Genomic DNA, 57,671 nt, shown 5'->3' on the forward strand with positions numbered 1-57,671 from the left:
GGAAATTCCGCAGCGATGTGCTCGACGCCGGCTGCGGGGTCGCCGAACTGTCGTTGGCGCTGGCAGCCCAGGGCTACACGGTTGTCGGTGTCGACCTCACGCCGACGGCCGTCGCGGCGGCCACCAAGGCGGCCCAGGAGCGCGGCTTGACCACGGCCAGCTTCGTGCAGGCCGACATCACGTCGTTCAGTGGTTATGACGGCCGGTTTTCCACCGTCGTCGATTCCACGCTGTTTCACTCGCTGCCGGTCGAGGGCCGCGACGGCTACCTGAGCTCCATCCACCGCGCGGCGGCGCCGGGCGCCACCCTGTTCGTGCTGGTGTTCGCCAAGGGCGCCTTCCCAGCCGAGATGGAACCGAAGCCCAACGAGGTCGACGAGGACGAACTGCGCGCCGCGGTGAGCAAGTACTGGGAAGTCGACGAGATCCGGCCGGCCTTCATCCTGTCCAACGTCGTCGAAATCCCCAACGCGCCCTTCGAATTTCCGCCGCACGATCGCGATGACAAAGGCCGGATGAAGATGCCGGCCTACCTGCTGACGGCGCACAAAGCGGGCTAAGACGTCGCCGCCGTCGCGGCGATCAGCGCCTCGGCGAAGGTCTGCAGGTCCTCGGCCGTGGTGTCGACATGCGGCGAGATGCGCAGCACCGGACCGGCCAGCCGCAGGGGAGCCCGCTGCACGCCGACGAAGGTGGTCAGGATCCGCCGCTCGGCGAGCAGCCACGCCCGCACCGCTTGGGCATCGGCGCCGTCGACCGGGGCAAGGGTGGTGATGGCGCTGGGCTCGTCGACCTCCTCGACCACCGCCCACCCGGCCACGTCGGCCAGCACCCGGCGGCTGGTGGCGCCCAACTCGGCCAGCCGCGCGCGCACGGCCCGTGGCCCGTACGCCAAGTGCTCCCCCAACGCCAGCGAAAAGCCCACGCGCGCTGCGACATTGGCTTCGCCGAATTCGAGTTGCTGGGCGACAGTGCACGAGCCCGCGAGCGAGTCCGGCGGCGCCAGACGCGGACGCAGGCCCTCCATCAACTCACGTCGCACCGCGAGCGCGCCGACACCGCGCGGCCCCGCGATCCACTTGCGCGACGACGCATACGTCACGTCGGCGCCGACCGCGCAGTCCACCTGGCCCAGCGCCTGGGCGGCGTCGACGACGAGCGGCAGGCCCAACTCGCGGCAGAGTTGCGCGATCATCGACAGCGGTTGCACCACACCGCTGTGGCTGCCGACCGCCGTGAGGTGGACCAGATCGGGCGGGTCGGCCTCGAGCGCCAGCGCCGCGTCGTCGAGCGCGACCCGCCCATCGTCGAGCGTCGGCAGCAACTGACGGTCGAAGCCGTGGGCGGCGAAGAGCGCCAAATTGGGGCCGTATTCACCGGGCAGGCACGCCAGCGTGCGGCGGTCGGCGGGCCAGCCGCCGAGCAGCAGATCCAGCGCGTTCAGGGAACCGGTGGTGAACACCACCTCGGCGTCGGGCACGCCGGCCAGTGCGGCGAACGCCACCCGCCCGGCGTCCAGCGCGGGTGCGGCCGCCTCGGCCGCGACATAACCGCCGATTTCGGACTCGTTGCGCGCGTGCAGGGCGGCGGCCTCGATCACCGTAAGGCTCTGCCGCGAACACGCCGCACTGTCCAGGTGCAGCCCGGCCACGGGCGGGCGGGCCGCCCGCCAGCGGTCCGCAAGCGAACCGCCGGCCGTCACTTGACGGCCAACGACAACCCGAAATCACCCGCGGCGTCCGTCCAGAACCGGGTGCGGCGCAGTCCCACGCGGGCCAATTCGGCGCTCACCCCGTCGGGGCGGAACTTGCACGACACCTCGGTGAGCATCTCCTCGTCGGCCGCGAAATCGACGGTCAGGTCGAGCGCGTCGACGCGGACCCGCTGGGCACGGCTGGCGCGCAACCACATTTCGATGCGTTCCTCGTCGGCGTTCCAGCGGGCCACGTGCTCGAAGGCCTCGACGTCGAAATCGGCGTCGAGTTGCCGGTTGATCACCGCCAGCACATTGCGATTGAACGCCGCGGTCACCCCGGTCGAGTCGTCGTAGGCGCGCACCAGCCGGCCGGTGTCCTTGATCAGGTCCGTGCCCAGCAGCAGGCTGTCGCCCGGGCGCATCTGGGCGGACAGGCTCGACAGGAACGCCGTGCGCGGTCCGGGCGTCAGGTTGCCGATCGTCGACCCCAGGAACACGAACAGGCGCCGCCCGCCGGTTGGGATCTCGGTCAGGTGTTCCTCGAAATCGCCGCATACGGCGTTGATTTCGACGCCGGCATATTCCTGCTGAATCGCCGCCGCGGCCGTCGACAGTATGCCTGCGTCGACGTCGAAGGGGACGAATCTGCGCAACGATCCGCGTTCACGCAGCGCGTCGAGCAGCAGCCGGGTCTTCTCCGACGTCCCGCTGCCCAACTCCACCAGGGTGTCGGCCTCGCTGGCCGCCGCAACCTCGGCCGACCGCGCGCGCAGGATCTCGGCCTCCGCGCGGGTCGGGTAGTACTCGGGCAACCGGGTGATCTGATCGAAAAGGTGGCTGCCCAGCGAATCGTAGAACCACTTGGGCGGCAATGACTTCGGCGTCCGCTGCAGGCCGTCGAACACATCTCGGCGCAGCGCCTGATCCGCAGAGTCGGCGGCCAGGTGGTTGGACAAAGTCAGCGTCATCGATAACCTTCCGAGTGATCCAGCGGGGTCAGCGCGACGCCCGTCGCGGTGACCTCGACGAGGTGGCGGTCCGGCACGTCCTCCCAGCCGGGGTCGTTGTCGTAGGGCTCGCTGGCCAGAACAATGCCGTCCGCGCGGCGCAAGATGGACAACGTGTCGCCCCAGGTGGTGGCGAGCAGGCGAGAGCCGTTGGCCGCCAATATGTTCAGCCGGGCGTCCGGGTCGGCTGCCGCGATCTCGGTGATGGTCGCGCCGAGCGCGTCGAGGCCCCGCTCAAAGATGGCGGCCGCGAGTAGTGCACTGTCGCAGACGGATTCGGCCTGCGAACTCATGGGTAACGCGGCGCGGTCCACCACGCCGTTGTGCGACAACATCCATTGACCGTCGGTGAACGGCGCCGTAGCGCTGACATCGATCGGCATGCCGACCGTCGCCGAGCGGACCGCGGCAACCACGCAGCGGCTGCGCAGCGCCGGTGCGACGGAGTCGAACGACGTGTCGCCCCACAGTGGCGCGTGGCTACGCCAGCGGCGGGGCACTTGCCGTCCAGAAGAGTCGTCGAAAAAGCCGACGCCCCAACCGTCGGCGTTGAGCAGGCCGTGCTTCTGCCGACGCGGGGCATACGACTGCACCCGCAGGCCGTACTGCGGGTCCAGCAGCAGCGAGGAGACGGTGACGTCGGTCCCAAGCCAGCCGAGGTGACGGCACATCAGGTGAAATCCTCGACGTCCCAAGCCAACCGGACGCCAGAAAAGATCTGGCGCCGGATCGGGTGGTCCCAGTTGCGGAAGCTCGGCCGCAGGATTGCGGGCTCTACGGCCCACGAGCCGCCGCGCAGGACCCGGTAGTCCTGAAGAAAGAACGGCTGCGAGTAGCGCTCGTAGATCATCGGAAGGAATCCCGGCCAGGGCCGCAGCGGCGAACTGGTCCACTCCCACACGTCGCCGAGCATCTGTTCCGCCCCGTACGCCGAGGCGCCGGCGGGGTAGGCCCCGACTGGTGCCGGACGCAACGACGTTCCGCCCAGGTTGGCGAGGGCGTCGGAGGGCGGCTGCGCTCCCCACGGGTAGCGGCGGCGACTGTCGGTGCCCGGATCCCAGGCGCAGGCCTTCTCCCATTCCATCTCGGTGGGCAGCCGCGCGCCGGCCCAGGCTGCGTATGCCTCGGCCTCGAAGTAGCAAACGTGCTGCACCGGTTCGTCGGCAGGGATGTCTTCGACGTGGCCGAACCGGGTGCGCGTTCGTGCGTCGGGGCTCCAGAACTGTGGCGCTGTCAGATCCGCGCGCTGGCGATGCTCCCAGCCGCGCTCGGACCACCAGCGAGGTTGGAGGTAGCCGCCGTCTTCCATGAAGTGCCGCCATTCGCCGTTGGTGACCGGCACCCGGCCGATCCGGAACGCGGGCAGCTCGACGACGTGGGCGGGACGCTCGTTGTCCAACGAATACGGTTCGCTCGCGGCGTCCACGCCCAGCACGAACGGACCGGCGGGCACCAGCACGTAGGTGCCGGCCAGCCCGGGGCGGCCGGCCGGCAGCGCCGCCGAGTCGCGCAGCAGCGGAGCGCCGGTGCGCAGGTTCAGCGCCTGCAGCATGGTTTCGTCGTGCTGGTTTTCGTGACTGATCACCAACGCGAACGCGAAGTCGTCACTCTCCTCCGGCAGCGCATCGAGGGCATCAAGGGCAGCGGACCGCACCGTGGCGCAATACGCCCGCGCGCGGTCCGGCGACAGCAGCGGCAGCTCGACCCGGCTCGCGCGGGAGTGGACGAAGGCGTCGTAGAGGCCCTCGATTGCCGCCGGCAACATGCCGGGCCGGCCGGGGTCACCGCCGCGCAGCAGCCAGAACTCCTCTTGCTGACCGATGTGCGCCAAGTCCCACACCAGTGGGCTCATCAGGGGGTCGTACTGCCGATACAGCTCGGCGTCGTCGAACTCGACGAGCCGCAACGTCCGCGTCCGCGCCCGCGCCAGATCATCGGCAAGACTTGCCCGGCATGACGACCGCAAGCGCGGCGCTGGGGGCACCTCCCGCTTGCCGGGGACTCCGCGCAGCGGGTCGGAATCATCGGGAAAGCTCACAGCCCCCCTTGCGAGGATCGCGCCGCCTTGGCAACCGTAGCCGCGATGCCCTGCTGTATCACCTGGTCGGAGAAGTCGTCGCCGGGACATCGGCCCCGCTCGACGGCGTCGACCAGCCGCTGCATCGAATCACCGAGTTCGGGCGGCGCCAGCTGAGCGGCGACGGCCACGCACTTGTTGGCCGCGGCGTACAGCCGCCGGTCACGCAGTCCCGCCTGGGCGGCCGTGTCCCAGGCGGTCGCCACCGGCTCGACCGCTTCGGCCGCGGTGTCCGCCGCGACCGGGTCGTCGAGCAGGGCCACCAGAGTGAACACAACGGCCGGCCAGAAGTCGTCCGGCACGCTGTCGAGATAGCGGATTTCCAGCCACTGCCTCGGGCGCACTGGGGGGAACAGCGTGGTCAGGTGGTATTCCAGGTCGGCGAGGGTGGGGCGGCGACCGCCGAGCAGCACCCGGCCGTCGACCCAGTCGGCGAATGGCACCCAATGCGTGACCGCGGTGGCGTCCGGGGCGTGCACCAGCATCACCGGCGCCTTGAGCGCATAGCGCGCCCAGTCGGTGCCCGGGTCGTCGCCGCTGGCGCCCAGGATGGGTCCGCACCGCGCCGAGTCCATCTGGCCCCACACCCACTGCCGGGTGGAGGCCCACCCGGTGAACTCGCCGCGCAGCATCGGGGAGTTCGCCGCCATCGCGATCATGGTGGGCCCGAGTGCGTGCGCCAGCCGCACCCGTTCCGCCCAGCCGGCCCGCGGGCCCGCGTCCAGGTTGACCTGAATGGACGCGGTGGACGTCATCATCGCCGCGCCTGCCTCACCCGAGCGGCTGGTCGCGAAGAACTGCTCCATGGCGCGGTAACGCGCACCCGGGTTGATGCGCTTGGGCGGCCGCAGCGGATCCGCCCCGAGGAACACCAGGCCCAGCCCGCCATCGACGAACGCCGACCGCAGCACGGCCTGGTCGCGCCGCATCGCGTCGATGGCGGCCGCCACCCCTTCGGCGGGCGGGCCGGACAACTCCACCGCACCGCCGGGTTCCACCGTGACCCGGCTGCCTCCCGGCAGCTCGGGCAAGTGCCCCAGAACGTCGGCGATCTCCTGCCAACCGGGCCTGCGATGCGGGTCGGCCGGGTCGTGGCAGTGGGCTTCCAGTTCCAGACCCACACGCCCCAGCGGGGCGTCCACCATGCAACCGTCTGCGATGTAGCGCGCGGCGGTCTTGGAATCGGCCATCTCGGGACTGGCCAGCTCGGAGCCGGCGGTAGTGATAGCGGCAAACGTCATATCACTATCCCTCCGGGCCTGAGCAAGCTCGAACATGCGCCTACGGACCGCTTCCCGACACAGTCGACGGAACGGTAACCGCCACTACTTCATCTAACAGATGGCTCCGACATATTCCCGTTCGCGCCCAATTCCAAGCATGCCCGACCCGGTCCCCGAACCCGGCTCACTGACCCAGCGCGTTCTGCATCGCCCCAGCCAGCACGTTGACCGCCGGCCCGGCGTTGCCAGATTGGCAGACCTTGGCCTGCAACAACACATTTTCACGCAGCCTGGTTTGATTGAAGCACCGCCGATCGGTACCGGCCTCTTGCTTGGTCCAGTTCGCGTCGGCGGCGTCGGGCGGCCCGCCATCGAACGACCACACCTGTGTGACGCCGTTGTCCAGGTGCATCGGGGTGGTCTGGCCCGAGCAGCCCACCGTCCGATCCACCACCCGATGGAAGGCGCGGCCGGCGGCGTCGTTGGTGGCAAACACACCGACGGCCTGCTTCACGAAGTGGGTTTGGTCGGTGGCCGAAGTCTGGGTGACCGCACCGTTGAACGACGCCAAGTCGGGGTCCTCATACACCTCGGGCAAGCCGATGTCGGCCCAGTTGTTGCACACCGGAACGTCCACCCAATCGCCCTGCACCGGTCGGGTAAACACCGACTCCCAGCCCATGGGCCCACCGACGATGTTGCCGACCGACCCCTTGCCCAGGACCGCGTAATTCACCACCCCCGGGTCCGACGGGTGGGCGGCCGCAACCGGAAGCGCGACCGCTCCGCCGACGGCCAGGCCGATGGTGATGACGGCCGCGCGAACCCGCATGGTCATGAGGCGATCATGCCAGGCACGTGGGCGCGAGGTCAGCCCCCGTTTGCCCGGACGCCCTCTTCGACTTTTTTGCCGAGGTCGGGGTCGACGTTGCGCCAGTACTCGAACACCCGCGACAGCACCGGCTCCTTCACTCCCTTGGAGACGTGCCCAATGATGTTGTGCGCCAGCCGGTCCCGGGCCTCGTCGTCGAGGACGTCGCGGACCATGGTGCCGGCCTGTCCCCAGTCGTCGTCCTCGGCGTGCAGCGTGTAGGCGGCACGGACCATGTCGCCGTCGGCGTGCCAGCGCACCTCGGCGGCGCGGGCCGGGTCGGCGTGCGGGCCGCCGTAGGAGTTGGGCGCATACACGGGGTCGGCGACGTTCGTCATCCGCATCGCGCCGTCCTTTGAATAGCTGTTCACCTCGACTTTCGGCGTGTTGACGGGGATCTGCCGATAGTTGGTCCCCAGCCTGGCGCGGTGCGCGTCGGAGTAGGAGAACCCGCGGGCCTGCAGCATCTTGTCGGGGCTCAGTCCGGTGCCGGGCACGGTGTTGTTCGGCTCGAAGGCCGCCTGCTCGATCTCGGTGTGGTAGTCGATGACGTTGCGGTTCAGCGTCATCTTGCCGACGTCGATCAGCGGGTAGTCGCCGTGCGGCCACACTTTGGTCAGGTCGAACGGGTTGAACCGATAGTTGCGGGCCTCCTCGTAGGGCATGATCTGCATCTTGAGCGTCCAGCTCGGGTGATCCCCGCCCTCGATTGCCTCGTAGAGGTCGCGCTGGTGGTAGTCGCCGTCCTCGCCGGCCAGCCGGTCGGCGTCCTCCTGGGTCAGGAAGTCGATGCCCTGGTCGGTGATGAAGTGGTACTTCACCCAGAAGATTTCGCCGGCGGCGTTGATCCAGCTGTAGGTGTGGCTGCTGTATCCGTTCATGTGCCGCCACGTCTTGGGGATGCCGCGATCACCCATCAGCCAGGTCACCTGATGCGCGGACTCCGGCGAGAGCGTCCAGAAGTCCCATTGCATGTTGTGGTCGCGCAAGTTCGTTGCCTGCATGCGCTTTTGGGACCGAATGAAGTGCTGGAACTTCAGCGGGTCGCGCATGAAGAACACCGGCGTGTTGTTGCCGACCAGGTCGAAATTGCCTTCGCTGGTGTAGAACTTCAGCGCGAAGCCACGCGGGTCGCGCCAGGTGTCCGGGCTGCCGCGCTCGCCCGCGACCGTGGAGAACCTGGCGAGCATGTCCGTTTTCGTGCCGGGTTGGAAGACCGCGGCCCTCGTGTACTTGCTGACGTCGTTGGTGACCTCGAAGGTGCCGAAGCCGCCGCCGCCCTTCGCGTGCGGCTGACGTTCCGGGATGCGCTCCCGGTTGAACTGGGCCATCTGCTCGATCAGGTAATGGTCCTGCAGCAGGATCGGCCCGTCGGGACCGACGGTCAACGACTGGTCGTCGCTGGGCGCAGCGATGCCGGCATCAGTGGTGGTGAAACGCTCCGTCATGTCGCTATCTCCTCGTTTGCTGGGCTTACTCCAGGCTGTGGCGACGAAAATTCTTGCGCGCCAATAACTATTCTCCGTTTCTGGACCAAGGCAAGAAAAACCTCGGCCGGGCCACCCGTCACGGACGCGGCGCCGGCGGGCTGGGTGTCGCGCTCGCCGGCGGCGGCCCGCCAGGACCGCTCAGACCCGGTCCGCCGGGGCCGCCCGGACCGCCGGGGGGCATGGGCACGATCAACCCCGGCCCGCCATCACCCCACGGGCCGCCGGCGGGTGCGGGCCCACCGGACCCCCACGGTCCGGGGCCGTATCCCGGTCCCCACGGCCCGTTGCCCGGCCCAGGGCCACCCGGGCCTCCGCCCGGTTTGAACATCTGGCCGTGGTGATGGTGGCAGTGGTGGTAATGCCCGAAGACGAAGGCACCGGCAAAGAACACGGTGGAGATGATGAAGACGATCCCGGCGACGATGATCACCCACGCCGCAGCCGTGTAGAGCCGCGGCGGTTTCACCCGCTCCGGGGCAGGCGGCGGCGGTGGGGGTGCAGCTGCGGGCGGGGTCGTCGACGGTTCGGGTGTCTCGCTCATTCCTGAATCATGCCCAGCGTCACGACGGGCATAACAGGTTCGTCCCACAAACTTGCTGTGAATCGAGATCGGGTGGTTAGTTGCCGGTGACGAAACGACACGCAGCCCGGTGCTCTGGCGAGCACCGGGCTGCTGCTTGTTTCAGGAGCGGGTCGGACTACGGCGTCCGGGACGGGGCGACCGACGACGGGATCTGGCTGGGCCCGGGGGCGCCGGGGGTCGCCGACGCGGGTCCGCCCTGCTGGACGCCGGCTTGGCCACCCTGCTGGGCACCCGGGCCACCCGGACCGCCCATGCGGTGCGGATGCATCCACGCCGCGTGGTGCTTGTGGTGGTGGTGATGACCGCCGTGGTGTCCCAGAGCCATTCCGGTGAAGAAAATGACGGAGACGATGAACACAATTCCGGCGACAATGGCAACCCATGCCGCGGCGATAAAGACCCTGGGGGTCTTGTAAAGCGCGGCTGCAGTTGCGGGTGCGGGGGCAGTTGCGGTGGAGGTCCGCGCGGTGGGGGTTTCAGATGTTTCACTCATGAGACAAATGATGAAGGTGTTAACACCAGTCGCGGCTATGCATCACTTAAGTAGCAGCTGTGAGATGAACAGCCATCTTGCCTGGTAGAACCCCTATCCGGCGGACCCGCTGGAACCGTGCGCGCACCGCACGCTCTGGGGCCTCCCAATCGCCCACCTGCCCCACCACCGAAGATTTACGCTGCCTGAAACGCCTCGACAGTGATGTGGCCGCCCGCAGACCGACAAACCGCCGACCCTGCATCAGGAGAAAGCATGACGCTATTCGTCAGTCACTCCAGCCAGGACAAGGCGGCGATCCAGAATCTCCTGAAGGCGTTGCGGGACGCACGTCAGCACGTGTGGGTCGACGAAACGTTGGGCGGCGGTGACGCATGGTGGCGCACCATCCTCGAGCAAATCCGGGGCTGCGACGTGTTCGTCTATGCGCTGTCGAACAACTCGATGGCGTCGAAGCCCTGCCAAGCCGAGTTGCGCTACGCGGAAGCTCTGCGCCGTCCGATCCTTCCCGTCCAGGTGGGCCCGGTCGATTCCATGCGGCTCACTCCGCTGGCCGAGACTCAAGTCATCGACTACCGAAATCCGAACGTGGACAGCGGTATTCAGTTGATCGAAGCGGTGCACGAATTGAAGGAAAAGCTTGAGCCGCTGCCGTCACCGCTGCCCGAGGAACCGCCGGTGCCCTTCGCCTATCTGATGCGGCTGGGCAATACCCTTGCCGACCCGGAGCTCAGCGCCCGCCAGCAGGCCGAGTTGGTGTCGGAGCTGAAGGTCGGACTGCACGAGGACGGGGCCGATCCGGCTGCGCGCCGTGACATCGCCCGATTGCTGGCCAAGCTGCGCGACCGTCCCGACGTCACCTATCAGGCGCGAAACAACATCGATGCCCTGCTCAAGTCGGTCGACGAAGAACCTTCAACCGAAGCCGCCGCGCCTGTTGCGACGCCCGGCGCGCCGGCGGAACCCGAATCGGGAGCGGTCCCGGCGGCGGGCTCCGACGCCGCGCCCCCGCACGCTCCCAAGGTCGGCAAGCGACACCGGCCGCGCGCCAGGTTGCTCATCGCCGGCGGCGCGGGTTTGGCCGTCCTGATCGCGATTGTCGTCGCCGCGGTGGTGCTCCTTCGGCCCAAGCCGGGTCCCGCCACCCTGTCCCTGGAGTCCATCCTGCTGAGCGACGCGGAGATCAACTCCATCGCGGGCACCTCCAACATGGCGAAAACCCCCGACAACCAAGGCAAGACGTTCAAGGACGTCAGCAAGGCCGTTGACGTGTCGCCGCGGTGGTGCATGGGCGTGCTCTATCCCGGCGCGGACCTGACGTATGAAGACAGCGGAGAAAAGGAACTCGACTGGGCGGCGCTGGAGGACTCGGGTGGCTGGGTCCGGGCAGGCGAGGGCAATCATCACTTCGTCGACCAAGCCGTGGCGGCCTTTCCGACCAGAGATCAGGCCCTGGACTTCGTGCGGCGCTCGGCGAACGAATGGGCGGCCTGCGATGGGAAGACGGTGACCGCGACCTACCTCGACAACGGCCGCGCATACACGTGGATCCTGGACAACCTCACCGGGCATGCCCCGCAGATCACTCAGATGTACAGACAACAGGGCGAACGTCCCAGCTACGCGTGCCAGCGGGTGTTGCAGGCGGCGTCCAGTTATGTGATCGACGTCAAGGTGTGCGGAGACCACATCACCGATCAGGGCAGCGTGATCGCCGCGAAAATGGCCGTCAAGGTGCCGAAGTCCGCGGGGCCGAAGTTCTAAGTGGCGGCCGTTTCTCACTTCTGCCGGGTGCGGATCACCTGCAGGCCGGCCGAGGCAAGGAGGGCGGGGATCTCCCGCACGAACACGCGGTCGTAGTCGGCGACCTCGTCGGGCAGGTCCGAGAAGGGCACCAGATACGGGGTCCTCTTGTTTTCGATGTCCTTCTCACCCAAAGACCAGCCGTCGGCGAGGCGCTCGGCCATCCAGCGGTCGTGTTCGGCGACCGCGAGCGTCTCGACCTCGTCGGTGCCGAACACGAATTCCGATGCGTCCCAGTCCCGCAAGGGCGCAAGGTCACAACCGATGTTGCGCAGCTTGACCCCAATGTGGCGCGCCTGCGCGCGGCTGGAATCTTTGCGTGATTCATCGAGCTCGGACCATGGCGGCGCAGGCTTGCCGGACGCGAGTTGTTCGGCGCACCAGCGACGGTGGATCGCATGGGCGATGGCCTCATACGAACCGCCGCGAGTGAGTTCGACCGTGCAGGTTCGTTCGAGGGTCGGGAAGACATCGATGTCGGGTCCGCCGGAGCTGCCGGCCTCGTCGAGGAGGCGGGCAACCCCGCGCGACCGGGCCAGCGCGACGACCAAGGGGACGGCCGCGTCCAGTTCATGCCTCAGCTGCAATGCCAACTCGACGGATTGCTCGTCGTTGTCGGCGGTCACGTAGGCGCGGGCCAGCGGGGGCGCTCCCGCATCGGCGTGATAGGAGCGCAGCCGGTGGATGTTGCTGACAGCCGCGGGCAGCGTGATGAAGCTGCACACCTGCTCGAGGGCGGGATAGTGGCCGAGGAGCAACTTCACCCGGCGGTCGGCCTGGTTGTCGACGACGGTGACCACCAGCGCGGCGGTGTTGTCGCCGCGGTGGTCATACCAATCCCGGGCCGCGTGGTACACCACCCAGGCGCCCAGCTCATCGAGGCCGGCGATGAGGATGTGCGGGCGGTCGCGCCCGGTGTCGACGGGAAACTCGTCGAGCAGCAATCGCGCGCCGATCTCGTCGGTGTTGAAGAAGTCCAGCGCCGAGGCCGCATCGGCGCGCTCGGCCTCCCGGATCCTCAGCAGCGCGCACAGCTCCGGGTCCCCGATCTGGGCCAGACAGGTCAGCACATTGCCGGAACGACCACCCGCAAGCGCGCTGGCAACGGCGACGATCTCGGTGTTGACCGCATCGTTCGGACACAGCGCGAGCAGCCGCGATGCGCGCCGGACGCCGGCCGCCTGCAGGGTTCGTTCCTGCTGAGCATCGCCGACGATCACCGGCACACCCCAGCCGTGGCACAGCTGCATGTTCGGATTTGCCGCGTCCGAGTCGATGACAACCACCCGATCCCCCGCCTCGCGGAGATGGTGCAGAAATGCGCTGCCCACATCTCCCAGCCCGCAGACGACCACGTGACCGCTCATCAGCGGTATGCGCATCTGTTGCACCCGGTCGCGGAACAGCGACGCCAAGCCGCTGAGCCCCGCGAAGCCGGCGACGAGCGGGGCCAGGAAGCGGGCGATATCCAGCGTGACAGGCAGGTGATCGTCGACCGGGGTCGACGCCGTGAACAGCTTGAAGCTCCAGAAGACGATGTCGCTCGGTTCAGGATGATGCTTCCACAACTGCCAGAACCCGATATTGCCCAGAACGAGCGCCGCGACGCCCACCCCGGCGAGCACGTGCCAGCGGTAGTCGGCCAATAACAGTGCGAGCGATCGCAGAGAATTCGGCACAGAGCGCCGAGCACCACGACTGCCATTCACGCCAATATCGTTTCACCGCTGGTCAGCGGTGTCTGGCATATTGGCGCGGCGGGGGGCGACTTCTCGCTAGCCCGGCTTGAACGGGTTGACGGCGAACTGGATCACCCGATACGGCGCGGCCACGCGCGCGCGTGTGTCCCACTGGCTGACGAAGATTCGCAGCTCGTCGAGCGTCGAGCCGGGCGAGATGTAGCCGCCGTACGGTTGCGCGAGCCGGTTGTCGTAGGGCGGCGGCAGGCTTTCCGCCGGCTCGGGCCACTCGTCGTGCTGCACCACCGTGGTCACCGGCGCATCGCCCAGCGACGTCGGATCGTCGGCCACGCGGACCTCCATGTTGCCGGTTACCGCGTTGAAGTACGACAGCACGGCCTTCCCATCGATTTGCCGCACGCACATCTCGCCCGCCGCATCTGGCCATAGCGGGGTGGGGACCTTCCCCCAGCCGCCGTTGGGTCCGGCCGCCCAGCCCTGCCAACGGGACCGGTCGGTAAACGTTTGCGGGGTGGCCCGATACAGCACGACGGGATCCCTGCGGGTGAAGCTGTCGGCCACGATGTACACCCAGCCGGTGGGCGAGTCCGGCGTCGGGATCGGGTCGTAGTAGCCGCTGATCTGTGTCTGCGAGCCGCCCTGGTATGACGCCGTTCGCCGCGACCCGGCGATGGTCTGCCACCCAGCCCGTGCGGGCTCGGCAGTGACGAGCCGGGAGCTCTGTGGCTCCAGGTTTTTCGTCGTCGTCACCATCATGTAGTTGCGCCGATTGATCTGCACCACGCCCGCGGGCAGCTGCGAGGTGCCCGGCGGGGCGGGATCGGCCAGCAGCGGTTTGCTGACCCCGGTCACGCCGGTGTAGCGCACGCCGGCCGGGTCGTCGACGGAGGCGGTGTCCACGTGCAGCGCCACCGGCGCGTACCAGCCGCCGAACCCGACGCCTTGGCCGGCGAAGCTGTCGCCGCAGACCTGCAGCAGCTCGGTGGGGAACTCGACGAACTCACAGAGGTCGGTCGCGCCGATGCCGTAGTCGCCGGTCGGGGTGCCGGTGCCGGCCGTAGGGCCGAGCCGCAGCACCTGGCCGGGCGCCAGCGGCTGCACGATTGGTTCGGGGACCGGCGCCGGCGGGTCGGCGTGCGCGGCCCAAAACCATTGCAGCACAAACAGGATCAGTGCAAGCGAGCACCCCGAGACCAGTCGGGCGTGGGCGGTGCTCACCCGCCTATTACAACTGGGCGGCCAGCAGCTCGGCAATCTGGATGGTGTTCAGCGCGGCCCCCTTGCGCAGGTTGTCTCCCGAAACGAACAGGGCGAGGCCGCGCCCGTCGGGGACACCCGGGTCTTGCCGGATGCGGCCGACCAGCGATTCGTCGACGCCCGCCGCCGCCAACGGGGTCGGCACGTCGACGACCTTGACGCCGGGCGCACCGTCGAGCAGCGCCCGGGCACGCTCCGGCGACAGTGGCCGGGCGAATTCGGCGTTCATCGACAACGAGTGCCCGGTGAATACCGGCACCCGCACGCAGGTCCCGCTGACCGCCAGGTCGGGGATGCCGAGGATCTTGCGGCTCTCGTGCCGCAGCTTCTGGTCCTCGTCGGTCTCCCCGGAGCCGTCGTCGACCAGGGACCCGGCCAACGGCACCACGTTGAAGGCGATCGGCGCGACGTAGGTCTTGGGCGCCGGAAACTCCACCGCGGAACCGTCGTGCACCAACTGCTCGGCGTCGTCGATGACAGCGCGCGCCTGAGTCGCCAGCTCCTCCACGCCGGCCAGCCCGCTGCCCGACACCGCCTGGTAGCTCGAGACCACCAGGCGGGTCAGCCCGGCCTCGTCGTGCAGGACCTTGAGCACCGGCATCGCGGCCATCGTGGTGCAGTTCGGGTTGGCGATGATGCCTTTGGGTCTGCGGTGCGCGTCCCGCTCGAAGTTCACCTCGGACACCACCAGCGGCACGTCGGGGTCCTTGCGCCACGCCGACGAGTTGTCGATCACCGTCACCCCGGCCGCGGCGAACCGCGGCGCCTGCACCAGCGACATCGTCTTGCCGGCGGAGAACAGCGCGATGTCCAGCCCGCGCGGGTCGGCGGTAGCGGCGTCCTCGACCTCGATCTCCTGGCCGCGAAACTCCAGCTTGCGCCCCTGCGAGCGGGACGACGCGAAGAACCGCACCGACGTGGCGGGGAAGTCCCGCTCGTCGAGCAACCTGCGCATCACCTGGCCCACCTGCCCGGTGGCGCCCACTACACCTATGGAAACCATTTACCTGCCCGTCCCCGCGTACACCGTCGCCGACTCGTCGCCGCCGAGCCCGAACGCCTCGTGCAACGCCACGACGGCCTTATCTAGTTCGGTGTCGCGGCACAGCACGGAGATGCGGATCTCGGAGGTGGAGATCAGCTCGATGTTGACGCCCACCTCCGCCAGGGCCTCGCAGAAGGTCGCGGTGACGCCGGGATGGCTGCGCATGCCCGCGCCGATCAGCGACACCTTGCCGATGTGGTCGTCGTAGAGCAGCTGGGTGAACCCGATCTCGTCCTTGAGCGAATCCAGCTTCGCCACCGCCGTCGGCCCGCTGTCCCGCGAGCAGGTGAAGGTGATGTCGGTCTTGCCGTCCTCGACCTTGGAGACGTTCTGCAACACCATGTCGATGTTCACGTCGGCGTCCGCGACGGCCCGGAACACCCGGGACGCATAGCCGGGGATGTCGGGGATGCCGACGATGGTCACCTTGGCCTCGCTGCGATCGTGCGCGACTCCGGTCAGGATGGGGTCTTCCATGGCTATGTCCTTGATCGATCCGACGACGACGGTGCCCGGCTTGTCCGAGTACGACGAGCGGACGTGCACCGGAATGTTGTAGCGGCGGGCGTATTCCACACAGCGCAGCATCAGCACCTTCGCGCCGCAGGCCGCCATTTCGAGCATTTCCTCGAAGGTCACCTTGTCCAGCCGGCGCGCGTTGTGCACGATGCGCGGGTCGGCGGTGAAGATGCCGTCCACGTCGGTGTAGATCTCGCAGACGTCGGCGTGCAGCGCGGCGGCCAGCGCCACCGCGGTGGTGTCCGAGCCGCCGCGGCCGAGCGTGGTGACGTCGCGGGTGTCCTGGCTGACACCCTGGAAGCCGGCGACCAGCACGATGCGCCCCTCATCGAGCGCGGCCTGCAGCCGCCCCGGGGTGACCTCAATGATCTTCGCGTTGCCATGGGTGCCGGTGGTGATGACGCCGGCCTGCGAACCGGTGAACGAGCGCGCCTGCGCTCCCAGCGACTCGATCGCCATGGCCACCAGAGCGTTGGAGATGCGCTCGCCGGCGGTCAGCAACATGTCGAGTTCGCGCGGCGGCGGGGCAGGGCACACCTGCTGGGCCAGGTCCATCAGGTCGTCGGTGGTGTCGCCCATGGCCGAAACCACCACAACGACGTCGTTCCCCTGCTTTTTGGTCGCGACGATGCGCTCGGCGACACGACGGATCCGATCGGCGTCGGCCACCGAGGATCCGCCGTACTTTTGCACGACGAGCGCCACTACTTTTCCCGCCCTTCCGGCACGATTTAAGCCCACAACAGAATACGTGGCTGCGCATAACGGTTTACGCAGCGTTGCTAAGCACCGCAGCCTGCGGTTTTGAGCGAGTTTTAGCGCAATTTTCTCCGCGACGCCAATCGCGGTAGAGTTCTCCTCGTGCAGCGGGTGCTCCTCCTCGGACGCCGCGACGGGGTCTGATCCAGACCGGCTTCCCGTCGCGGGTGTTCGCGATGCGCCGGTCTGAGGTTCCTTCTGACACCCCCGGAGCAACTACCGTGACTTCCAATCCCGACGCCTATACGTCAACACGTTCGATCGTCAAACCCGCGGGCCCGCCGGGGCCCGGCCAGCCCGCATGGAACCCCCAGCGCGGTTCGGCGATGCCGGTCAACCGGTACCGGTCCTTCGCCGAGGAAGTCGAGCCGATCCGGCTCCCCGGCCGCACCTGGCCCGACCGCGTCATCGACCGCGCCCCGCTGTGGTGCGCGGTGGACCTGCGCGACGGCAATCAGGCGCTGATCGACCCGATGAGCCCCACCCGCAAGCGCCGCATGTTCGATCTGCTGGTTCGCATGGGCTACAAGGAGATCGAGGTCGGCTTCCCGTCGGCCAGTCAAACCGACTTCGACTTCGTCCGCGAGATCATCACCGAAGGCGCCATCCCCGACGACGTCACCATCCAGGTGCTGACCCAGTGCCGTCCCGAACTCATCGAACGCACCTTCATCGCATGCGAGGGCGCGCCGCGGGCCATCGTGCACTTTTACAATTCCACGTCAATCCTGCAGCGCCGCGTGGTTTTTCGCGCCGACCGGGCCGCGGTACAGGCCATCGCCACCGACGGTGCCCGCAAGTGCGTCGAGGAGGCAGCCAAATACCCTGGCACACAATGGCGTTTCGAATACTCGCCGGAGTCCTACACCGGGACCGAGCTGGAGTACGCGAGGCAGGTGTGTGACGCCGTCGGCGAGATCATCGCGCCGACGCCGGACAACCCGATCATCTTCAACCTGCCCGCCACGGTGGAGATGGCCACTCCCAACGTCTACGCCGATTCGATCGAGTGGATGAGCCGCAACCTGGCCAACCGGGAGTCGGTCATCCTGAGCCTGCACCCGCACAACGACCGCGGAACAGCGGTCGCCGCAGCCGAATTGGGCTTCGCCGCCGGCGCCGACCGGATCGAGGGCTGCCTGTTCGGCAACGGCGAGCGCACCGGCAACGTATGCCTGGTGACGCTGGGGCTCAACCTGTTCTCCCGCGGCGTGGACCCCCAGATCGACTTCTCCAACATCGACGAGATCCGTCGCACGGTGGAGTACTGCAATCAGCTGCCGGTGCCCGAGCGTCACCCCTACGGCGGGGACCTGGTCTACACCGCGTTCTCCGGCAGCCACCAGGACGCGATCAACAAGGGCCTGGACCAGATGAAGATCGATGCCGACGCCGCGGACGCCGACGTCGAGGACATCCCCTGGCAGGTGCCGTATCTGCCGATCGACCCCAAGGACGTCGGTCGCACCTATGAGGCGGTGATCCGGGTCAACTCGCAGTCCGGCAAGGGCGGCGTGGCCTACATCATGAAGTCCGACCACGGCCTCGCGTTGCCGCGACGGCTGCAGATCGAGTTCTCCCAGGCAATCCAGAAGATCACCGAAGGTGAGGGCGGCGAGGTCTCCCCGAAGGAGATGTGGGACGCGTTCTACGAGGAGTACCTGGCCCCGGTCTGGCCGCTGGAGCGGATCAAGCAGCGGGTCGAGGCGTCCGAGGAAGACAGCGGCACCACCACGATCGCCGCGACCGTGAAGGTCAACGGGACCGAGACCGAGATCAGCGGCGCCGGCAACGGCCCCCTGGCGGCGTTCGTGCACGCGCTGGGCGACGTGGGATTCGACGTCGCGGTCCTCGACTACTCCGAGCACGCGATGAGCGCCGGCGACGACGCGCAGGCCGCCGCGTACGTGGAGGCGTCGGTCAACGGCCGCACGGTGTGGGGCGTCGGCATCGCGCCGTCGATCACCACCGCGTCGCTGCGCGCTGTCGTGTCGGCGGTCAACCGCGCGTCGCGCTAGGGCCGATCGCAAGCGCGGTGCTGACGCCGGGCGCAGCGGGTCGGCCCACAGCCCCGGGCCGATCGCAAGCGCGGTGCTGACGCCGGGCGCAGCGGGTCGGCCCACAGCCCCGGGCCGATCGCAAGCGCGGCGCTAACGCCGGGCGCCGCGGGTCGGCCAAAGCCCCAGGCGGACGCCGCGGGTCGGCCCCAAAGCCCTAGGCGGGCCCCGCCGCCACAGCGCTGTGGCGGAAGGGCCCGTCAATGGCCTCGCGTGTCGCCGCCGGCCTAGGGTCGCGAAGCCGGTTAGCGCTTTCGCCGTTCAGAAATAGTGTCGGCGGCCGGCGACGGGGCGTCCGACGTTGCCCAGGACCGCCAGGATCGCGCCGATGACCAACAGGATGATCCCGATCGTCCACAGGATCGAGATCTTGAGCAGGAATCCTGCGACCAGCAGGACGATGCCGAGAATGATCATGATGAGCCTTCCCCTCCGGATGCGTGACTACCTCGTGCGGCCGGTTGCCCGGCACCGACTTCAGTCGACCACCCCTAAGGGGGGTACCAATACACCCCTAGGTAGGTAATCTTCCCGGCATGACGCGATCGTCACGTGCCAGCGCGCCGATCACCGTCGCGCTCGTCGACGACTATGACGTCGTCGTGAAGGGCGTCGCCAACATGTTGGACCCCTACCGGGACCGCGTCGTCATTGCGGAACTGGACTCCACCATGCCCGTCGACGACGCCGTCGACATCGTGCTGTACGACTCATTCGCCCAACCCGAATCCGATCAAGAGGAGATCGGAGTTCTGACGGCGAACCCCCGAGCACGCCGGGTTGTCGTCTACACCTGGAACTTTCACCCCGACCTCGTCGAGAGTGCACGGCGGCATGGCGCTCAGGGATATCTGTCCAAGACCCTGCCGGCCCGGGAACTGGTAGCCGCATTGGAGGCGGTGCATTCGGGCGAGGTGGTTATCAGCCCGGTGACCGGGCGACCGCGCAGCGCTCCCGGGCTGGACTGGCCGGGCCGTAACGAAGGGCTCAGCGACCGGGAAGCGGAGATCCTGGCGCTGATCACCCAGGGTAAGAGCAATGCCGACGTGGCACGGTTGACCTACCTAAGTCCCAACACGGTGAAGTCGTACATCCGCACGATCTATCGCAAAATCGGCGTGGGCAGTCGGACCCAGGCCGTGCTGTGGGGTGTGGATCACGGGTTCACACCTGACCATCACCGCATCGAACACTGGCGCGGTGGCCCCTGACCGAGCTCAGAACAGCGCGAGCTGCTGGTCGAGCGCGGTGGTGTCGGTGAACTCCTCCATGCTGGTGCCGCCCACGACGGCGCGGATGGAGTCCATGAACTGCGTGTCGGAAATCACCGGGATCCCCAGCTGCCGAGCCAGGTAGCCCTTGCCCTGGTCCGGGGCGGGATCGTTGCACACCACCAGCGACGTCTCCCCGTCGACGGTGTCGCTGTAGGCCAGCCCGGCATGCAGGATCCGCTCCACGAGTTCCTCGTGGGTGCGCCCGACCTCGGCCGCCAGGGCAACCCGCATGCCCTGCACCAGCGGCCTGCCACCCACGTAGTGGCCGGGATTCAGGTACGGGCAGGGCATCCGCGAGGCCAGCACCTTCAACGGGCGCAGCTCGTCATGGGTGACGCGGCCGTTCGGCCAGCGGCGGCGGGTGACCGGATGCACCGGCAGCCAGATGTCACGTTGGCGCGCGCGCTCGAGGGCCGACGCCAGCACACCGGTCAGCACCATTGCGTCGTCGAAGGCGTCGTGCGGCCGTTCCTGGGTCACGCCCCAGTGCGCCGCGAGGGTCTCCAACCGCAGGTTGTCGGTGCCGAGATCCAGCCGCCGGGCCAGCTCGACCGTGCACATGACGGCGTCGATGGGTAGTTCGGCCTCGGCGAGCTCGGCTTCCGCGGTCAGGAACGCATAGTCGAACGCGACATTGTGGGCAACCAGCGTGCGGCCGTCCAGCACCTTGACCACGTCATCGACGATGTCGGCGAACTGCGGTTGGTCTTCCAGCATGGCGGTGGTCAGGCCGTGCACGTGGGTGGGACCGGGATCGACCCCGGGGTTCAGCAGGCTGACCACCGATTGCTCGACGCGCCCGTCGTCGTCGAGGCCCAGCACCGCCAGGCTGATGACCCGTGCCTGACCCGGGCGAAAACCCGAGGTCTCAACGTCGATGACAGCCCAGCCCCCGTCCGGCTCGCTGGCCGGTCGCCCCCAGGACACCCGGTTCATGAGTTGAGGATGGCACGTCCGGCCGACAACGCCTGGTCGCTGCGCTGCCGTGTCGGCACGGAATTCGATGCGGGCGACCCGCCGCACCCGACACCAGCGCCGCGCTTGCGATCGCCCGGGATTCGATGCGGGCGGCGGCCCGCCTCTAAACTCACCCGCGTGGTCACCACCCGTGCACGTCTCGCCCTCGCGGCGGGAGCGAGCGCGCGCTGGGCATCCCGGGTGACCGGGCGCGGCGCCGGGGCGATGATCGGCGGCCTGATCGCGATGACCCTGGACCGCTCGGTGCTCCGTCAGCTCGCGGCCGGGCGGCGCACCGTCATCGTCACCGGCACCAACGGCAAGTCGACCACCACCCGGATGACCGCCGCCGCGCTGGCCACGCTGGGACCGGTGGCCACCAACGCCGAGGGCGCCAACATGGACGCCGGCCTGGTGGCCGCGTTGGCCGCGCGCCGCGAGGCGACCCTGGCGGCCCTGGAAGTCGACGAGATGCACGTGCCGCACGTCTCCGATGCCGTCGAGCCGGCCGTCGTCGTGCTGCTCAACCTGTCGCGCGACCAGTTGGACCGCGTCGGCGAGATCAACGTCATCGAACGCACGCTGCGGGCCGGGCTGGCCAGGCACCCGACGGCGGTCGTCGTGGCCAACTGCGACGACGTGCTGATGACGTCGGCGGCCTACGACAGCCCGAACGTGGTGTGGGTGGCCGCGGGGGGCTCGTGGGCGAACGACTCGGTCAGCTGCCCACGCAGCGGCGAGGTCATCGTCCGCGAGAAGGGCCACTGGTATTCCACCGGCGCAGACTTCAAGCGGCCCAGCCCGCAGTGGTGGTTCGACGACGAGACGCTGTACGGGCCCGACGGGCTGGCGCTGCCGATGCGGTTGGCGCTGCCGGGCGCGGTCAATCGGGGCAACGCCGCCCAGGCCGTGGCCGCCACCGTCGCGCTGGGCGCGGATCCTTCGAAGGCGCTGGCGGCCGTGTCGGGCGTCGACGAGGTCGCCGGCCGCTATCGGACCGTCCGCGTCGGCGACCACGAGGCGCGGATCCTGCTGGCCAAGAACCCGGCCGGCTGGCAGGAGGCTCTGTCCATGGTGGACAAGCAGGCGGCCGGGGTGGTCATCTCGGTCAACGGGCAGGTCCCCGACGGCGAGGACCTGTCCTGGCTATGGGACGTGCGCTTCGAGCATTTCGAGCACACCGCCGTGGTGGCCGCCGGGGAACGGGGCACCGACCTCGCGGTGCGCCTCGGCTACGCGGGCGTCGACCACACCCTGGTGCACGACACCGTGGCCGCCATCGCGTCCTGCCCGCCGGGGCGGGTCGAGGTCGTCGCCAACTACACCGCGTTCCTCCAGCTGCAACGGGCGTTGGCGCGCCATGGCTGACTCGACCGTGCGGATCGGGCTGGTGTTGCCCGACGTGATGGGCACCTACGGCGACGGCGGCAACGCGCTGGTGCTGCGCCAGCGGCTGCGACTGCGGGGCATCGCCGCGGAGGTCATCGAGATCACGCTCGCCGACCCGGTGCCGGACTCGCTGGACCTCTACACCCTGGGCGGCGCCGAGGACTACGCGCAGCGGTTGGCCACCAGGCACCTGGTCAAGCACCCCGGGCTGCAGCGCGCCGCGGAGCGGGGCGCGCCCGTGCTGGCGATCTGCGCCGCGGTCCAGGTGCTGGGGCGGTGGTATGAGACGTCGGCAGGGGAACGGGTCGACGGCGTGGGCCTGCTCGACGCGACCACCTCGCCGCAGGACGCCCGCACCATCGGCGAACTGATCACCAAGCCGCTGCTGCCCGGGCTGACCCAGCGGCTCACCGGATTCGAGAACCACCGGGGCGGCACCGTCCTGGGCCCCGCCGCGTCGCCGCTGGGCGCTGTGGTCAAGGGCGCGGGCAACCGGGCGGGCGACGGCTTCGACGGCGCGGTGCAGGGCAGCGTCGTCGCCACCTACATGCACGGGCCGTGCCTGGCGCGCAACCCGGAGCTGGCCGACCTGCTGCTGAGCAAGGTGGTGGGTGAGCTGGCGCCGTTGGACCTGCCCGAGGTGGAGTTGTTGCGCCGGGAGCGGTTAGGGGCGCGCTGACGTGCGGAATGACATCGCGAGAAGCAGCCGGCCGGGGTTGGCGGGCGGCGGCGCCCTGCTGGTCGCGGCCGCATTGATTGCGCCGGCGCCGGCGCACGCCACCCCGGAGGTGCCGAGCGGTCGTTACACCGTGCTCTATACCGACAGCGACAAATCGACCATGTGGCTTTTCGCCCCCTGCGGGTCGGACTGCACGCTGGCGACCTCGCAGGACGGCGGGACGTTCGTCATCAGCTGGGAGTTCGACCTCGTGAACGGACGCTGGACCCACAGCGGGGCGACGCAGGCGCCGTGCGCGAACGGAACATCGGTCCCGGCAACCGTCGACTACAGCTTCGACGCCGTGTCGCTTGCCGGTGAGGGCACGACGACCACGTCCGACGGGTGCGGCGGTCCAGGCTCGACGGTCACTCGGCCGTTCCGATTGACCAAAACCTGAGCGACGTCAGACCATCGCCCGGCGGCCGACCAGCGCGCGGCCCAGCGTCAGTTCGTCGGCGAACTCCAGGTCTCCGCCCATCGGCAGCCCCGACGCGATCCGCGTCACCGTCAGCCCCGGGATGTCGCGCAACATCCGCACCAGGTAGGTGGCCGTCGCCTCCCCCTCGGTGTTCGGGTCGGTGGCGATGATCACCTCGGTGATGTCGACGTCGTCGACCCGCTCACCGATCCGGCTCAGCAGCTCGCGGATCCGCAGCTGATCGGGCCCCACCCCCGACAATGGATCCAGCGCGCCGCCCAGCACGTGATACCGGCCGCGGAATTCGCGGGTGCGCTCGACCGCCTGGACGTCCTTCGGCTCCTCGACCACGCATACCAACGAGCCGTCCCGCCGGGGATCCGAGCAGATGCGGCAGCGCTCGTTGTCGGAGACGTTGCCGCACACCGCGCAGAACCGCACGCCGTCGCGGACCTTTCCCAGCGCCGCGGTCAGCCGGTCGATGTCCGGCGGTTCGACGGACAGCAGGTGGAAGGCGATGCGCTGAGCGCTCTTGGGCCCGATGCCCGGCAGCTTGCCGAGCTCGTCGATCAGATCCTGGACGGGTCCTTCAAACATGTCGGAAGGTCTAGAGCCCCGGCGCCGGGGCCGGAGGCTGGCCCGGGGGTGGGCCGCCGAAACCGCCGGCCAGCGCGCCCAGCCGCTCCTGCGCCATGCGGGTGACCTGCTTCGACGCGTCGCCCATGGCCCCGACGATCAAGTCCTGCAGCGTCTCGACGTCCCCGGGGTCGACGACCTTGGGATCGATCTGCACCGCGACCACCTCGCCACTGCCTTTGACGGTCACCCTGACCAAGCCTCCGCCGGCCTGCCCGTGCACCTCGGCATTCGCCAGCTGTTGCTGGGCTTCCATCAACTTCTGCTGCATCTCCTGCGCCTGGGCCAGCAGCGCCGACATGTCGCCTCCGGGTTGCATGACAGTCCCCTCGCATCTTGGTCTCGAGTTGGTTTCGCCTGCGTGTGTCCGGCGATTCGAAACACTCAGCGTAGACCGCGCGACGCTACCTTTGCGCCGTGGACCTACGAGTGAGCAGGCGTGTCGGCATCAGGTTGGTCATCGGCGCGCTGGTTACCGCTTCGGTCGCGATCACCCCGACCGCCGCCCCGCCGGCATGGGGGGTCCCCTCCAACATCGCCGGCATGGTGGTGTTCATCGATCCCGGCCACAACGGCTCCAACGACGCGTCCATCGGCCGCCAGGTGCCGACGGGCCGCGGGGGCACCAAGGACTGCCAGGCGAGCGGGACGTCGACCAACAGCGGCTACCAGGAACACACCTTCACCTGGGACACCGCGCTGCGGGTTCGCGCGGAGTTGAACGCCCTCGGCGTCCGGACCGCCATGGCGCGCGGCAACGACACCGGGCTGGGGCCGTGCGTCGACGAGCGCGCCAACATGGCCAATGCGTTGCACCCCAATGCGGTCCTGAGCATCCACGCCGACGGCGGCCCGGCATCGGGCCGCGGATTCCACGTCAACTATTCGGCCCCGCCGCTCAACCAGGTGCAGGCCGGACCGTCCGTGCAGTACGCCCGGATCATGCGCGACCAGATGCAGGCCTCGGGTATCCCGCCGGCCAACTACATCGGCCAGAACGGGCTGTATGGACGCTCGGACCTCGCCGGGCTGAACCTGGCGCAGTACCCGTCGATCCTGGTCGAATGCGGCAACATGAAAAACCCCGCGGACTCGGCGCAGATGGAGTCGGCCGAGGGCAGGCAGAAGTACGCCGACGCGATGGTCCGCGGCGTCGCGGGTTTCCTCGCCTCGCAGGGCCAGGCGCGCTAGGCGCACACCACCCGCACTAGGCCTCTCCGCCGGCCGTGCGACCACTCGCGACTGAACGCACAGCTAACACCTAGGTCGCTTCGAAGAATTTGCCTCAACCCGGCGCGCTCCGGGGTGACCTTCTGTATGGTTTGTTGCACACACGTCGACTTGCGGTGTGGGAGAGCGCATGATCAACCCGTCGACAACGACAACGACAACTAGTTCGCCTCGGCCGGCGACAACCGGCGCGGGACAACTTCTTCCGGGCCTCCGCCCAAGACGCAGCCGAATGCCGGGCGACCGGGATCGCAGCCATTCGCGCTGCATCTTCGCGGCGCGCCACGACGAAGCGACGGCGGCCGGGCCAGTCCGGTCGTCCATTCCCACGCCTTCGAGCCGGGCGAAGTCGGATGGGGATTGAGGACCCCGACCTTCCCCTGCCGAGGCGACAATCAAATGTCTGGCCTCCGCGAAACTCTGGCCACTCGGGTACCAAATGCCGACCGCGCTCATTGGCGAATATCGGGACTCTGGGTAATCCAGATTTGCTTAGTCCGGTAATCAGCAAAGTGCAGCAAGGGCCGGAACCACCCAGCGCCGATTTCTTCGAGGTGGACGGCCGAATTTTCCCGCGGACGACCGATTATTCGATCGTCGAACCGAACGTTGATTATGTCTTTGCGCTGGTGGACCTGGCGATTTCGGACCATCAGCCCGGACATCGATCAATTGGAATGCGCACCGCTATGCCGTCCGGCATCGGGCGTTTCCCGCCGCAACCAATTGTCGAAGATGCGTTGACTCGACCAGGCGGTCTCAACGACCACTCCGAATTCAAGCGCGCTTACCGCCCCGCCGGATAAGAAGAGGTGAACGGCCGTGGAGAAAGCAACTTTCACTCCCACTGCTGTCATCGGCATGGCCTGTCGACTGCCCGGCGGCATCGACTCCCCCGAGCGGCTGTGGGAGGCGTTGGTACGTGGGGACGACCTGATCACCGAAGTGCCGCCGGACCGGTGGGACGCCGACGAATACTACGACCCTCAGCCGGGGATTCCTGGTCGGTCGGTGACCAAGTGGGGCGGGTTCCTCGACGACGTCGCCGGCTTCGATTGCGAGTTCTTCGGGATCAACGAACGCGAGGCCACCGCGATCGACCCCCAGCACCGGTTGCTGCTGGAAACCTCGTGGGAGGCCATGGAGCACGCCGGCCTGACGCGAGAGACCATGTCCGACTCGCTCACCGGTGTGTTCGTCGGTCTGACGCACGGCGACTATCAACTGCTGGCCGCCGATGCGAACGCAGTGGAGGCGCCGTACGGGTTCACCGGCAGCAGCTTCAGCCTGGCATCAGGGCGGATCGCGTACGTCTTGGGCATTCACGGTCCCGCGATGACGGTGGACACCGCATGTTCGTCGGGTTTGACCGCGGTGCACCTGGCCTGCCACAGCCTGAGCGACGGTGAAAGCGACCTTGCCCTGGCGGGTGGCGCGGCGGTGATCCTGGATCCGCGGAAGTTCGTCGCGGGTTCCGCGGAAGGCATGCTTTCCCCCACAGGTCGGTGTCATGCGTTCGACGTCGCGGCTGACGGGTTCGCGTCCGCCGAAGGCTGTGTCGTCGTATTACTCAAACGGCTGCCCGACGCGCTGCGTGACGGTGATCGGATCCTGGCGGTCATCCGCGGCACTGCCGCCAACCAAGACGGCCACACCGTCAACATCGCCACCCCGTCGCTCGCGGCGCAGACCGCGGTGTACCGAGCGGCGCTGGCCGCCGCCGGCGTGGATGCCCGCAGCGTCGGCATGGTCGAGGCCCACGGCACCGGTACGCCCGTCGGTGACCCGGTCGAATACGCAAGCCTGGCCGCCGTTTACGGCATCGACGTCCCCTGCGCGCTGGCGACGGTGAAGACCAACTTGGGTCATGCGCAGTCGGCCGCGGGAGCGCTCGGGTTGATGAAGACCATCCTGGCGTTGCAGCACGGCATGATCCCGCAGAATCTGCACTTCGCACGGCTGCCCGACGAGATGGCCGCAGTCGACACCAAACTGTTTGTGCCGCAGACGATCACATCATGGCCGACGAATGGTCATCATCCCCGGCGGGCGGCGGTGTCGTCGTACGGGCTATCAGGAACGAACGCACACGCCATAGTGGAGCAAGCTCCGGCGCAGGTTCCGGAAGCCGCTGTGCCCGAAGCTGAGTCGGCCGCACCTCTGCTCTTCCCGCTATCGTCCACATCGGCCGACGAATTGCGTCGCACCGCCGGTCGCCTGGGCGACTGGGTCGCAACGCATGAGGATGTAGCCCTCACGGACCTCGCCTACACCCTGGCGCGCCGGCGCGTGCACCGCCCAGTACGCACCGCCGTGATTGCCAGTGGCCGGCTGGAGCTGGTAAAGGCATTGCGTGAGGTCGCCGAGGGCGACACCCCGTATCAGGCCGCGGCCGGGCAGGATGACCGCGGCCCGGTCTGGGTCTTCTCGGGACAAGGTTCGCAGTGGGCTCGAATGGGAGCCCAGCTGCTGGCGACCGAACCGGTGTTCGCGGCGACCGTCGCGGCGGCCGAGCCACTGATCGCCGGCGAGGCCGGGTTCTCGGTGACCCGGGCGCTGACCGCCTCGGAGACCGTGACCGGTATCGACCGGGTTCAACCGACCCTGTTCACCATGCAGGTCGCGCTGGCCGCGACCATGCGCTCCTACGGGGTGCAGCCCGGCGCGGTCATCGGGCATTCCCTGGGTGAAGTCGCCGCGGCCGTCGTCGCAGGAGCGCTGTCGCTGGAAGACGGGTTGCGCGTCATCTGCCGGCGCTCCCGCCTGATGTCGCGCATCGCCGGTGCGGGTGCGATGGCTTCGGTGGAACTGCCTGCGCAGCAGGTGCTTTCGGAATTGGTGACCCGGGGCGTCGACGATGCCGTGGTGGCGGTGGTGGCGTCGCCGCAATCCACGGTGATCGGCGGCGCCACCCAGACGGTGCGCGATCTGGTCGCGGCCTGGGAGTCGCGCGACGTAATGGCCCGCGAGATCGCCGTCGACGTCGCCTCGCACTCCCCCCAGGTGGATCCGATCCTCGACGATCTGGCCGACGCGCTCGCCGGGCTGCATCCGATGCCGCCGCAGACTCCCTTCTACTCGGCAACCCTCTACGACCCGCGCGAGCGGCCGGTCTGCGATGCCGGGTATTGGGTGCAAAACCTGCGCCAGATGGTGCGTTTCGCGCCGGCGGTACGGGCCGCATTGGAGGAGGGCTACCGCGTCTTCGCGGAGTTGGCGCCCCACCCGCTACTCACCCATGCGGTCGAGCAGACCGCCCGCAGTCTCGACATGCCGCTGGCCGCCCTGGCCGCGATGCGTCGCGAGCAAGCACAGCCCTACGGCTTGCGTGGCTTTGTCGCGGATCTGTACAGCGCGGGCGCCGCGATCGACTTCTCCGTGCTCTATCCGAAGGGGCGCCTGGTTGACGCACCGCTGCCGACCTGGACGCATCGTCGGCTGTTGTTGAGCCGCGGCGGTCAACCCTCAACGCACGGTGGCTGCACCGTTGCGGTGCATCCGCTGCTGGGCGCCCACGTGCGCTTGCAGGAGCAACCGGAACGCCATGTCTGGCAGGCGGAGGTCGGCACCGCCGCCCAGCCCTGGCTGGGCGATCACCAGGTTCGCGATGTGACCGTGTTTCCCGGGGCTGCTTACTGCGAAATGGCGCTGACGGCGGCGCGCGCCGTTTTCGGCGATGCTTCCGAGGTTCGTGACTTGCACTTCGAGCAGGCGCTGCTGCTGGACGAACAGACCACCATCGGAGCGTCGGCGGCGTTGTCGTCAACGGGCGTCGCCGATTTCGCGGTGGAGTCCGAGGACGGGGGCGACCAGGTGCAGCTGATCACCGCCGGGCTCTATGCCGCCGCGGAGGATCCCCCGCCCGCGCACGACATCTCCGCGCTGCTCGCCGCGCACCCGGGCAGCGAGGACGGCGCCGAGGTCCGCCGCCGCCTGGACGAGCGTGGTGTTCGGTACGGTCAGGCATTCAGCGGACTCACCGCGTTGCACATCGGCGCGGGGGCAACCGGCACCGTGCTGGCCGAGGTCGCGCTACCCGGTCAAATCCGCTCGCAACAAGATGCCTACGGGGTGCACCCGGCGCTGCTGGACGCCTGCTTCCAGTCCGTCGCGGCGCACCCCGAAGTGCAACCCCTGGGTGAAGACGTGCTGGCCTTGCCGCTCGGTCTCCGGCGGCTCCGCTCCCACGGCCCTGCCCGCGGAGCCCGCTACTGCTACACACGGGTGACGAAAGCCGATGCTTCCGGAGTCGAGGCGGATCTCGAAATGCTCGACGAGCACGGGGCCGTCCTGCTCGCCGTGCAGGGGCTGCGATTGGGTGCCGGGGCAGCCGAGAACGACCACGACGAACGGCTGCTGGCCAAGCGATTGCTGACGATCGAATGGCGGCAGCGAGAACTGCCGGAGGCCGAACACCGCAACCCCGGAGCCTGGCTGGTCATCGGCACCGCCGCCGACGCCGTTGCCCTGTTGACGGAAGCGCTGAAACGCCTTGGCGCACAATGCACCACGATGTGCTGGCCGCCGCACGCCGATCACACCTCGAACTCCGAACAGCTTCGAGATCGTCTGCGTGCCGGCGGATTCAGCGGTCTGGTGATCGCGGCGGGGACCGGGAAGGGTGACGCCGATGACCGGTCACCGGCGCTGGGCCTCGAGTCCGTGCAACACCTGGTGCATGTCATCCGCGAATTGCCCGACACGCCCGGCCAACTCCCCCGCCTCTACGTCGTCACGCGCAACGCCCAGACGGTGGTGGCCAGCGACGTGCCCAATTTGGAGCAGGCCGGGCTGCGGGGCCTGCTGCGGGCGATCGGCTCCGAGCATCCGCACCTGGGGGTCACCCAGATCGACGTGGACGACGACACCGAGGCAGAGCAGCTCGCCCGACAACTGCTCGCCGGGTCGGAGGAAGACGAGACCGCCTGGCGGCACGGCGCTTGGTACACGGCGCGTTTGGCCCTCAGCCCGCTGCGGCCCGAGGAGCGCCGCACCACCATCGCCAACCTCGAGCGGGACGGCGTCCGTCTGCAAATCCGCACGCCGGGTGATCTGGAGTCGGTGGAATTCATTGCCCGGGAACGAGTTACGCCGGGTCCGGGCCAGATTGAGGTGGAAATCAGTGCCTCCAACATCAACTTCGCCGACGTGCTGGTCGCGTTCGACCGCTACCCGGCCTTCGAGGGCCGGCGACAGCAGCTGGGCACCGATTTCGCCGGCGTGGTGACCGCGGTCGGACCGGGTGTGACCGACCACAAGGTGGGCGATCATGTCGGCGGTCTGTGTGGCGACGGCTGCTGGGGCACGTACATCACCTGCGACGCTCGCCTGGCGGTCACGCTGCCGGCCGGACTCTCCGATGGGCAGGCGGCGGCGGTGCCGACCGCGCACGCCACCGCGTATTACGGCCTGCACGACCTGGCCCATATCAAGGCCGGTGATCGCGTGCTGATCCACTCCGGGACGGGCGGGGTCGGACAGGCGGCGATCGCGATGGCCCGGGCCGCGGGCGCGGAAATCTTCGCCACCGCGGGCAGCGAGGAACGCCGACAACTGCTGCGCGACATGGGCATTGAGCATGTTTACGATTCGCGCAGCACCGAGTTCGCCGACCTGATCAGGCGCCAGACCGACGGGTACGGCGTAGACATCGTGCTCAACTCGGTCCCCGGCGCCGCCCAGCTCGCGGGGCTCAAGTTGCTGGCTCTCGGTGGCCGATTCATCGAAATCGGCAAGCGGGACATCCGGTTGGGCCTCTTCTCGTTCCGGCCTAACCTCGCGTTCCACGGCGTCGACCTGGCGTTGCTGTCGTACAGCGAACCGGACCGGGTTCACGACTTGTTGGCCACCGTGTACCGGCTCATCGCCGACGGCGTGCTCCCGATTCCGGAGAGCACGCACTACCCGCTTGCGGAAGCCGGCAACGCCATTCGGACGATGGCCGGCGCCGGGCACACCGGCAAGATCGTGCTCGACGTCCCGCACACCGGCCGCCACCGGGTGACGGTACCGCCGGCGCAGGCCCCGGTCTTCCGCCCTGATGGCGCCTACCTCGTCACGGGCGGTCTTGGGGGTCTCGGGCTGTTCCTGGCGGAAAGGATGGCCGCCGCGGGATGCGGGCGCGTCGTGCTGTCCGCACGCTCACAGCCGACGCACACCGCGCTGGAGACGATCGAGCGGATCCGCGCGACCGGCGCCGACGTCGTGGTGGAGTGCGGGGATATCGCGCAGCCCGACACCGCGCGCCGGCTGGTGGCCACGGCGACCGCCACCGGGCTCGCCGTGCGCGGCGTCCTGCATTCGGCCGCGGTGGTGGAGGACGCCACCTTGACCAACATCACCGACGAACTGATCGAACGCGATTGGGCAGCAAAGGTTTACGGCGCGTGGAACTTGCACACCGCCACCGAGGGCCAGCCGCTGGACTGGTTCTGCTCGTTCTCCTCGGCGGCCGCGCTGGTGGGCTCGCCGGGGCAGGGCGCCTACGCGGCGGCCAACAGTTGGGTCGATGGCTTCACCCACTGGCGGCGGGCCCGGGGGCTGCCGGCGACCGCGATCGCCTGGGGACCCTGGGCAGAGATCGGGCGCGCGACCACACTGGCGGAGAATTCCAGCATTGCGATCGCGCCCGACGAGGGCGCTTACGCATTCGAAGCGATACTGCGCCACGACCGGGCCTATACCGGCTATGCGCCGATCACCGGTACCTCCTGGCTGGCGCTCTTGGCCGAGCGCAGCCCATTTGCGCAGGCATTTCGCTCTGTCGGACAAACCCAAACGGGCACAAGCAAACTGCGGGCCGAGCTCGATGACCTGCCGATGGACGAGTGGCCGACCTGGCTGCGGAGGATGATCTCCGATCAGGTCAGCCTGATCTTACGTCGCAGCGTCGATCCCGACCGGCCGCTCTCCGGATACGGCTTGGACTCACTGGGCGCCCTCGAACTACGAACCCGCATCGAGACCGAAACGGGGGTGCGCATCCCGTCGGCCGACATCTCCACCATAACGATCCGCGGCCTGGCGGGCCTGCTGTGCGAGAAGCTGGCGCCCGCTAGTGCGGCCTGAGACCGGAGGGGGTCGGATGGAACGTGACGACCGGGCGCTCCCGCTGACGCCCGGGCAGTTGGACATTTGGCTCGCGCAGGAGACGGGCCGCTTCAATGCGGAGTGGCAGCTCGGGCTCTTCGCGAAAATCGAGGGTCGGCTACAGCGAGAGCCCTTGGTGTGGGCGATCCGCCGAGCGCTGCAGGAGGCTGAACCGGTCCGGGCAACGTTTTTTGAAGAGCAGGGCCAGGTTTTCCAGACCACGATTGATGATCCGAAACTGGAGCTGATTTTCCACGACCTGACCGGGTCGCAGCGTCCCCTGCAACACGCCTACGAGATAGCCGCGTCCATTCAACGCACGCCGATGCCGCTCACGGGACCGCTGTTCAGGTTCGCGCTGTTTCAGACACGGCCCGACGAATTCCATTGGTTCACGTGCTGCCACCACATCGTCGTGGACGCAACGGGCATTGCGCTGGTCGGCCACCGGATCGCCACCCTCTACTCGGCCATTGTCGCGGGCGCGTCCATGCCGCCCCCGTTCTTCGGCTCCCTCGAGGACTTGGTCAGGTGCGAGGCAGCCTACGAAGCGTCGGCCGATTACCAAGAGGATCAGGCGTATTGGGCGCACAACCTGCCGCCCGAAAGCGAATTCGAGCACTGGCTGCCGCGCGAGGCGAGCGAGCCCGGGCGTTGTCGTTCCTCCGCGCCGGTTCGCCTGGATCCGGTGGTGCTGCGCCGGATCCAAGAGTCGGCACAGGTGCGGGACATGCCTCGATCGTCGGTTATCACCGCGGCGTGCGCGCTGCTGGTACACGGCTGGTGCGTCCAAGGCCCTGACGTGGTACTGGACTTCCCGGTAAGCAGGCGAGTGGATCCGGAGTCCAAGACCCTCCCCGGGGTGTTTTCCGGGGTCGTGCCGCTGGTCGTGACGGTATCGCCGGACGCTACGGTCGCCGATTTCTGTCGGCATGTTGACCTCCGGATTCGAGAAGCCCTGCAACATCAGCGTTTTCCGGTGCAAGCCCTGGAACGCAAGTCCCGCTTCCGCGGCCGAAAGCAGCGAGCCCACCGGGTGAGCGTCAACTTTCTTCCGTCCGCATTCACCTTGGACTTCGGTGGCCTGCCGGCCTCGGCGTCATTCACCAATTCCGGCCTGACGGACGGCTTCGGGTTGTTCTTCTCTGCCGCCGGCGACGAACTTCTGTTCGGCACAGAGGGCACCGGCCAACCATTTCCGGCCCTCGGCGTCACGGACCTGGCGGAGCCGCTGCAAGACGTCTTGCTGGCGATGACGGCCGACCCGGGCCGGCGGCTCTCCTCGATCGATCCGTTCAGCGCCGACGAGTACGGCCGACTCGAAGAATGGGGAAACCGCGCGGTGCTCACGCAGGCGTCGGCCCAACCGGTTTCGATTCCCGAGTCGTTCGCCGCGCAAGTAGAGCGCGCACCCGGGGCCGTGGCCGTCAGGTTCGCGGGTCTGTCGATGACCTACGGGGAGCTCGATCAGGCCGCGAATCGCCTGGCGCATCTGCTGACCGAACATGGCGCGGGCCCGGCCGGGTGTGTCGCATTGCTGTTCAGCCGTTCCCCGGAGGCCGTCGTCGCGATGTTGGCGGTACTCAAGACCGGTGCGGCATACCTGCCGATCGATCCGCAGCATCCCCGGTCCCGCATCGAGTTCATGCTGAACGACGCCACCCCGATCGCCGTCTTGACCACCGCGGAACTCCGGTCGCGGCTGGACGGGTGCAACCAGGTGGTCATCGACGTCACGGACCACGCTGCCGACACCCGACCCGGCACCGCGTTGCCGCTGCCCTCACCCGATGACATCGCATACATCATCTACACCTCGGGCACCACCGGCGTGCCGAAAGGTGTTGCAATCACGCACCACAACGTGACCCAGCTGCTGGCGTCGCTGAACCCGCAGGGGCAGGTGTGGGCGCAGTGGCATTCGTTGGCCTTCGACGCTTCGGTTGAAGAAATCTGGAGCGCGCTGTTGTTCGGCGGCCGGCTGGTGATCGTGCCCGAACCGGTGGCGGGCTCACCGGAAGACCTGCACACACTGCTGCTCACCGAACAGGTCAACGTCGTGAGCCAAACCCCCTCAGCCGTCGAAGGATTGTCCCCCGAAGGTTTAGGATCTGCGGCGCTGCTGGTAGCCGGTGAGGCTTGCCCGGCCGAGACCGTCGATCGTTGGGCGCCTGGGCGGGTCATGGTCAACGGCTACGGTCCCACCGAGACCACGGTGTGCGCGTCGAGAAGTGCGCCGCTGACCGCCGGAACGGGCGCGCCGCCGATCGGCGCGCCGGTCTCCGGAGCGGCGTTGTTCGTCCTCGACGCGTGGTTGCGTCCGGTGCCCGCCGACGTGGTGGGCGAGTTGTACATCGCCGGGCGAGGTGTGGGGGTGGGCTACTGGCGCCGGGCCGGGCTGAGCGCGTCACGATACGTGGCCTGCCCCTTCGGGCCGCCGGGAACGCGGATGTATCGGACCGGAGATCTGGTGCGCTGGCGCCGCGACGGCCAGCTCGATTACCTCGGGCGCGCTGACGAGCAGGTCAAGCTCCGCGGCTACCGCATCGAACTCGGCGAAATTCAGGCCGCCCTGGCGGCACTGGGTGGCGTCCAACGGGCCGCGGTGATCGTGCGCGAGGACCGTCCCGGCGACAAGCGATTGATCGGCTACGTCACCGAAACCGACGCTGGGGCTGTCGATCCCGCTGCCGCGCGGGCGGCGTTGGGCGAGCGGCTACCCGGATATATGGTGCCCGCGGCCCTCGTGGTGCTGCAGTCAATGCCGTTGACGATCAACGGCAAACTCGACACCCGCGCCCTACCGGCACCCGAATACGGCGACGCCGATCGGTACCGGGCCCCCACCAACGCAGTCGAGGAGATCCTGGCCGCCATCTACGCCCAAGTGCTGGGGGCGCAGCGCGTTGGCGTCGATGAGTCGTTCTTCGACCTGGGCGGGGATTCACTGTCGGCGATGCGCCTGGTCGCCGCGATCAACAAGTCGATGGATGCCGGACTCTCGCTGCGCACGTTGTTCGACGCCCCCACGGTCGCGCTGCTGGCACCCCGGCTCAATGGGGAAGCGGCCAAGCGCGAGCCATTGGTGGCCGGCGAACGGCCCGCCCCGGTTCCGTTGTCGTTCGCCCAGCGGCGGCTGTGGTTCATCGATCAATTGCAAGGCGGCACAACCACATACAACATGCCGGCCGCCTTCCGAATCAGCGGGCAACTGAACATCGAGGCTCTTTGCGCGGCGCTCGATGACGTCGTCGCCCGCCACGAACCCCTACGAACCGTCTTTCCCGACGTCGACGGTGTGCCCTTCCAGCGGGTGCTGCCGCCCCAGGGCCGGATGTGGCAACGCGGAGACGCCGCGATAGTGCAGTTGGCCGAGCAAGATGTGGCCGGCGAGTTGACGTCGCTGGCCGGTCATCGATTCGATCTGTCGACCGAGATCCCGATCCGTGTGCAGATCTATTCGCTCGCCCCAGAGCGGCATGTGGTGGGAATCGTGGTGCACCATATCGCCTTTGACGGGTTGTCGCTGGCGCCGATGGTGCGAGACATCACCGCGGCGTACGAGGCGCGGCGGCGGGGCCTTGCTCCGGGGTGGGCCGGGCTGCCGGTGCAATACGTGGATTACACACTGTGGCAGCGGGCCCAGTTCGGCGACCTTGATGACGCCGACAGCCCGATCGCCGCACAGCTGGCGTATTGGGAGAATGCGCTGGCCGGGGTGCCCGATCGCGTGGAGTTGCCCACGGATCGGGCGTACCCACCGGCCGCCGATCAGCGTGGGGCCACCATGGCGGTGGATTGGCCCGCGGAGTTGCAGCAGCGGGTGCGGGCTGCCGCCCGCGAATGCAACGCGACCAGTTTCATGGTGATGCAGGCCGCATTGGCCGTATTGCTCTCACGACTCGGTTCGACTTCGGATGTGGCGCTGGGCTTTCCGATCGCCGGCCGTGACGATCCCGCGCTCGACGATCTGGTCGGGTTCTTCGTCAACACCCTGGCGCTGCGGGTGGACCTGACCGGTGACCCCACGGTGGCCGAGCTGCTGACCCAGGTCCGGCTGAAAGGGCTTTCCGCTCTCGAGCATCGGGATGTGCCTTTCGAGGTGCTCGTCGACCGGCTGAACCCGGCGCGGTCGCTGACTCATCATCCGTTGGTGCAGGTGATGCTGGCCTGGCAGAACCTGCCGGGAAGCATAGGTGATCCGGGGGACGGGTTGGCGTTGGGTGATTTGGAGGTCGCGCAGCTACCGGTCGCCACCCACACCGCCCGCATGGATTTGACGTTCAACCTGGCCGAGCGCTTCACCGATGCCGGTGAGCCGGCCGGGATTTCGGGATCCGTGGAGTTCCGCACCGACGTCTTCGAGCCGGGCACCGTCGTCGCCTTGGTCGGCCGGTTGCAGCGGGTGCTGGCTGCCATGACCGCCGACCCGCGGGCGGCGTTGTCGTCGATCGATGTGCTCGACTCCGATGAGGCCGCGCGGCTCGACGTGCTCGGCCACCGCGCCGTGCTGGCCCGGCCGGCGGAGGCGGTCTCGATCCCGGCGTTGTTCGCCGAGCAGGTGGCGCGCGCCCCGGAGGCGGTGGCCCTGCGCTGCGGGCTGCGCTCCTGGACCTACCGCGAACTCGACGAGGCGTCAAACCGGTTGGCGCACCTGCTCGTTCAATGCGGCGCTGGTCCGGGTGAGAATGTAGCGCTGCTGTTCACCCGGTCGGCCGAGGCCATCGTAGCGATCCTGGCCGTGCTCAAGACCGGGGCGGCCTACCTGCCGATCGACCCCGCAGTGCCCGACGAGCGGATTGCCTTCCTGCGCAAGGACGCCACACCGGTCGTCACGATGACCACCGTCGCGCTGCGCCCCCGCTTGGGCGAGTGCGACCTGGTAGTCCTCGAGGTCGACGATCCCCGCATTGACGGCCAACCCAGCACCGGTCTTCCGGCCCCGGCGGCAGCAGATGTCGCCCACATCATTTACACCTCGGGCACCACGGGCGTGCCCAAAGGTGTTGCCGTCACTCACCACAACGTCTCCCGGCTGTTCGACGCCCTGCAGACCGGAATCAGGCTGGGGCCCGAGCAGGTGTGGACCCAATGCCACTCCTACGCCTTCGACTTCTCGGTGTGGGAGATCTGGGGCGCCCTGCTATTCGGCGGTCGGCTGGTAGTGGTGCCCGACGAGGTGACCCGCTCCCCCGACGACCTGCACGCACTGCTGATCGCCGAACAGGTCACCGTGTTCAGTCAAACCCCCTCCGCGCTCGCGGCGCTGTCACCGCACGGGTTGGAGGCGGTCGCGCTGATGGCCGCCGGGGAGGCGTGCCCACCGGAGGTGGTAAACCGATGGGCCCCGGGCCGGCTGATGCTCAACGGGTACGGTCCCACCGAGACCACCGTCTACGCCACCATCAGCGCCCCGCTGACTCCCGACCGTGCGACCGTCCCCATCGGCGTGCCGGTGCCCGGGGCGGCACTGTTCGTGCTCGATCCATGGCTGCACCCGGCGCCGCCCGGGGTCGTCGGCGAACTGTATGTGGCCGGCCACGGCGTCGGCATCGGCTATCTCAACCGGGCGGGGTTGACGGCGTCGCGGTTTGTGGCCTGTCCCTTCGGGCCGCCGGGAACACGAATGTATCGCAGCGGGGATCTGGTCCGGTGGGCCCCCGATGGACAACTCGACTACCTCGGCCGTGCCGACCAGCAGGTCAAAATCCGCGGCTACCGCATCGAACTCGGCGAAATCCAGGCCGCGCTGGCCGCTCTCGAGGGTGTTGAACACGCCGCGGTCATCACCCGCGAAGACCGCCCGGGCGATAGGCGGCTGGTCGGCTACATCACCGAAACCCGCCCCGGCACAGTCGACCCTGCCGCTGCGCGCGCCGCACTGGCCGACCGGCTCCCCGGCTTCATGGTGCCCGCGGCGGTCGTCGCGGTGGACGCGCTGCCCATCACGGTCAATGGCAAGCTCGACGCCCGCGCCCTACCCGCCCCCGACTACACCACCGAGCATTACCGCGCTCCGACCACACCGGTCGAAGAAATCCTGGCCGCCATCTACGCCCAGGTGCTCGGCATCAAACGGGTCGGCATCGACGACTCCTTCTTCGACCTCGGCGGCGACAGCATCTTGTCGATGCAAGTAGTGGCCCACGCCCGTGCGGCCGGGCTGAGTTGTCGCCCCCGCGACATCTTCGTCGAACAAACCGTGGCCCGGTTGGCCCGCATCGCCGGAATCACCGACGGGCACGACACCGTCATCGATGAGGGTGTCGGGCCGATCAGGCCCACCCCGATCATGCGCTGGCTGTTCGACATCGACGGCCCCGTCGACCAGTTCAACCAAACCATGGTGCTCCAAGCACCGCCCGGCGTCACGCCCACCGATGTGCTCGCCGTCCTACAAGCTTTGATCGACCACCACCCCGTGCTTCGGCTCCGAGTCCACGGGGACGGCACCGAAGGCCGCACGCTGACCGTCCCCGAGACCGGCGTCGTCGACGCCGGTGAGTGCCTGCGCACGGCCGACGTGTTGAGCGATGAGGAGCTTGTCCGGACCCGGTCGGGGCTCAGCCCCGCCGCCGGAACCATGCTCGGCGCGCTGTGGGTGTCCGGCACCGGTCAACTGGTGCTGATCATCCACCACTTGGCGGTCGACGCGGTCTCGTGGCGGATCTTGTTGGAGGACTTAAACATTGCCTGGGCTCAACGCCATCGCGGCCAACCCATCAGCCTGCCCGCCGGTGGTACCTCATACCGGCGCTGGGCCGAAATCCTCGAGCAACACGCCCACACGCCGGCGGTCACCGAGCAGACCGACACGTGGAAACACATCACCAGCACCGCCGTCGGCCTCCCCCGCCCCCAACAGCAAGACACCCATACCAGCGCCGGGCACCTGACGGTCTCGCTGGACACCGACACCACACGCCGACTCCTCACCGACGTTCCGGCGGCGTTTCATGCGGGCATCCACGAGATCTTGCTGATCGCCTACGCACTGGCCTGGACCGAATTCCTCGGCACCGGCGACGGCCCCCTTGCCATCGATGTCGAAGGGCACGGCCGCCACGACGACCTGGTCGACGACGTCGACCTGTCGCGCACGGTTGGCTGGTTCACCACCAAATACCCCGTGGGCCTGAATGTCGGCGACCTGCGGTGGCCGCAGGTCACGTCCGGCGACGCAGCACTGGGCTCGATCGTCAAGCGCATCAAGGAACAACTGCGCGCCGTGCCCCATCCCCTGAGCTACGGGCTGCTGAGGTACCTCAACACCGACACCGATCTGGCCGGGCCCGACCCCACCATCGGATTCAACTATCTGGGACGCCTGGGCGACCCGGCCGACACCCACATCTCTGGCGGCCAGTGGCGAGTCGACCAGGGCAGCCTGGCGGTCGCCGGCGCTGCCGCCGAGGTGCCAATGCCCCTGTCTCACACCGCTGAACTCAACGCCGCCACCATCGACACCGACGCCGGCCCACAACTCAACGCCACCTGGACCTGGGCGCCCTCGGCGCTCGATGACACCCGGGTCGGCCGGCTCAGCCGGCTCTGGTTTGACGCCCTCACCGGCATCTGCGCCCATGTCCATCGTGGCGGCGGCGGACTGACCCCCTCCGACATCGCTCCCGCCCGGCTCACCCAACACCAAATCGACGAGCTGCAAGCGCAATACGACATCGCCGACATCTTGCCCCTCACACCCCTGCAGGAGGGACTGCTGTTCCACACCGCTCCCGCTCTCGGTGACCTGTATGCGATGCAACTCGACATCACCGTCGCCGGTCCACTGCACCCCGACCGACTACACGACGCCGTGCAAACCGTCATCAGGCGCCACCCCAACCTCGCCGCCCGCTGCTGCCCGCAATTCGACGAACCCGTGCAGATCATTCCTGTCGACCCTGAAATACCCTGGCAATACCTCGATTACGACTCCCAGCCCGACGGGGGCGCCGAGCGACTGTGCGCCGCGGAACGCGCCGCGGTCTGCGACCTGGCCGGGGGCGCGTCGACCTTCCGGGCGGCGTTGATCCGCACCGCCGAAGACCAGCACCGCATAGTGTTGACTTTCCACCACATCGTGCTCGACGGCTGGTCGCTACCGATACTGATGCAGGAGATCTTCGCCAGCTACCAGGGCCAGCAGCTGCCGCCGGCCACACCCTACCGCCGGTTCGTCACCTGGCTGGCCGAGCGAGACCTCGACGCCGCCAGGGCGGCCTGGCACAACACCCTCGCGGGCTTCGACACTCCCACGCTCGTCGCCCCGCCGGCCCGGATCAGGCCCGGCGCCAAGGCCACTAGCGCGTTTGCGATGACCGGGTCCACCACATCGGCGTTGAACGAGCTGGCGCGATCCCAGCACACCACCGTCAACACCGTCCTGCAGGCAGCATGGGCGCAACTGCTGATGGGCATGACCGGCCAGCGCGACATTGTCTTCGGCACCGCCGTCTCCGGGCGTCCCGTCGAGCTGGCCGGTGCCGACACCATGGTGGGGCTGCTGATCAACACCGTTCCGGTGCGGGCCACGATCAGACCAACCACCACCACCGCCGGCCTGCTCGGCCAACTCCATGCCGCGCACAACCACACCCTCGACCATCAACACCTGGCGCTCAACGAGATTCACCGCACGACCGGTCACGACCAACTTTTCGACACCCTGTTCGTCTACGAGAACTACCCGATCGGCTCCACCACGCTGGCGGGCGCGGACGGGCTGACCATCACCGCGTTCGACGGCCACGAGGCCAACCATTACCCACTGACCATGCAGGCCACGCCCGGACCCGAACTGAGCTTCCGGATCGAGTACGACACCGGCGTATTCGACGCCGCAAGCATTGACACGCTCATCGACCGGCTGCGGCGGATCGTCGCGGCGATGATCGCTGATCCGCAACTCCCACTGTCGGCGCTCGACCTGCTCGACGCCGACGAGCGCAACCGCCTCGACGACATGGGCAACCGGGCGGCTCTGGGCGGACCCGCACCGGCGTGGGTGTCGATCCCGGAACTGTTCGCCGGCCAGGTAGCCAGCTCGCCGCGGGCGGTGGCCATCCGTTGCGCGGGCCGGTCGTTGACCTATCGGGACGTCGACGAGGCGTCGAATCACTTGGCGCATTCACTGTCTGGTCTCGGCGCCGGCCCCGGCGCGCGGGTGGCGCTGCTGTTGGAACGCTCCGCCGAAGCTGTCATCGCCATGCTCGCGGTCCTCAAGACCGGGGCGGCGTACCTGGCGATCGATCCGGCCCTGCCCGACGAGCGGATCGGATTCATGTTGGGTGACGCCGCGCCGATCATCGCGGTCACCACCACCGCCCTGCGCCCACGGCTGGCCGGGCACGCCCTCGCCGTCATCGATATCACCGACGACCGCACGACCGCTCAACCCCGCTCCACCCTCCGGGCGCCCGCTGCGGACGATATCGCCTACCTCATTTACACGTCGGGCACCACGGGAGTGCCCAAAGGGGTTGCGATCAGCCATCGCAACCTGGCCCACCTGGTGGAGTCGGCGTCGGCCCATTTACCCGCGGAGCAGGTGTGGACGCAGTGTCACTCCTATGCGTTCGACTTCTCCGTGTGGGAGATCTGGGCCGCCCTGCTGGGTGGTGGGCGCCTGGTGGTGGTGCCCGACCAGGTGACCAGATCACCGGACGACTTGCGCGCCCTGCTCATCGCCGAGGGCGTCACCGTGCTCACCCAAACGCCGTCGGCGGCCGCGGCGCTCCCCCCGCAAGGGCTGGAGTCGGTGGCGCTATTGCTCGGCGGCGAGGCCTGCCCGCCCGAGCTGGTGGACCGGTGGGCACCGGGGCGGGTGGTGATCAACGCCTACGGCCCCACCGAAACCACCGTCTACGCAACGCTCAGCGCCCCGCTGACGACGGGTTCGGGGACGGTCCCCATCGGCGCACCCGTACCCACAGCGGCATTGTTCGTCCTCGACGAATGGCTGCACCCGGTGCCGCCCGGAGTGGTCGGCGAACTGTACGTGGCCGGACGCGGCGTCGGCGTCGGCTACATCGGCCGGCCCGGGCTGACCGCAGGGCGGTTCGTGCCGTGCCCCTACGGCGGGCCCGGCGCGCGGATGTACCGCAGCGGTGACCTGGTGCGCTGGGGAGCCGACGGGCAACTGCGTTACCTCGGTCGCGCCGACGAGCAGGTCAAAATCCGCGGCTACCGAATCGAACTCGGCGAAATCCAGGCCGCGCTGGCCGAAATCGACGGCGTCGAACAGGCCGCGGTCATCACCCGCGAGGACGTTCCCGGCGCCAAACGACTGGTCGGATACGTCGTCGAAACCGCCCCCGGCACCGTCGATCCCGTTGCGGTGCGCGCCGCGCTGGCCGTGCGGCTGCCGGGTCACATGGTTCCCCAGGCGATCGTGGTGCTGAACGCGCTGCCGCTGACGGTCAACGGCAAACTCGACACCCGGGCCCTGCCCCCGCCCGACTACGCCCCCGGGCACTACTGGGCCCCCGCTTCCGCCGCTGAAGAGATCCTGGCCGGCATCTACGCCCAGGTGCTGGGCGTCGAACGCGTCGGTGCTGATGACTCGTTCTTCGACCTGGGCGGGGACTCGCTGTCGGCGATGCGTTTGATCGCCGCCGTCAACACCGGGCTGGACGCGAACCTCGCCGTGCACGAATTGTTCGACGCGCCAACGGTTGCGCAACTGACGTCGCGCCTCGACGACGAGACCCATCGCCGTGAGCCATTGCGGGCGTACCGGCGCCCGGCGATGATCCCCCTCTCGTTCACCCAGAACCGGCTGTGGGTTCTCGACCAGTTGCAGGGATCCTCCTCGGTTTACAACATTCCGGTGGCCCTGCAGTTGCGCGGCCCGCTCGACGCCGAAGCGCTCGGCGCAGCGCTGGCCGACGTGGTGGCCCGGCACGAAAGCCTGCGCACGACATTTCCCGCACTGGATGGGCTACCGCAGCAACTCGTCATCCCCGCCGAGCGGGCGGATTTCGGCTGGGAAGTCATCGACGCCACCGGATGGCCGTCCGGCCGACTCGACGAGGCAATCGACGAAGCGGCGCGTCACCCCTTTACCTTGGAGACCGACATCCCCCTGCGCGCGACGCTTTTCCGGGTCGCCGATGAGGTGCACGTGCTGGTGTGCGCAGTACACCACATCGCCTTCGATGGGTGGTCGGTGGCGCCGATGATCCGCGACATCGGCGAGGCCTATGCCAGCCGATGCGACGGGCGGCTCCCGGGATGGCCTGAATTGCCGCTGCAATACGTGGATTACACGCTGTGGCAGCGGGCGCAGTTCGGTGCGCTCGACGACGGTCACAGCCGGATCGCCGCCCAGCTGAAGTATTGGGAAGACGCCCTGGCCGACCTGCCCGAGCGCCTCGAATTGCCGACGGACCGGCCCTATCCCTCGGTGGCAGATCAGCGTGGTGCCAAAGTAACCGTGGACTGGCCGGCCGAGCTGCAGCGCCGCATACGCCAAGTGGCCCGCGACCTCAACGCGACCAGTTTCATGGTGGTGCAGACCGCCTTGGCGGTACTGCTGTCGCGGCTCAGTGCGAGTTCCGATGTGGCCGTGGGATTTCCGATCGCCGGGCGTGGTGACCCCGGGCTCGATGACCTGGTGGGATTCTTCGTCAACACGCTGGTGTTGCGGGTCGACGTAGCCGGTGACCCAACCGCCGCCGAGCTGCTGGCCCAGGTTCGCCGGCGCAGCCTGCTGGCCTTCGAGCATCAAGACGTGCCGTTCGAGGTGCTCGTCGAGCGGCTCAACCCCACCCGGTCGCTGAGCCATCATCCGCTGGTTCAGGTGGCGTTGGCGTGGCAGAACCTGCCCGGGCACGCCAGCGACCCCACCGCTGTGCCGGCGTTGGGTGACGTGCGGGTTACCGAGCTGCCGCTGGACACCCACAGTGCCCGCATGGACCTGACCTTCTCGCTGTCCGAACACTGGACCGACGCCAACGCGCCCGACGGCATCCGAGGCGCGGTTGAATTCCGCACCGACGTGTTCGACCCCGACAGCATCACCACTCTTGTCGATCGGTTCCAGCGCATCCTGGTGGCGATGACCGCCGATCCCCGGGCGCGGTTGTCGACGATCGATGTGTTGGATGCTGACGAGCACGCCCGTCTGGACAAGACGGGTAACCGGGCAATCCTGACCCGGCCGGCGCCCGGGCCGGTCTCCATACCGGCCCTGTTTGCCGGCCACGTGACCCGCACCCCCGACGCGGTCGCCATCAGCGACGGGGGACGCAGCTGCACTTACCGCGAATTGGACGCGGCATCAAACCGGTTGGCGCACTTCCTGACCAGGAATGGCGCCGGTCCCGGTGAGAGCGTGGCGCTGCTGTTCTCCCGCTCGGCCGAGGCCGTCATCGCGATCTTGGCGGTGCTCAAGACCGGGGCGGCTTATCTGCCTCTGGACCCCGCGCTACCGGCGGGCCGGATCGATTTCATGCTCGCCGATGCCGGGCCTATCGCCGCGATCACCACCGCGGCCCTGCGCTCGCGGCTGGATGGGCACCGGCTGACCGTCCTCGACGTGGAAGACGTCGCCGTGGACACCCAGCCGAGCACACCGCTGCCTGCGCCCGCCCCCGACGACATCGCGTATCTCATCTACACCTCAGGGACCACCGGTGTGCCGAAAGGTGTTGCCATCACTCACCACAACGTCACGCAGTTGTTGGCCTCATTGGACGCCGGCCTTCCGCCCAAAGGCGTTTGGCCGCAGTGTCATTCCCTGGCCTTCGACGTCTCGGTGTGGGAGATCTTCGGCGCCCTGTTGCGTGGCGGGCACGTGGTGGTGGTGAACGAAGACGTGACCACGTCACCGGCCGACTTCCACGATGCGCTGGTGACCGGTGAAGTCGATGTGCTTACCCAAACCCCTTCCGCGGTGGGTGTGTTGTCACCCGAAGGCCTGGAGTCGGCGGCTCTGGTGGTGGTCGGTGAGGCTTGCGCCCCCGAAGTGGTCGATCGATGGGCGCCCGGACGAGTGATGATCAATGCCTACGGTCCGACCGAGACGACGATGTGTGTCGCGATCAGTGCGCCGTTGACCGCCGGATCGGGGACGGTGCCCATCGGCACCCCGGTGCCCGGGGCGGCGTTGTTCGTCCTCGACGAGTCGTTGCTTCAGGTACCGCCGGGGGTGGTTGGTGAGCTCTACATCGCCGGCCGCGGCGTCGGTGTCGGTTATCTGCGTCGGGCGGGACTGACCGCGGCCCGATTTGTGGCCTGCCCCTTCGGAGGCCCCGGGGCGCGCATGTATCGCACCGGAGATCTGGTGCGGTGGGGCCGTGACGGACAACTGCACTACCTCGGACGCGCCGACCAACAGGTCAAGATCCGCGGTTATCGCGTCGAACTCGGCGAAATCCAGTTGGCGCTGGCCGCTCTCGAGGGCGTCGACCACGCTGCCGTCGTCGCCCGCGAAGATCATCCCGGCGACAAACGACTCGTCGGCTATATCACCGGCACCGCCGAGCCGGCCGCCGTCCGTACCGCCTTGGCTGAGCGGCTGCCGGGCTACATGGTTCCCGCCGCCGTTATCGCATTGGACGCGCTGCCCTTGACGGCCAACAAGAAGCTCGACACCCGCGCCCTTCCGGCGCCCGACTATTCCAATGTCGATAACTACCGTCCCCCGACCGACGCCGTCGAGGAAATCCTTGCGGGCATCTACGCCCAAGTCCTGGGACTCGAGCGGGTAGGAGTCGACGACTCCTTCTTCGACCTTGGCGGCGACAGCATTTCGTCGATGCAAGTGGTCGCCCGCGCCCGCGCCGCCGGACTCGTGTGCCGCCCGCGCGACATCTTCGTCGAACAGACCGTTGCCCGACTGGCCCGCGTCGCCCACGCCACCGAGGGTCTGGAAGCCGCTGCGGACGAGGGCATCGGCCCCGTACCGGTCACCCCGATCATGCATTGGCTGCACGACATCGACGGCCCCGTGGATCAGTTCAACCAGACGATGGTGCTACAGGCGCCGCCCGGGGTCACCCACGCGGACGTGGTGGTGGTCCTGCAAGCCCTGCTGGACCATCACGCCATGCTGCGGCTGCACGTCGCCGAGGGCGATGCCGGCGAGTGGACACTGACCGCGCGCGAGGCCGGTGCGGTGGATGCCGGCGGCTGCCTGTACGCCGTCGATGCGTTCACCGACGGCGCGGTGGCGGACGCCCGGGCACGGCTGAGCCCCGCCGGCGGGAGAATGGTCAGCGCGCTGTGGGTGGCCGACACCGGCCAGCTGGCGCTGATCATTCACCATCTTGCCGTCGATGCGGTGTCCTGGCGAATCCTCTTGGAGGACATCAACATCGCCTGGGCTCAACACGCCGGTGGTCAGCTAATCGAACTGCCCGCGGGCGGAACGTCGTTCCAGCGGTGGGCATCGCTGCTCGCCGAGCACGCCGACCAGCCCGAAATCGTGAACCACGCCAAGACCTGGCAACGGGTGGCGACGACGCAGGCCGCGCTCACACCACCAAAGCCCGAGAGTGATACCTACGCGAGCGCGGGGCATCTGACGGTTTCGCTGGACACCGAGACCACCCGCCTACTGCTCGGTGAGGTACCCGCGGCCTTTCACGCCGGCATCCAAGACATCCTGTTGATCGCCTTCGGTTTGGCGTGGGCCGAGTTTTCGGGCTCGGAGCGTGGCGGGCCTATCGGAATCGACGTCGAGGGCCACGGCCGTTACGAGGATCTCGCCCCTGATGTCGACCTGTCCCGCACCGTGGGCTGGTTCACCACCAAGTACCCCGTGGCGCTGGCAGTCGACGGGCTGCACTGGGCCCAGCTGGTGACCGGTGACGCTGCAGTCGGCCCGATCGTCAAGCGGGGCAAGGAACAGCTTCGCGACCTGCCCGACGCCATAACGTACGGCCTGCTGCGCTACCTCAACCGAGATGCCGCGCTCCCCGAATCCGACCCGACGATCGGGTTCAATTACTTTGGGCGGCTAGGCGCGGCCGAGGACTCCGCCGAACTGTGGCGGATCAGCCGAGACGGTCTCGCGGTCTCCGCCTCCGCCGCGGCGGGGCCCATGCCGCTGGCTCACACGCTGGAACTCAACGCCAGCACAGTCGACACGGCCACCGGTCCTCACCTGCATGCCGACTGGACCTGGGCCCCTTCGGCGCTCGATCACACCCAGGTCGCCCGGCTCAGCCAGCTGTGGTTCGACGCGCTGACCGGCATCTGTGCCCACGTTCAACGCGGGGGCGGCGGCCTGACTCCGTCCGACGTCTTCCCCGCCCACCTCACCCAACGGCAGATCGACGAGCTGCAGCAGCATCACCGAATCGCCGACATCCTGCCGCTCACCCCGCTCCAGCAGGGATTGCTGTTCCACTCCGCCCGACAGAACAGCGACAACGACCTGTACGCAATGCAACTCGACATCACCGTCGCCGGCCCGCTTCACCCCGAACGCCTGCACGACGCAGTGGACGCCGTCATCGCCCGTCACCCGCAACTGGCCGCCCGATTCTGCAGTCAATTCGACCAACCGGTGCAAGTCATCCCCGCCGATCCGCAATCTATCTGGCAATTCCTCGAATTCGAGACCGATGTCGACGAGCAGGTCCGACGGATATGCGCCGCGGAGCGCGCCGCGGTCTGCGACCTCAGGGGCTCGCCGGCTTTTCGCGTTGCTCTGCTCCGTACCGGGCCGGAACGGCATCGGGTCATCCTGACCAATCACCACATCGTGCTCGACGGGTGGTCGTTACCGATCCTGCTGCAAGAGATCTTCGCCAGTTATTACCGCCAGCGACTGCCGGCCGCCGGGTCGTATCGACGGTTCGTCACGTGGCTCGCCGAGCGCGACCTGGCCGCCGCCCGGGCGGCCTGGGGTGACGTGCTGGCCGGTTTCGATGTTCCCACGCTGGTCGGGCCGCCGGGCCGGTCAAAGCTGGGACCGCGAGGCGTTGCCTCGGCCCGGGTTCCGGAGGCCACCACCCAGGCCGTGAACGAGCTGGCCAGATCCTGTCGCACTACCGTCAACACGGTGCTTCAGGGCGCCTGGGCGCAGGTGCTGATGTCGATGACCGGCCGGCGTGATGTCGTCTTCGGCGCCGCGGTCTCGGGACGGCCCACCGAGGTGACCGATGCGGAATCCATTGTGGGACTGATGATCAACACCGTCCCGGTGCGGGCCACCATCACACCGGCGACCACGATCGCCGACCTGCTCGACCAGCTCCAGAGTGCCCACAACCACACCCTCGACCATCAACATCTGGCGCTCAACGAAATTCACCGCATCACCGGGCACGACCAGTTGTTCGACACGCTGTTTGTGTTTGAGAACTACCCCATCGACACCACCGCGCTGCTCAACAACAACGGACTTGCCATCACCGATTTCACCGGCACCGAATCCAGCCATTACCCGCTGACGATGCAGGCCCGGCCGGACCGCGAATTGATCCTTCGCGTCGAGTACGACAGCCACGTGTTCGATGCGGCCGCCATCGAATCATTGATCGAGCGCTTCCAGCGGGCATTGGTGGCGATGACCAGCGATCTGGGCGGCCAATCGTGACCACCAATCCAACACGGCGGCTGTTGTCCATCGATCTGCTCAACGAGTCTGAGCACGCACACCTGGATGAGTGGAGCAACCGCGCGATATTGGCCAAGGCCTCGGCGCCCGTGTCGATTCCGACGCTGTTCTCCACCCAGGTGGAGCGCGCGCCCGAGGCGGTGGCAGTCACCTTCGAGGGCCGCTCGATGACCTACGGCGAGCTCGATCAGGTATCGAACCGGCTGGCGCACTTGCTGGTTGGATCTGGCGCCGGCCCGGGTGCGTGCGTGGCCGTGCTGCTCTCAAGGTCCGCGGAGGCGATTGTGGCGATCCTGGCGGTACTCAAAACCGGTGCGGCGTATCTGCCGATCGATCCGGCGGTGCCCGCCTCCCGGATCGAATTCATGATCGCCGACGCCGCGCCCATGGCCGCGGTCACCACCGCCGCGCAGGCCGGGCGGCTGCACGGATGTGGGCTGGCCGTCGTCGAGGTCGACGACCCATGCATCGACACCCAGCCGGACACCCCGCTGCCGGGCCCGGCCCCGGACGACATCGCCCACATCATCTACACATCGGGCACCACCGGTGTCCCGAAAGGGGTTGCGGTTACCCACCACAACGTCACCCGGCTGTTCGACTCACTCGACGTCGGGCTGGAACTGACTCCGGCACAGGTGTGGAGCCAGTGCCACTCTTACGCGTTCGACTTCTCGGTGTGGGAGATCTGGGGCGCGCTGCTGTTCGGCGGGCGGCTGGTCGTGGTGCCCGAGGCGGTGGCCGGCGCACCGTCGGACCTCCACGCCCTGCTCGTCACCGAACACGTCACCGTCTTGAGCCAGACCCCCTCAGCGGCGGCCGCACTCTCCACCGAGGAATTGGAGTCGGTGGCGCTGATGGCCGCGGGTGAGGCCTGCCCCGCCGACCTGGTCGACCGCTGGGCACCCGGGCGCGTGATGATCAACGGCTACGGCCCAACCGAAACCACCGTCTACGCCACGATCAGCGCCCCGCTCAGCCCCGATTCGACGGTGGTGCCCATCGGGACGCCCGTGCCGGGGGCGGCGCTGTTCGTCCTCGACGAGTTGCTGCACCCGGTTCCGCCCGGATCGGTCGGCGAACTCTACGTGGCCGGCCAGGGCGTCGGGGTCGGGTATGTGCGCCGGCCGGGGCTGACCGCGTCACGGTTCGTTTCCTGTCCCTTCGGCGGAGCGGGGACGCGGATGTATCGCACCGGGGATCTGGTGCGGTGGGGCCCCGATGGGCAACTGCAGTATCTGGGTCGCGCCGACCAACAGGTCAAGATCCGGGGCTACCGCATCGAACTCGGTGAAATCCAGGCGGCCCTGACCGCACTGGACGGGGTCGACCAGGCCGCGGCCATCGCGCGCGAAGATCGCCCCGGCGACAAACGGCTGGTCGGCTATATCACCGGGACCGCCGACCCGGCCACCGCGCGTGCCGCGCTGGCCGAGCGGTTGCCGAGCTACATGGTGCCCGCGGCGATCGTGATGCTGCCGGCACTCCCCTTGACGGTCAACGGGAAACTCGATACCCGCGCCCTGCCAGTGCCGGAATACCAAGCTGCCGAACACTATCGCGCCCCGACCAACGCCGCCGAAGAGATCCTGGCCGGCATCTACGCACAAGTGCTCGGGCTCGACCGGGTCGGCATCGACGACTCGTTCTTCGACCTGGGCGGGAATTCGGTGTCCGCGATGCGTCTGGTCGCCGCGATCAGCACCGCGCTCGACACCGACCTCGACGTGCACACGTTGTTCGACTTTCCCACCATCGCCCAGCTGGCGCCCCGTATCGGCGACGAGGCAGGGCGGCGCAAGCCGTTGGTGGCTGTCGAGCGCCCGGCGGTGGTGCCGTTGTCTTTCGCCCAGAATCGGTTGTGGTTCCTCGACCAATTGCTCGGCCCCTCAGCGGTTTACAACATGGCGGTGGCATTGCGGTTGTGCGGGCGCCTTGATGTCCACGCGCTGGGTGCCGCGCTGGTCGACGTGATCGCACGTCATGAGAGCCTGCGCACGGTGATTGCCGCGCCCGACGGCATACCCCAGCAGCGGGTCGTGTCCGTCGAGCGGACCGACTTGAGGTGGGAGATCGTCGACGCCGCCGCATGGTCGCCGAGCCGGCTGAGTGAGGCCGTCGAGCAGGCAGCGGCTCACAAGTTTGACCTGGCAACCGAGATACCGCTGCGTGCAAGGCTTTTCCGTGTCGCCGACGATGAGCACGTGTTGGTCGGCGTGGTGCACCATATCGCCGCCGACGGCTGGTCGATCACGCCGCTGTTGCGTGATCTGGGCAAGGCGTATGCCAGCCGGAGCGCGGGGCGCACCCCGGGCTGGGCTGACTTGCCGGTGCAGTACGTGGATTACACGTTGTGGCAACGCGAACGTTTCGGCGATCTCGACGACGGCAACAGCCCCATCGCCGGGCAGCTGGCCTACTGGCGGGACGCCCTGGCCGGGATGCCCGAATTCCTGCAGCTGCCAACCGATCGGCCGTATCCGCCGGTGGCCGACCTGCACGGCTCCAAGGCCGACGTGGACTGGCCGGCGGAGCTCCAGCAACGAGTGCGCCAGCTCGCCGGTGAGCACAACGCGACCAGCTTCATGGTGGTTCAGACCGCCCTGGCGGTGCTGCTGTCGGCGCTCAGCGCGAGTTCCGATGTGGCGGTGGGGTTTCCGATCGCCGGGCGTGGCGATCCCGCGCTCGACGAGTTGGTCGGGTTCTTCGTCAACACCCTGGTGTTGCGGGTCGATCTGGCCGGAGATCCCAGCTTCGGCGACCTGCTGGGCCAGGTGCGCAGGCGCAGCCTCGCCGCCTACGATCACCAAGACGTGCCCTTCGAGGTGCTGGTCGAGCGGCTCAACCCAACCCGGTCCTTAGCCCATCACCCCCTGGTCCAGGTGATGCTGTCCTGGCAGAACCTCTCCGGGCACGAAAACCACGACCCCGCCGCCGGATTGGCGTTGGGCGATGTGCGAGCCACCCAGGTGCCGGTGAACACCCACACCGCCCGCATGGACCTGTCGTTCTCGCTTGCCGAACGCTTCACCGAGGCGGGCGAGCCCGCCGGCATCGGCGGGGCGGTCGAATTCCGCAGCGACTTGTTCGACACGGCAACCGTCGCCGCACTCATCGAGCGGTTCGAACGCGTGTTGGACGCGATGACCGCCTACCCGGACCAGCGGTTGTCGTCGCTGGATGTGCTGGATGCCGCCGAGCATGCCCGGTTGGATGAGCTCGGCAACCGGGCGGTCTTGACCGAGCCGACGCCCGCGCCCGTGTCCGTTCCGGAGTTGTTCGGCGGCCACGTGGCCGGCTCGCCGCAGGCGGTCGCGATCCGCAGTGGCGGCCGTTCACTGACCTATCGGGAACTCGACGAGGCCGCGAACCGGTTGGCGCACCGGTTGAGCGCCGACGGGGTGGGGCCGGGCTCGTGTGTGGCGCTGTTGTTGGAGCGATCCGCGCAGGCGGTGGCGACGATGCTGGCCGTACTCAAGTCCGGGGCAACGTATCTGGCGATCGACCCCGCGCTGCCCGACGCCCGGATCGAGTTCATGATCGCCGATGCCGCGCCGGTCGCCGCTCTCACCACCGCGCGCCTGCGGTCGCGACTGAACGGGTACAGCATGTCGGTCATCGACGTCGACGACCCTGCTGTGGACCGTCAACCCGGCACCGCGCTGCCCGCACCCGACCCGGACGACATCGCCTACCTCATCTACACCTCGGGCACTACCGGTGTCCCCAAAGGTGTTGCCATCAGCCATCGCAACCTGACCCACCTGGCGCAGTCAGCACCCCCGGGCCTACCCGGCGCCCAGGTCTGGACCCAATGCCACTCTTATGCCTTCGACTTCTCGGTGTGGGAAATCTGGGCCGCGCTGCTCGGCGGCGGGCGGCTGGTCGTGGTGCCCGACGAGCTAGCCGCCTCGCCGGAGGACTTCCACGCCTTACTGGTCGACGAAGGGGTGAACGTGCTCACCCAGACCCCGTCCGCGGCGGCCGCGCTCGCACCGCAGGGGCTGGATTCGGTGGCGCTGCTGCTGGGTGGTGAGGCCGTCCCCGCCGAGGTGGTGGATCGCTGGGCACCCGGGCGGGTGGTGGTCAACGCCTACGGGCCGACCGAGGCGACGGTGTACGCGTCGATGAGCCGGCCGCTGGCAGCGGGGTGCGGGGCGGCGCCGATCGGCGGCCCGGTCGCCACCGCGGCGTTGTTCGTCCTCGACGAATGGCTGCGCCCCGCGCCGCCCGGGGTGGTCGGCGAGTTGTATGTGGCCGGCCGCGGCGTGGGGGTCGGGTATGTGCGCCGGGCCGGATTGACCGCGTCGCGCTTTGTCCCCTGTCCCTTCGGCGAACCCGGGACGCGCATGTATCGCACCGGCGACCTCGTGCGGTGGGGTCCCGACGGGCAGCTGCGCTACCTCGGACGCGCCGATGATCAGGTGAAGATCCGCGGGTACCGCATCGAACTCGGCGAGATCCAGACCGCGCTGGCGGGGCTGGACGGCGTTGAGCAGGCGGTGGTGATCGCCCGTGAGGACCGTCCGGGCGACAAACGCCTGGTCGGCTACATCACCGGAACGGCGGGCCCCGCCGAGGCGCGCGCCCAGCTGTCCGAGCGGCTCCCGGCCTATATGGTTCCCGCCGCGGTGGTGGGCATCGACGCATTGCCGTTGACGGTCAACAACAAGCTCGACACTCGCGCCCTGCCGGCACCGGAATACGGGGACGTCGATCATTACCGCGCGCCGACCAACGCGGTCGAGGAGGTCCTGGCCGGCATCTACGCCCAGGTGCTCGGGCTTCAGCGGGTGGGGGTTGACGAGTCATTCTTCGACCTGGGCGGGGACAGCATCTTGTCGATGCAGGTGGTGGCCCAGGCGCGGGCGGCCGGGCTGACGTGTCGGCCGCGCGACATCTTCGTCGAGCAGACCGTGGCCCGGCTGGCCCGCGTGGCCGCGGTGGCCGGCGTCGAAACCGTTCCGGTCGATGAGGGCGTCGGGCCGCTGCCGGCCACCCCGATCATGCGCTGGCTTTACACCGTGGCCGGGCCGATCGACCAGTTCAACCAGACGATGGTGGTCCAGGCACCCGCCGGGGTCACCGAGGCCGACGTGGTGATCGTTCTTCAGGCGTTGCTGGACCGGCACGCCATGCTGCGGCTACGCGCCGGCACCGACGATGCCGGCGACCTGTCGCTCCACGTGCCCGAACCGGGTTCGGTCGACTCCGATGCTTGCCTGCGGATCGTTGACGCGCTCTCCGGCGAGGCGCTGTCAGACGCCCGGTCACGGTTGAACCCGGCTGACGGGGCAATGGTTCGCGCACTGTGGGCGACCGCGACCGGCCAGTTGGCGCTGGTCATTCACCACCTGGCCATCGACGCGGTGTCCTGGCGAATCCTGTTGGAGGATTTGAACATCGCGTGGGGTCAGCATCGCGGCGGACAACCGATCGCGCTGCCGGCAGCGGGGACCTCATTTGCCCGCTGGGCCGCACTGCTCGACGAGCACGCCCACGCCCCCGCGGTCGCCAACCAGGCCGACCGCTGGCGAAAGGTGTTGGCGCTCCCGGCCGCGCTGCCGCCGGTACAACCCGAGGTGGATACCTATGCCGGCGCCGGGCACCTGACGGCAACACTGGACGCCGAGACAACCCGCCTGCTGCTGGGTGAGGTGCCCGCGGCGTTTCACACCGGCATCACCGACATCCTGCTGATCGCCTTCGGCATGGCCTGGGCCGAATACTTCGGCGCCGACGGTGGCGCACCCATCGGCATCGACGTCGAAGGCCACGGGCGCCATGACGACCTGTTCGGGGGCGTCGACCTGTCGCGCACGGTGGGCTGGTTCACCACCAAATACCCGGCCTCCCTGGCGGTCGGGGGGCTGCGCTGGGCTCAGGTCGTGGGCGGTGACGCGGCCCTGGGTGCGGTGATCAAAGACGCCAAGGAACAGCTCCGCGCCCTGCCCGACGGCCTGACCTTCGGGCTGCTGCGTTACCTCAACGCCGACGTCGACATGCCCGGTTCAGATCCGGCGATCGGGTTCAACTATTTGGGCCGGATGGGCGCGGGCGCCGCCGACCTCCCCCCCGACGAGCTGTGGCGCGTCAGCCAGGACGGCCTGTCGGTCGCCGCCGCGACCACCGTGCCGATGCCCTTGGGACACACCGTGGAAGTCAACGCCGTCGCGTTGGAAAACGATGACGCCGGCGCCGGCCCACACCTGCACGCGACCTGGACGTGGGCCCCTTCTGCACTGGACCACGGCCAGGTCAGCAGGCTCAGCCGGCTGTGGTTCGACGCCCTGGCCGGCATCTGCGCGCACGTCCTACGCGGCGGCGGGGGACTCACGCCCTCCGATATCGTCCCCGCCCGGCTCAGCCAGCCCCAGATCGACGAGCTGCAGCAGCGGTACCGGATCGCCGATATCTTGCCGTTGACTCCCCTGCAGCAGGGACTGCACTTTCACGCCGGCGCCGCCGGCGGCAATGACGACCTGTACGCGATGCAGCTGGACATCACCGTCACCGGCCCGCTCGACCCGCATCGCCTGCACGACGCCGTACACGCGGTGATCACCCGCCATCCCAACCTGGCCGCCCGGTTCTGCGAAGAATTCGACGCGCCGGTCCAAATCATTCCGGCCGACCCGACGCCTGCGTTTCAGTACTTCGAACTGGGCTCAGAGGAACAGGTCCAGCAGGTGTGCGCCGCCGAACGCTCCGCGGTCTGCGACCTCGCCCAGCCACCGGCTTTTCGGGTGGCTTTGATCCGCACCGCCGAAGGCCGGCACCGGGTCGTTTTGACCAATCACCACATCGTGCTCGACGGCTGGTCCCTGCCGATCCTGTTGGGGGACATCTTCGCCGGCTATTACGGACAGCGACTCCCCGCGGCCACGCCGTATCGCCGGTTCGTCGACTGGCTAGCCGATCGGGACCTGGAGGCCGCCCGCGCGGCCTGGCGCGATGTGCTGGCCGGCTTCGATACCCCCACTCTGGTGGCCCCACCTCGCCGATCGGGGCTCGGGCGGCGCGGCGTGACCGCGTCGCGGTTGCCCGAGGAGACCACCCGGGCACTGACCGACCTGGCGCGCTCGTGTCACACCACCGTCAACACCGTGCTCCAGGCGGCGTGGGCGCAGCTGCTGATGGGGCTGACCGGCCACCATGACGTCACCTTCGGCACCGCGGTATCCGGCCGGCCGACCGATGTGCCCGGCGCGGAAACGATGGTCGGCCTGTTGATCAACACGGTGCCGGTCCGCGCGACCATCACCCCGGCCACCAGCACCGTCGACCTGCTCGACCAACTGCGGAACCACCACAACCACACGCTGGAACACCAACACCTGGCGCTCACCGAGATTCACCGCGCCACCGGCCACGACCAACTCTTCGACACCCTGTTCGTCTACGAGAACTACCCGATCGACACCGCCGCATCGTTGGATGTCCGCGAGCTGGCCATCACCGACGTCGCCACCCGCGAATCCACCCACTATCCGCTCACACTGCAGGCCATGCCGGGCGACCAATTGGGCCTGCGCGTCGAATTCGACAGCGATGTCTTCGACGCGGCCGACGTCGAAGCGCTGACCGCGCGGTTGCGGCGGGTGCTGGTGGCTATGACCGCCGATCCGACGGCTCGGTTGTCGTCGACGGATGTGCTCGATGCCGACGAACACGCCCTCCTCGATGAGATCGGCAACCGCGCGGTATTGGCCCGGCCCGCGACGCCGGTGTCGATTCCGGGCCTGTTCGCCGCGCAGGCGGCGCGCACACCCGAGGCGGTGGCGGTCACGTTCGACGGCCGTTCGATGACGTACCGCGATCTTGACCTGGCATCAAACCGCTTGGCGCACTTGCTGATCGAACACGGTGTGGGACCCGGCCAGTGTGTGGCGCTGCTGTTCAATCGGTGCGCCGACGCGATCATCGCGATCCTGGCAACGCTGAAGGCGGGCGGGGCCTATTTGCCGATCGACCCGGCGCACCCGCCGGCCCGGATCCAGTTCACGATGGCGGACGCCGCGCCGATCGCCGCGGTCACCACCATCGGGCTGGCCGACCGGCTGCGCGGGTACGACGTGCCGGCCATCGCCACCGACGACCCCGCCCTTGATGCCTACCCAGAGACGGGGGTCCCGCCGCCGGGCCCCGACGACGTCGCCCACATCATCTACACCTCGGGCACCACAGGTGTCCCCAAGGGCGTCGCCGTCACCCACCACAACGTCACCCGGCTGTTCGACTCACTCGATGTCGGCGTGCAGCCCGGGCCGGAACAAGTGTGGACGCAGTGCCACTCCTATGCCTTCGACTACTCGGTCTGGGAGATCTGGGGCGCCTTGCTGCACGGCGGCCGCCTGGTCGTGGTGCCCGAGGCGGTGGCGGCCGCACCGGAGGCCTTCCACGCCTTGCTCGTGGCTGAAAGGGTCAGCGTCTTGAGCCAGACCCCGTCGGCCGTGGCGGCGCTCTCACCCGAGGGTCTCGGACCGGCGGCGTTGATGGTCGCCGCCGAGGCCTGCCCGGGCGACGTGGTGGACCGTTGGGCGCCCGGGCGGGTGATGATCAACGGCTACGGCCCGACCGAGACCACGGTTTACGCCGCGATCAGCGCCCCGCTGGCGGCGGGGTCGGCGGTGGTGCCCATCGGTGCACCGGTGCCAGGGGCGGCCCTGTTCGTGCTGGACGGCTGGCTGCGGGCGGTGCCGGTCGGCATGGTCGGGGAGTTGTACGTGGCCGGCCGCGGCGTCGGGTGCGGCTATCTGCGCCGGGCCGGGCTGACCGCATCGCGGTTTGTGGCCTGTCCGTTC

Annotated in this window: 27 protein-coding genes and 2 pseudogenes (2 of these 29 only partly in view); 12 read left to right on the plus strand and 17 right to left on the minus strand. The window is 68.4% G+C overall.

The genetic code is table 11. The features are described from left to right. Window positions 1-560, plus strand: the 3' portion of a protein-coding gene (locus A5773_RS00700) for a class I SAM-dependent methyltransferase (protein WP_067262829.1). 121 nt of this gene lie to the left of the window's left edge; 560 of the gene's 681 nt are visible here — the last part of the coding sequence; the start codon falls outside the window, past its left edge; its stop codon occupies window positions 558-560. Here A5773_RS00700 and egtE read toward each other — a convergent pair. From egtE to A5773_RS00740, 9 genes are all read right to left on the minus strand, one after another. Further along, window positions 557-1,702 carry an ergothioneine biosynthesis PLP-dependent enzyme EgtE gene (gene egtE, locus A5773_RS00705; RefSeq protein WP_067262832.1) on the minus strand — a complete coding sequence of 382 codons (1,146 nt, stop codon included), beginning with the start codon at window positions 1,700-1,702 and terminating at the stop codon, window positions 557-559. The genes A5773_RS00700 and egtE overlap by 4 nt on opposite strands. Continuing rightward, a complete protein-coding gene (gene egtD / locus A5773_RS00710; protein WP_066955811.1) occupies window positions 1,699-2,664 on the minus strand; it encodes an L-histidine N(alpha)-methyltransferase in 966 nt (321 codons plus the stop codon). Before egtD ends, egtE begins: the two co-directional genes overlap by 4 nt. Then, on the minus strand, window positions 2,661-3,374 hold the full coding sequence (egtC, locus tag A5773_RS00715; RefSeq protein WP_067788906.1) for an ergothioneine biosynthesis protein EgtC: 714 nt from the start codon (window positions 3,372-3,374) through the stop codon (window positions 2,661-2,663). The genes egtD and egtC overlap by 4 nt, the downstream gene beginning before the upstream one ends. Then, window positions 3,374-4,669 carry an ergothioneine biosynthesis protein EgtB gene (egtB, locus tag A5773_RS00720; RefSeq protein ID WP_067788941.1) on the minus strand — a complete coding sequence of 432 codons (1,296 nt, stop codon included), beginning with the start codon at window positions 4,667-4,669 and terminating at the stop codon, window positions 3,374-3,376. Before egtB ends, egtC begins: the two co-directional genes overlap by 1 nt. Before the next feature lie 68 nt (window positions 4,670-4,737). Continuing rightward, on the minus strand, window positions 4,738-6,021 hold the full coding sequence (egtA, locus tag A5773_RS00725) for an ergothioneine biosynthesis glutamate--cysteine ligase EgtA (RefSeq protein ID WP_066955817.1): 1,284 nt from the start codon (window positions 6,019-6,021) through the stop codon (window positions 4,738-4,740). A 166-nt stretch (window positions 6,022-6,187) separates the two neighbouring features. Further along, window positions 6,188-6,835 carry a sensor domain-containing protein gene (locus A5773_RS00730; RefSeq protein ID WP_156659669.1) on the minus strand — a complete coding sequence of 216 codons (648 nt, stop codon included), beginning with the start codon at window positions 6,833-6,835 and terminating at the stop codon, window positions 6,188-6,190. Window positions 6,836-6,873: 38 nt separating this feature from the next. Next, a complete protein-coding gene (locus A5773_RS00735; RefSeq protein ID WP_066955823.1) occupies window positions 6,874-8,322 on the minus strand; it encodes a catalase in 1,449 nt (482 codons plus the stop codon). A gap of 118 nt (window positions 8,323-8,440) precedes the next feature. Then, the gene (locus A5773_RS25280) at window positions 8,441-8,905 is read right to left on the minus strand and encodes a hypothetical protein (protein ID WP_082948015.1); all 465 of its coding nucleotides are present in this window, start codon (window positions 8,903-8,905) and stop codon (window positions 8,441-8,443) included. A 157-nt stretch (window positions 8,906-9,062) separates the two neighbouring features. Then, window positions 9,063-9,440, minus strand: a complete 378-nt coding sequence (locus A5773_RS00740; RefSeq protein WP_066955826.1) for a hypothetical protein — start codon at window positions 9,438-9,440, stop codon at window positions 9,063-9,065. Window positions 9,441-9,695: 255 nt separating this feature from the next. On the opposite strand from A5773_RS00740, the gene A5773_RS00745 reads away from it, so the two are divergent. Next, window positions 9,696-11,204 carry a sensor domain-containing protein gene (locus A5773_RS00745; RefSeq protein ID WP_067788909.1) on the plus strand — a complete coding sequence of 503 codons (1,509 nt, stop codon included), beginning with the start codon at window positions 9,696-9,698 and terminating at the stop codon, window positions 11,202-11,204. Window positions 11,205-11,218: 14 nt separating this feature from the next. Here A5773_RS00745 and A5773_RS00750 read toward each other — a convergent pair whose 3' ends face one another. The 4 genes from A5773_RS00750 to A5773_RS00765 form a co-directional block, all read right to left on the minus strand. Next, entirely contained in the window at window positions 11,219-12,922 is a 1,704-nt protein-coding gene (locus A5773_RS00750) for an NAD-binding protein (RefSeq protein ID WP_231989173.1), read from the minus strand. 96 nt (window positions 12,923-13,018) lie between these two features. Continuing rightward, on the minus strand, window positions 13,019-14,161 hold the full coding sequence (locus tag A5773_RS00755; RefSeq protein ID WP_067262846.1) for a DUF4185 domain-containing protein: 1,143 nt from the start codon (window positions 14,159-14,161) through the stop codon (window positions 13,019-13,021). Window positions 14,162-14,168: 7 nt separating this feature from the next. Further along, window positions 14,169-15,203, minus strand: a complete 1,035-nt coding sequence (locus A5773_RS00760; protein ID WP_066955835.1) for an aspartate-semialdehyde dehydrogenase — start codon at window positions 15,201-15,203, stop codon at window positions 14,169-14,171. Then, window positions 15,204-16,469 (minus strand): aspartate kinase, encoded by a 1,266-nt coding sequence (locus A5773_RS00765; RefSeq protein ID WP_066955838.1) that lies wholly within the window; start codon window positions 16,467-16,469, stop codon window positions 15,204-15,206. A gap of 230 nt (window positions 16,470-16,699) precedes the next feature. On the opposite strand from A5773_RS00765, the gene leuA reads away from it, so the two are divergent. Then, a complete protein-coding gene (gene leuA / locus A5773_RS00770; protein ID WP_197505799.1) occupies window positions 16,700-18,541 on the plus strand; it encodes a 2-isopropylmalate synthase in 1,842 nt (613 codons plus the stop codon). 300 nt (window positions 18,542-18,841) lie between these two features. On the opposite strand, the gene A5773_RS26210 is transcribed toward leuA, so the two are convergent. After that, the gene (locus A5773_RS26210; RefSeq protein WP_197503757.1) at window positions 18,842-18,997 is read right to left on the minus strand and encodes a DUF6131 family protein; all 156 of its coding nucleotides are present in this window, start codon (window positions 18,995-18,997) and stop codon (window positions 18,842-18,844) included. A gap of 119 nt (window positions 18,998-19,116) precedes the next feature. Here A5773_RS26210 and A5773_RS00775 point away from each other — a divergent pair, with 119 nt between their 5' ends. Further along, the gene (locus A5773_RS00775; protein WP_066955844.1) at window positions 19,117-19,791 is read left to right on the plus strand and encodes a response regulator transcription factor; all 675 of its coding nucleotides are present in this window, start codon (window positions 19,117-19,119) and stop codon (window positions 19,789-19,791) included. 6 nt (window positions 19,792-19,797) lie between these two features. On the opposite strand, the gene A5773_RS00780 is transcribed toward A5773_RS00775, so the two are convergent. Next, the gene (locus A5773_RS00780; protein ID WP_066955847.1) at window positions 19,798-20,790 is read right to left on the minus strand and encodes a DEDDh family exonuclease; all 993 of its coding nucleotides are present in this window, start codon (window positions 20,788-20,790) and stop codon (window positions 19,798-19,800) included. A gap of 159 nt (window positions 20,791-20,949) precedes the next feature. On the opposite strand from A5773_RS00780, the gene A5773_RS00785 reads away from it, so the two are divergent. Genes A5773_RS00785 through A5773_RS00795 form a run of 3 tightly spaced genes read left to right on the plus strand, consistent with a single transcriptional unit; the run spans window position 20,950 to window position 23,318 of the window. Further along, window positions 20,950-22,179: a Mur ligase family protein gene (locus A5773_RS00785; protein ID WP_067788912.1), complete on the plus strand. Its 1,230-nt coding sequence runs from the start codon at window positions 20,950-20,952 to the stop codon at window positions 22,177-22,179. Then, window positions 22,172-22,879, plus strand: coding sequence for a type 1 glutamine amidotransferase (locus A5773_RS00790; RefSeq protein ID WP_066955862.1), 708 nt, complete (start codon window positions 22,172-22,174; stop codon window positions 22,877-22,879). Before A5773_RS00785 ends, A5773_RS00790 begins: the two co-directional genes overlap by 8 nt. Before the next feature lies 1 nt (window position 22,880). Then, window positions 22,881-23,318 carry a hypothetical protein gene (locus A5773_RS00795; RefSeq protein ID WP_082948017.1) on the plus strand — a complete coding sequence of 146 codons (438 nt, stop codon included), beginning with the start codon at window positions 22,881-22,883 and terminating at the stop codon, window positions 23,316-23,318. 6 nt (window positions 23,319-23,324) lie between these two features. On the opposite strand, the gene recR is transcribed toward A5773_RS00795, so the two are convergent. Then, window positions 23,325-23,936, minus strand: a complete 612-nt coding sequence (gene recR, locus A5773_RS00800) for a recombination mediator RecR (protein ID WP_066955865.1) — start codon at window positions 23,934-23,936, stop codon at window positions 23,325-23,327. 10 nt (window positions 23,937-23,946) lie between these two features. Next, window positions 23,947-24,294, minus strand: coding sequence for a YbaB/EbfC family nucleoid-associated protein (locus A5773_RS00805; RefSeq protein ID WP_066955869.1), 348 nt, complete (start codon window positions 24,292-24,294; stop codon window positions 23,947-23,949). A gap of 98 nt (window positions 24,295-24,392) precedes the next feature. Between A5773_RS00805 and A5773_RS00810 the strand changes: the two genes are divergently transcribed. From A5773_RS00810 to A5773_RS26720, 5 genes and pseudogenes are all read left to right on the plus strand, one after another. Then, window positions 24,393-25,166, plus strand: coding sequence for an Rv3717 family N-acetylmuramoyl-L-alanine amidase (locus A5773_RS00810; protein WP_082948018.1), 774 nt, complete (start codon window positions 24,393-24,395; stop codon window positions 25,164-25,166). A gap of 551 nt (window positions 25,167-25,717) precedes the next feature. Beyond that, a complete protein-coding gene (locus A5773_RS00815) occupies window positions 25,718-26,011 on the plus strand; it encodes a hypothetical protein (protein ID WP_067788915.1) in 294 nt (97 codons plus the stop codon). Between the two features lie 16 nt (window positions 26,012-26,027). Then, window positions 26,028-32,273, plus strand: coding sequence for a type I polyketide synthase (pks2, locus tag A5773_RS00820; protein WP_067788918.1), 6,246 nt, complete (start codon window positions 26,028-26,030; stop codon window positions 32,271-32,273). 16 nt (window positions 32,274-32,289) lie between these two features. Continuing rightward, window positions 32,290-39,897 (plus strand): annotated as a pseudogene (locus A5773_RS26715) (amino acid adenylation domain-containing protein); the annotation flags it as partial. An 84-nt stretch (window positions 39,898-39,981) separates the two neighbouring features. Continuing rightward, a pseudogene (locus A5773_RS26720) lies at window positions 39,982-57,671 on the plus strand (non-ribosomal peptide synthase/polyketide synthase) (its annotated part continues 1,070 nt past the right edge of the window); the annotation flags it as partial.

Origin of the sequence: Mycobacterium sp. 852014-52450_SCH5900713 (genome assembly GCF_001667075.1) — a bacterium.
GTDB lineage: Bacteria > Actinomycetota > Actinomycetes > Mycobacteriales > Mycobacteriaceae > Mycobacterium.

What these genes read in the sequence shown, in the direction of transcription:
- egtD (WP_066955811.1), bottom strand. Translation starts at nt 2,664, where the DNA reads ATGACGCTGACTTTGTCCAACCACCTGGCCGCCGACTCTGCGGATCAG.
- egtA (WP_066955817.1), bottom strand. Translation starts at nt 6,021, where the DNA reads ATGACGTTTGCCGCTATCACTACCGCCGGCTCCGAGCTGGCCAGTCCC.
- A5773_RS26210 (WP_197503757.1), bottom strand. Translation starts at nt 18,997, where the DNA reads ATGATCATTCTCGGCATCGTCCTGCTGGTCGCAGGATTCCTGCTCAAG.
- A5773_RS00775 (WP_066955844.1), top strand. Translation starts at nt 19,117, where the DNA reads ATGACGCGATCGTCACGTGCCAGCGCGCCGATCACCGTCGCGCTCGTC.
- A5773_RS00740 (WP_066955826.1), bottom strand. Translation starts at nt 9,440, where the DNA reads ATGAGTGAAACATCTGAAACCCCCACCGCGCGGACCTCCACCGCAACT.
- leuA (WP_197505799.1), top strand. Translation starts at nt 16,700, where the DNA reads ATGCGCCGGTCTGAGGTTCCTTCTGACACCCCCGGAGCAACTACCGTG.
- A5773_RS00730 (WP_156659669.1), bottom strand. Translation starts at nt 6,835, where the DNA reads ATGCGGGTTCGCGCGGCCGTCATCACCATCGGCCTGGCCGTCGGCGGA.
- A5773_RS00805 (WP_066955869.1), bottom strand. Translation starts at nt 24,294, where the DNA reads ATGCAACCCGGAGGCGACATGTCGGCGCTGCTGGCCCAGGCGCAGGAG.
- A5773_RS25280 (WP_082948015.1), bottom strand. Translation starts at nt 8,905, where the DNA reads ATGAGCGAGACACCCGAACCGTCGACGACCCCGCCCGCAGCTGCACCC.
- A5773_RS00780 (WP_066955847.1), bottom strand. Translation starts at nt 20,790, where the DNA reads ATGAACCGGGTGTCCTGGGGGCGACCGGCCAGCGAGCCGGACGGGGGC.
- egtC (WP_067788906.1), bottom strand. Translation starts at nt 3,374, where the DNA reads ATGTGCCGTCACCTCGGCTGGCTTGGGACCGACGTCACCGTCTCCTCG.
- A5773_RS00745 (WP_067788909.1), top strand. Translation starts at nt 9,696, where the DNA reads ATGACGCTATTCGTCAGTCACTCCAGCCAGGACAAGGCGGCGATCCAG.
- A5773_RS00760 (WP_066955835.1), bottom strand. Translation starts at nt 15,203, where the DNA reads ATGGTTTCCATAGGTGTAGTGGGCGCCACCGGGCAGGTGGGCCAGGTG.
- A5773_RS00790 (WP_066955862.1), top strand. Translation starts at nt 22,172, where the DNA reads ATGGCTGACTCGACCGTGCGGATCGGGCTGGTGTTGCCCGACGTGATG.
- recR (WP_066955865.1), bottom strand. Translation starts at nt 23,936, where the DNA reads ATGTTTGAAGGACCCGTCCAGGATCTGATCGACGAGCTCGGCAAGCTG.
- A5773_RS00735 (WP_066955823.1), bottom strand. Translation starts at nt 8,322, where the DNA reads ATGACGGAGCGTTTCACCACCACTGATGCCGGCATCGCTGCGCCCAGC.